Here is a 49,633-nt window from a genome sequence, read left to right on the forward strand (position 1 = left end):
ACGAGTTCCTGCTCTCACCCGATCCGTATCTCACCCGCGACGCCTGGTGCCATGACCGCCTGCAGGTGACGCAGCGGCGTCTCGAAGCGCTGCCCGCGGGCACCCCGCTGGTGCTGATCAACCACTTCCCGCTCGTTCGCGAACCCACCGATGTGCTGTTCTACCCGGAGTTCGCGCTCTGGTGTGGGACGACCCGCACCGCCGACTGGCACACCCGCTACAACGTGCTGTGCTCGGTCTACGGGCATCTGCACATTCCGCGCACCTCCTACTACGACGGTGTCCGCTTCGAGGAGGTCTCCCTCGGCTACCCGCGCGAATGGCAGCGGCGCGGCCTGCCCGACCGCCTGCTGCGCCAGATCCTGCCCGCGCCGGAATACCCGCCCGGCACGCTGAACAAGTGGGGCGGCCACTTCCGACTCACCCCCGAGATGGAGGCGGCGGCAGCGGAGATGCGCGCCAAGGCACAGCGCAGGCGCGGACTGTGAGGCGGCCGTCGATTGTCGGGAAGCGCTCGGTTCGCCCGCGGGGGAGGGTCGCCCGGCTCGGCTAGGCTCGCAACCGATGATCGAGAACATTCTGCCCAGCGGGGTGGCCGCTGCCGAGCTGCTGGAGTACCCGGAGGATCTGAAGCCGCACCCGGCCGAGGAACATCTGATCGCCCAGTCGGTGGAGAAGCGCCGTCGCGACTTCATCGGTGCCAGGCACTGCGCGCGCCTGGCGCTGCGTGAACTCGGCGAGCCGCCGGTGGCGATCGGCAAGGGGGAGCGGGGCGCGCCGGTGTGGCCGCGCGGCATCGTCGGCAGCCTCACCCACTGCGACGGCTACCGGGCCGCGGCGCTGGCGCACAAGATCCGGTTCCGCTCGGTCGGTATCGACGCCGAGCCGCACGGCCCGCTGCCCGACGGCGTGCTCGACTCGGTGAGCCTGCCGCAGGAGCGGGAGTGGCTGCGCCGCACCGATTCCGGCCTGCACCTGGACCGGCTGCTGTTCTGCGCCAAGGAAGCCACCTACAAGGCATGGTTCCCGCTCACCGGGCGCTGGCTCGGCTTCGAGGACGCGCACATCACCTTCACCGTCGAGGAGGACGGCGCGGGCGGCGGTTCGGGCACCTTCCACACCGATCTGCTGGTGCCGGGCCAGACCACCGACGGTGGCCTGCCGCTGACCTCGTTCGACGGACGCTGGCTGATCGCCGACGGGCTGATCCTGACCGCGATCGTGCACGACTGATGGGCGAGCGCAGCGCACCGACGCGCCGCGTCGACCCGCTCGGCGGGCTGCTCGTCGTCGACAAGGACGGCGGCATGACCAGCCACGACGTCGTCGCGCGCTGCCGGAAGATCCTGGGCACCAGGAAGATCGGGCACGCGGGCACCCTCGACCCGATGGCCACCGGCGTGCTGGTGCTCGGCGTGGAGCGGGCCACCAAGCTGCTCGGGCTGCTCACCCTCACCACCAAGGCCTACACCGCGACCATCCGCCTCGGCAGTGCCACCACCACCGACGACGCCGAGGGCGAGGTGCTCACCACCGTCCCCGCGGGCCACCTCGGCGACGCCGAGATCGCCGCGGGGGTGACGGCGCTGACCGGCGACATCCAGCAGGTGCCCGCCACCGTCAGCGCGATCAAGATCGGCGGCGAGCGCGCGTACGCCCGCCACCGCGCGGGGGAGCAGGTCGCGTTGGCCGCGCGGCCGGTGACGGTGTCGCGCTTCGAGATCCTGGCTCGCCGCGACGTCGCCGGATTCGTCGACCTCGACGTGGTGGTGGAGTGCTCCTCGGGTACCTACGTGCGGGCGCTGGCCCGAGATCTGGGTGCGGCGCTCGGTGTCGGCGGCCACCTGACGGCGCTGCGCCGCACCCGGGTGGGCCCGTTCACCCTCGACCACGCCCGCACGCTCGACGCGCTCGCCGACGAGCCTCGGCTGAACCTCGACATGGACGAGGCCGTGCGAATCGCCTTCCCGCACCGGGAGATCGACACCCGCGAGGCGGAGTCGCTGCGCGACGGCCGCTGGCTCGACCCGGTCGGCATCCCCGGTGTGTACGCCGCCCTGACCGCCGACGGCACCGCCATCGCGCTGCTCGAGGAGAAGGGCAAGCGCGCCTCGCCGGTGTTCGTGGTGCGCCCGCGCGGACTGGTGGACTGACCGCGACTGGTGGCTGCGTCGGATCTCCTCGGCGGGGCCGGATCTGCCCGGCCGCGCCCGGTCGCCGTCGGCCTAGTGGGCGAGCCAGATGGCCTCGGCCGCGGGACGGCCCAGGTCGACGGCGCCCTCGGAGCCGCCGATCCGCACCGCGATGGTGCCCGCGAAGTCGCGGCGCTCCACCACCTCGATGACGGTGTCCAGCGCGACGCCGACCGCGTCGAAGTAGCGCAGCATGTCCGGGTCGGAGTCGGAGATGCGGGCCACCCGGCCGGACTGGCCGGCCTCGAAATCGCTGAGCTGGCGCGCGGGCGGGGTGGGCACATCCCCGTCGACCGAGGGAATCGGGTCGCCGTGCGGATCGCGGTCGGGGTACCCGAGCTTGGCGTCGATGCGGGCCATCAGCAGCTCCGAGACCGCGTGCTCGAGCACCTCGGCCTCGTCGTGCACCTCGTCCCAGCCGTAGCCGAGCTCGTTCACCAGGAACGTCTCGATCAGTCGGTGCCTGCGCACCATCGCCACGGCGGCGCGGCGGCCGTGGTCGGTCAGCGCGATCGAGCCGTAGCGGGCGTGCTCGACCAGCCCCTGATCGGCCAGCTTGCGCACCGCCTCGGACACCGTCGACGCCGACACCCCGATGCGCTCGGCCAGCAGTTTGGTGGAGACCTTCTCCTGCGACCACTCCTGCGCGGTCCAGATGACCTTCAGATAATCCTGGGCGACCGAGGTCAGCTCCGGCGCGGCGGTCGCGGGACCGTCGCCCGCGGCACCTGCGGCGGGATCGTTCAGCTCGCGACGAGTGGCGACATCTCGTTTACCGGGCACATCTGCGAGCTTATGCACTCGGTCGCCGATCCACACATCCCACGACCGTGTTCACCGGCCGTACACCGGGCCGGAAGCGACGTGTGACTTGGGCTGGCCGGAATACTGTTCCCCCCGCGTCTTGCGTAGGCTGCGCGTGTGCAGAGATGGCGAAGTCTCGACGACAAGGTGCCGCGACCTCGACAGAACTTCGTTCTCTAGGTCTCTGACCAGCGCTTTTGTCCAAGCTTGAAGCGCCCGCAACCCCCCGCGTGCCCCCGCGTCCCCCCGCCGTTTTTCTCCCAAAGTGACACTCAAAGTTGGAGAGAAACCCCCCGCTTTCCCCCTGCCTGTATGCCACTCATGGCCCGGTCGTGAGACGCCCCGCGAGCCCCGTTTCACGACCGACGCCATCCCAGCCACAGCCCGTACAAGCCCGCTGCCGACACCCCCACCGCCACCGGAACAGACGTCACCGTCAACATCTGGTCGTAGTGGTCCTGCATGAACGTCGGTGCCGCGATCAACGTGTACACCGTCAACCCAGCCGACCCCAATGCCGCCAACGCCGCGAACGTCATCGCCGCCAACAGCCGCGCACCCCGCAGCCGCCGCACCGTCGACACCACGATCAACACACACGACGCAACCACCACCACCGCCAGCGAGTTCTGATACGACTCGTTCGCCGTGATAGCCACAGCCCCCAACCGCGACGCCACCACCGCCACCGCCATCAACACGACCACCAACACTCCCCACGGACTCCTCCACTGCTCCCGCCGCGGATCCCGCAACGGAATCAGGCCCAGCAGCCCGCACGCGGCCATGATGGTGAGCGTGTGCGCCAGGTCGCTGACGTGGTCGGCGCCGACCGGGTTACCGAGGGTGGTGTCGATCCAGGTGTCGAACGGGTGCGCTTGGGCTGCGAACCCGGCCGCGAGTAGGAACGTGGCGATCGTCAGCGACCGCGACGCCCCGAGATTGGGTGGGCGGCGGTGTGGTGGCGGTCGCCAGATGCTCAGCCGCGCGAATGCTGTCACTGCGAGCAAGACGACCGAGAACCACACAACCGCAGGGTATGCCTGCCCTCAGACAGATAACGGACAGTTGGCTAAAAACGGGCTACTCTCCCCCCAACGCCGCGAGCCACGGCCCGCCGCCGGGGTTGTCTCTGTCCGCCAGGTCGATCGCTTCGCGCAGGACGTCCACAATGGAGACACCGAGTACCTGACAAACTCTGTCGAGGGCGTTGATCCTCCACTCGCTCTCGTTCCATTCGAGGCGCACATAGGAGTTCTTCGGCATCCCCGCCGCCGTCCAAACCTCGCGTTGGGTCAGGCCGGCGGCTTCGCGTCTCTCGGTGATCACGCGTCCGACTGCTCGGTTGAGGTCTCGGCTTCGCAGTTCCACATCTCACCCTAACGCGAATGTACTGCGTTGGCGGGGTACTCCAATCGCCTGCAAACTGATGGCGACATTTGCTTGCGGTACCCGCTGGTGGGTACTAGAGTCATCGATGTCCGCAATAATAAGGACCAGTTTCCACCCAATTTACCGCGTCTCTCGACCCACCGTCGGGGGAGGACCAGCAATGCGCAGGACCTCATAGGCGAGCCGAGACCGCGGGCAACACAACCACATTGGGGCCAGCCCATGACCCCACCCCAGCGAACCCTCAGCCCAGGGTTCGCGCCCCCTCGCTACCTGCGCAGCTGATCAACCCGACCGCAATCCATCGCGTTCGGGGCGTTGAAACTCGCCAGTAGCAACCCCCACGCAACAGTCGCCTGTCGAGTACAACGGCAGGCCCAACCCCAGGACCGGTCACCGATGCTCGATCAGCCCCCACCAGACCCAGCAAGGATCCTCCCGTCACTCATCGAGTTGGGCATCCTTGTGATGCGTGACCCGGTCGGTGCCGTCAACTTTGTCCCCGACAGCTGCGGCCAGCTATGGAAGCGCATCGGCCGAATCACCGTCTCCTGCCGCACCGCGATCATCGACGTGTGGCCGTGTGGAGGCAGCCACGTCACCAGCGAAGACCTGGCGACATTGGAGGCACGGGCAATTGATGCGTGGATGCGGCCCCCGTCGAAGACCGGCGAGTGGGCGACCTGCCCGGAGGGGGAGTACGGGCCGGTGTGGGAATCGATCGTGACGGTGCCGGTGTTGTGCCCGATCTTCCCGCCGGTAACCCGCTTCGACTCCGCGGCATAGCACTGAAACCGCAAGTGGCGGGCACCCTTACGGGTGCCCGCCACTTTTTGTGTCTTGGGGGGTTACTTGCTGCGGGTTTTCGCTTGACGTCGCGCTTTCGTGTTCTGCTCTCCACTGTCACGCTTGGCCGGCGCGGGCGTGGGGGTGACACCAAGACGTTGCCCGAGTATCTCGTACAGCTGTTCGTTGCTGAGGGTCAGCTCCGGTTTCTCGGGGGATTGGCCCAGCTCTTGGGGGGTAGCGAGTCCAGCGTTGATCATGACCTCGGAGAGGGGCCGGTTGAACTCATTGGCTACGCGTTTGACTGTGTCGTAGTTGGGTTTGGCATCGCTGGATCGGCGCCACACGGACGGGGTGGAGGCCGCGACGTCGATCCGCCGGGCGAATTCGGCGAAGGAAGTGATGCCGTGGGTGTTCATCAGCATTTCGACGTATCTCCACCAGGGCGTGTCCACGGGGGTGCTCCTGGTGTCGGCCTGTCTGGTCACGATGGGGCCTTTCGGTCTCGTGGGGCTCCTACTTGCCGGTAGGGTCCTTGGTCCTCTCGATGGTATCGAGTTGATGCCGAAAACGAAACACTCCAGATTAGACAGTGTAGTGCTTCACACAGTCGGTTTCAGCATAACCGCTGATAGGCCGCGTGTGATGCATTGTGTGCCCGTTTGCATGACTAGCACTCACCAGACTTGTCATTTCCGAGTGTAGACACTAAACTCAAGTTTGCATTCAACAACGCGCACCTCGTGGATGCTCCCTCGACGAGAAAGCCCGCCCCCACTGGCATGAGGACGGGCCGACACACCACGCCTCAACTCACCGAAAGGACGTGGCATGCCCACACCAAATCATAACCCCCGACCCCCACAGGCGAGCGCACTCCGCCGCATCACCGACCACGCGAAGATCACCGCCTGCATCCTCGGCCTGACCGCGCTGTGGACACTCATCCTCCTCGCCCTCGACTGGACCAACACCCCCTGGATCGGGCTCGCATGAACCCCGCTCTCTTTCGCGAACTCCCGCGCACCGAGCACGGCAGCCCTGAATGGCTCGAAGCCCGTCTCGCCGGCATCGGCTCCTCCGAAGTGTCTGGTCTGCTCGGGCTCGTCGACTGGGACTCCCCATACACGATCTGGCTCCGCAAGACCCGCCGCGCCCCAGCGGACTCCGGCATCGACACCGAGGCCATGTTCTGGGGCCGCAAACTCGAACCGGTCATCCGGGAAGTCGCCTGTGAACGTCTCGGCCTCACCGTCGAAACACCCGGCACGCTCGCTTCGATCGAACGACCACACATGCTCTACTCGCCGGACGGTCTATTTTCCGACGGCGGACTGCTCGAATGCAAAAACACCGCCTGGTTCATGCAGTCGCTGTGGGATGGGCAGATCCCCGACCATGCCGAGGTCCAGTTGCACCACGGCATGTACGTGACTGGCGCACGCCACGCCTATGCCGCCGGATTGATCGGCGGGAACCGACTGGAAATCGTTCGGATCGAGCGGAACGACCGGTTGATCGAACTGTGCGTCGACGCCTGCGACCGGTTCTGGCGCGATCACGTCGTCGCTGATGTGGAACCGCCGATCAGGGGCACATCCGCTGACCGCGCGGCCGTCGACCGGATGCACCCGTACGTCGGCGGAGACCTACACGTAACCCGTCAACAGATCAGCCGCCTTCACGCCGAGTACTTGGCAGCCAAGGAAGCTGAGAGCACTGCAGCGAAGCGGAAGAAGGCCGCTGGCAACCAGATCCTCGCGCTGATGGACGGCCACGATCGCCTCCTGGTCGGGGATGAGCCGTGGGTCGCGCTGAAGAACGGCCGCTTCTGTGAGGCGAAGTTCCGGGACGCCGAGCCGGAATTGTACGCCGAGTACTTGACCCGACAGGCGTTCGACGCTTCCGCGCTACGGAACGACCACCCCGGTGTCTACCGCAAGTACCAGTCCAAAACCCTTGACCTGAAAGAGGTGGCCTGATGGCCCGCAACATCGTCGACCGCATCGAACAGAACACTCACATCGAACAGGCAGACAACAAGCCGCCATCGCTCCAGCAGCAGATCCGCGACATGGAGCAGCAGTTCAAGATGGCCATGCCCCGCGGCGCCGAAGCGGCGCAGCTCGTGCGGGACGCGCTCACCTGCTTGCGGCAGACCCCGAAGCTCGCCGAATGTGACCCCGCCACGGTTCTCGGATCACTGATGAGCTGCGCACAGCTCGGACTGCGACCCGGCGTGCTCGGTCACGCATGGCTGCTTCCCTTCTGGGACAGCAAGTTCGAATGGACCGACGCCTCCGGCCGTAGCCGCAAAGGCGCCAATCGCGCGCAGTTGGTGATCGGCTATCAAGGTCTCGTCGACCTGGCGCACCGCTCCGGCAAGATCGCGTCGTTGATCGCGCGCACCGTGTACGAGAACGACACGTTCGATGTGGACTACGGTCTCGCGGACTCGCTCGTCCACAAGCCCGTCATGAAGGGCCCCCGCGGTGAGCCGATTGCCTTCTACGCCATCGCGAAGTTCACCACCGGCGGGCATGCGTTCCTCGTCATGACCTACGACGAGATGGTCGAGTTCTGCGAGAAGCACACCAAGTCCAAGGGCAAGTACGGGCCGTGGAAGGACAACTTCGAGAGCATGGCGCACAAGACGTGCGTCCGGCAGCTGGCGAAGTGGATGCCGAAGTCCACGGAGTTCGCGCGCGCCATCGAGCACGACGAAGCCGTGCGTGTTGATCTCACGCCCGATGCGATCGACCGTCCGATCCACATCGAATCGGAGGTGATCGACGCCGAACATGTCGACGACGATGTAGTGCAGGACGCGCCGACAGACTACTACGAGGACGTGCCACCCGCCGGTGACAGCGGCATGTTCCCGCCCGAGACGGGGGAGTAGGCGATGACCCTCCCGATGGACGGCGCCTGGCTCGTCTTCCCCCAAGCCGGCGAACATGAAGGGGAAGGCGGCGACGCCTACGAAGTCATGAACTTCGGAGACCAGGAACTCGCGGCCCTCCGAGAAGCCAACCGACGCGACGGATTCCGCGCCGTCTACGTCCTGCCCGGCCAAACCATCCTGGAAGCGCTGGGGCGGCAGACATGACCATGCCCACCCTGTGGTTGGGCATGCCGCTCGCGGCCTTCGACGTGGAAAGCACAGGAGTGTCGGTCACGACCGACCGGGTTGTGACCGCCTCCGTGCTACGCATCGACGGCCCCGACGTCCATGCCCGCAACTTCCTCGCGAACCCAGGAATCCCCATCCCGCAAGCCGCAACCGACATCCACGGATACACCACCGAGTACGCCGAAAAGTACGGGCGCCCACACCCGGAAGTCATCGCCGACATCGTCGACGAACTGTACGCATGCTGGGCCGAAGGACGAGTCGTCGCCTGCTACAACGGGTCCTTCGACTTCACCATCCTCGCCACCCACCACCAGGGGTTCGAGGTCCGCGGGCCGATCTTCGACGCCTACATAGCCGACAAACACGTCGACCGGTACCGGCCAGGCTCCCGGAAACTGTCCGCAACATGCATCCACTACGGCATCCAATTGGATGACGCACACGATGCCCAAGCGGATGCCCTCGCCGCAGCCCGCCTCGCCTGGAAAATGCCCCGCATCTACCCCGAACTCGCCACCCTCACCGCGCCCGAACTCATGGCCGCCCAAACCCGATGGCACAGCGAGCAAACCGCAAGCTTCATCGACTACCTCCGCCGCAAAAACCTCCCATCCGACGACGTCCGCCACGGATGGCCCATCTCCCACGCCCCCGAAAGCGAAGCAGCATGACCACCGCCAGCGTCCACAGCGCAGCAGCCATCCGACGCCTCCGATCGATCGGATACGTCCCCGCCGACCCGGTACGTGAACGACTGCAACAGTTCCACGCCGCCGGAGTCGTCGAAACCCGGCTCGCACACGGCCTCGGCATCTCCGCCCGCACCATCAACGGCATCCGCCGCGGACTCTCCCGCCACGCCCACCGAAACATCGCCGAACGGGTCCTCAACCTCACAGTCGAAGAAGCCACCATCCGCTTCGGACGCCCCACCCCCATGGTCGATGACGTCGTACTGGGCCGGCTCCTCGCTGGACGAGATGAGTCGATCGCCAGCTACGACAAACCCGCCTACGCCCACGCCCTCCACCAGCGCGGCTGGCTCAAAACCCACATCGCCGACACCCTCCATGTCTCCGGCGCCACCATCAACAAGATCCTGGGGACCGCGGCGTGAAGGACAGAACCTACATCGCATCCCAAGTTCCCGCCCTAGGGCCTGGACGAGTTCAAAAGGTGTACAAGATGCGGGTGGCTCGCGGCCTCGCCAGCACCCTCGTCGACAGCACCCCCATTCGTGAACACCTCACCTGGCTCCACGAACTCGGATTCTCCGACTGGGCTATAGCCGCCGCCGCAGTACTACCACAACGCACCGTCTGGCAAGTCCGCACCGGCGTCTACGACAAGACCCGCATCCACCACGCAATGCTGCTCCGCAACGTCACCCACGTACCCACCCCCGCGCAAGCCGACATGCTGGTGCCAGCACTCGGCGCCGCACGCCGGATCCGCGCACTCCAAGCGATCGGCCACACCTACCCCAGTCTCGAACAACACCGAGGCTGGAAAGCAGGCACGGTCCGTTCAGCCTGCGACCACCAGCAAATCCGGGGCGCTACCTGGCTGGCGATCGAAAGCCTCTTCAACGAACTGTCAGGCACCCCGGGCCCGTCCAAGCTCGGCGTGAAGCGCGCCCGCGCCGCCGGCTTCCCGCCCCCGATCGCATGGGAAGGCGTCGACATCGACCACCCCGACAGCACACCAATCCTCGACACGACCGCGCCAGAACAGACAGCCGTCGACGAAGTCCTCGTCGCCCGCATCCTCGCTGGCGCCCACCGCGGCCCCGTCCCCAACGCTGAACGCGCAGCCGTGCTCGACCACGCCGTCCACAACAGGTGGGTTGCGCGGCAACTCGCCAACGCACTCCGCATCAGCCACGACGCCGCCGATCGAGCCCTTGTCCGACACCGCGCGAAGCTACGCCAACAGCAGGAGGCGGCATGACCAATCTCTGTGCCTCCACCCGCAAAAGCAAGCTGTACAGGTGGCGCAAAGCCAACAGCATCGCCGTCTACCGCCCCGCCGGACCTGTCCGCGACCACATCCATGCCCTCTACGCGCTCGACGTCACTGCCCCCATGATCGGGACCGCAGCTGGCTGCACTGAACAAGCAATCCGCGCCATCGCCAACGGCGCCGCCCGACAGGTGCGCGTTCAGCTCGCCGAGCGCATCCTCGCCGTCACCCACGCCCCCCACCCAGGCCAGAAGCTTGTCCTGGCGGTCGGCGCCTTCCGGCGAATCCGCGCACTCAACGCTATCGGATGGCCCACTACCGACCTCGCCGCCCGCCTAGGGCTACGCGATCCCAGCAACCTCAACCAGTCCATCAACCGCCCGCACATGACCTATCTGCGGTGGGCGGCGATCCGCGACCTCTACGAGGAACTGTCGGGAACCCCCGGTCCAAGACCCGACACCGCACGGCGTTGCCGCACCAAACCGGCGCCACCGCTGGCGTGGGAGGGCCGCGACATCGACGACCCCCGCGCGCAGCCGGACTGGAAAGCGATGGGCGTCAAGCTCTCGGAACGGCCCGTCTGCCCGAATGGGCACCGCTACAGCGACGGAAACCTGGCCTATGACAGCCGCGGGCATCGTCGCTGCCGCGCCTGCTCTGCCGCCGCCAACCACAGGAGAGAGCAGCGACACGGCTCGTCCGTTGCGTACGATCGAAACTAAAGTGTAGTCTCCAAACTACAGCTCCTGTTGGCTGGACGCCACCAGGAAAAGCGCGAACGGCGCACCCGCCTGGACAGTAGGTGCGCCGCTCGAAGTACGCGTAGGAGGCGCGTACACGCCTGGAATCAAAGAGATTCCGGCAACAGCCCGTAGGAGGCGGGCTCCCCATGAGCGTATCACGCAGACTCCTTTTCGAGGTAGTCGCCCACGAAGGAGCGCAGCAGTGAAAGCTGTCTGGCTGTCATCGACCTACTACCTCGACCCCGCGATCGCAAGCCTCCCGCACGCCGACGCAGAACGGCTGTTCACACGCGCCCTCGCCTACTGCGGCGCCGCCGAAACACGCGGATTCGTGCCCAAAAGTGTGCTGAAAACGTTCGGAATTCGCGCGGTTTCCAAGCGAGTTTCGGAGCTGATTAGTGCCGGAATCTGGGTCGAAACCGACACCGATTCGGAGGGTCGCAGCAACCCTGGCTACCGGTTCAAAGCATGGGCCAACTGGAACGGGACTGGCGATGACCTGCTCGAACGCCGCAAAGCTGACCGCGAACGGCAGCGCCGCGCACGCGACAAGAAGGCCCAGCAATCCCAAACCGTGTCACGTGACACCTCACGTGACGTCACGCCCCCAGAGGAGAGTAGAGGAGAAGAGAATAAGAACGACTCACGTGACAACGCATCTCCAGTAAGTGACGCGCGAGCGCGCGAAGCGGCCGACGTGGACCTCGAAGCCGCACTCGCTAAACCCGGACCGGTCGTCGACATCGACGGACGCAAACTCGTCCGCAGCGTGATCCCCGACAGCGAACCCGCTGCCGTCCGAACCGAACTCGCCCTCCAAGCCAGCGCCATGCTGCGACAGGACCCGCCTATCCCTGCTGAAGACATCCGCGCTGGCCTCAAACTCTGGCTCTCCAAGCCTGAACTCGGTCCGCGGTCACTGCCTTCGCTCGTCTCCACAATCAGCCGCGGGCGAAATGCTCCCGCCGCAGCCTCAACGCCATCCGGCCCCCGCGTGGCGGCATCCGACCGCAAGCAGCGCGAGCAGGCCGCCGTCTTCGAAGAGGTGCGGCGCCGTGCCACCCAACCAGCAACGCAGTCGCCGCTGATCCAAATCGTCGACGCCGAACCGTTCGACGCCGATGTCACGACCTACGAGAACTGGACCGAAACCGCATGACCGCCCCCGATACCTACTACCTCGATGCCGCACAGGCAGTCGTGGACAACCTGCAAACGTTCGACCTGTGGTTCCCGAAGATCGGCGCCGCCGCGGTCGCGGCATGGGCTGCTCACTTCGAGGCGTCCGGCCTGTCCGCGGAAGACCTCGTCGCCGGCGTGGATCACGCCCGCGCCCAGCACATCAAGGTCGCTCAGGCGCGAGCTGAAGCACGGTCCGAACCTGTCGAGCAGTTCCGTCCGACCCCGGACATGATCGTCAGCCACGCTCACGCCGCGCGCCGCGATGTGCTGGCGAGTCTGCCGAAAGAGCGTGTCACGGAGATGGAGATGGCGAACCACATCCTCCAGGAGATGGGGTTCACGCCGCAGAAAGCGCACCGCCTGTCGCGTGATATCGCGCTGGCGGTCGCGTTGAAGCGACCCGCCCAGCATAACTTGACCGCTGCCGAGTTGGAGGAGTTCAAGGGTCGGGTTGCCGCGGCGAAGCAGGCTGCGATCAGTCACGTCGATCGGCGCCGCGAGATCGCCTCCACCATCAAGCTCGCCAACCTGTTCGGCATCGAGTCGAAGCAAGGGAGGGCGTCGTGAACCGCGCCGACACTACCCAGGTTCTCGAACTGGTCGCCGGATACGACTGCCGGGAGATCACCGCCGACCTCATCAGCGAATGGCACACCGCGATCGGGCATCTCGATCGTGCCGTCGCCGAGGAAGCTGTCCACATCCACCACAAGACCACTGGCTTCCGCATCACCCCCGAAGCCGTCCTCGACATCACCCAACAAATCCAAACCCGCACCACCACAACACCCAACCGCAAACGACGCGCACGCATGGGCACCTACACCATCACCGGCGCCATCAACGACCACTGCCCCGACTGCGGAGCCCAACCCGGCCACACCTGCACCCGCCACGGCCACGAAACAGCCATGCCCTGCATCAGCCGACTCCTCGGACGACCCGTCGGCAACCGGCAACAATCCGCCCACTAAACGGACCAGAGTCGGGTTAACGACCTAGACGCAGTCCAGTCAAACGGCCCCCTGTAAGCCCCCAAACCGCCCGCCGCACCCCGAGACATTCGGGAGGGCGTGAAAACGTCTCCAGCGCCGCGCCAGCGGTCGAAAACGAGGAACTGACAATGAACACCAGCCCCGCCCGCACGACGGGAGCGATCGCATGAACCGCACAGCAGCACACCGGCCTGCGAAACGGCGCCGCCGGTTCCGACATGACGACCCCGTCGCGGTCGACCTGTTCTCCGGGTTCGGTGGACTGACCCAGGGCATCAAACGAGCTGGACGGCTCGGCCTCCAGACCCAGGACGTCGCATGACGTCCCGCGCAATAGGCGGCCACCACTCCGCCCGCGCCGGATCCAACGTGTGGCTCACCCCGCCCGGCGTGATCACGGCACTCGGTGAATTCGACCTCGACCCCTGCGCCGCTGACCCGCGTCCGTGGGACACCGCCCGCCGGCACATCGCGCCCCCCGACAACGGTCTGGCCGCCGACTGGGCGGGCCGCGTCTTCCTCAACCCGCCCTACACCGAGCTGGCCGCCTGGCTCGGCAAGCTCGCCGACCACGGGCACGGAACCGCCCTGGTTTTCGCGCGCACGGAAACAAGGTGGTTCGTCGACCTCGTCTGGCAGCGCGCCACCGCGGTCCTGTTCCTCCACGGCCGACTGCACTTCCATCTCCCGGACGGCGCCCGCGCCCGCGGGAACTCCGGCGCGCCCTCCGTCCTCGTCGCCTACGGCGAACCCGACGCCGCTGCCCTGGCCCGCAGCGGCCTCGACGGCACCTACATCCACCTCACCCAGCCCGCGAAGGAGACCGCGTGACCGCCACGTTGACGGCTGTCATCTGGGAAGACCGCCACACCGACACCACCGCCCACCTGTTCAGCGACTTCGCCGACGCCGTCGCCTGGGCGTGGGAACAGGCATGGCAGATCGAAGGCCGGCGCGACCGGCCCCTGATCGAGACCCGGCAGTACCCGTCCGGCGAGGTTCGCATCAGCTACGGCGCCGAAGGCGACGGCTTGTGGATCCGCACCGCGATCGTCGACGACGAACTCACGAAACACCGAGAATAGCGGACCACGGTCCGGTTCCTGACGCAGTTATATGCACTGCTCTCTGATAGCCGAAATCCCGCACCGAAAGCGCGGACCCTACCCCGATGTGCCGGAGCGGCCCGAAAACCGCTCCAGCGTGCGATCTGCCACGTGAAATGAGGTAACCGAACATGACCTTGACCGTGACCGACTTGTTTGCTGGCGGCGGTGGCTCGTCAGAGGGCTTGCGGCAGGCCGGCTACGAGATTCGGATCAGCACCAACCATTGGCCGGTGTCGGTTGCGACGCACAAGCTGAACCATCCGGACACTGAGCATCGGACGGCTGACTTGACCAACACGAACTTCGGCAGCTATCCGCGGACGGACGTGTTGTGGGCGTCGCCGTCGTGTGTGAAGCATTCGGCGGCGTCGAAGTCGCGGCAGGGGAGTGTGGAGGACGAGTTGCGTCGGGATACGCCCGACAAGGTTGATCGGGCGACGGCGTTTGCTGTGGTGGCGGCTGCGGAGGTGCATGGGTATGAGGCGATCATTGTTGAGAATGTGCCGAAGTTCATGAATTGGGTGTTGTTTCCTGGCTGGTTGGGGATGTTGCGGACGTTGGGGTATCGGGAGCAGATCGTGAGGTTGAATGCTGCTGAGGTGGGTCCGGTTCCTGTGCCGCAGGATCGGGAGCGGGTGTTCATTGTGTTTACGCGGGATGGTGGGGTGGATTTGTCGGTGCCGGAGGTGGTGAGGACTCCGGCGACGGCGGTGTTGGATCCTGCGAATGGTTGGGATGATCCGGGGATGTCGCGGCGGTATTTGCGGCCGCAGATTGATTCGATTCCGGAGTTGGGTGTGCCGTATTTGGTGACGTATCGGCGGAATGCGCGGGCTCGGCGTGCGGATTGTTCGCAGTTGGCGACGTTGTGTGCGGGTGGCCGTCATCATGCGGTGGCGACGCGTGTGGAGGGTGGGGAGTGGTTGCGGTGGTTGTCGTCGCGTGAGTTGGCGCGGGCGCAGGGGTTCCCGGATGGGTACGTGTTTGTGGGGAACGATTCGCAGGTGAGGCGCCAGATTGGTAACGCGGTACCGGTGAATGTGGCCCGGTTTCTGGGTGAGCGGGTGGCGGTGGCGTTGGGTGAGCGGCGCCCTGACCTGCCAGTTGCAGCCTAGAGGTACCGCGATATGCGCGCCTGGGCATTTATCGCGTGTGTTTGTCGGCCAGGTAGGGGAGCATGTGTTCTGTGGGTAGGCAAAGCAGCAGTGACGGCTTGGGGTGGTTGCCGACTGGGTTGACGCCAGCGGTGTTCCGGTTGGCGCGGGTTGACCAGTTGGCGGACGAGTTGGGTGCCCTAGCGGCTGAGTGGTCGAAGAACGAGCCGATTGCGTTGGGGCAGCGCGAGTTGCCGAGCGGTGAGTGGCAGAGCTATGTGACTGGTGTGCGTCCGGTGCCGCCGTTGGCTGCGTTGCTGTTCAGTGAGGCGGTTCATCACTTGCGGTCGGCCGTCGAAAACGCTCTCCTGTTTTTGGTCGAGGAGGAGCGTGGAGTGCCGCTCGACGAGAGCGCGGCAAACAAGGTCGCGATGCCGGTGTGTAAGGACGAACGCGAGTTCGAGCGGTGGCAGGATCGGGTAGGTGGGAAGGTACCTGAACTGGGTTCGGGTTCGAAGCTCGGCGGTCGCGTGAAGTCGTTGCAGCCGTACGTTGATACTTTGAGCCGGCTGCCGTCTATGCCTAGAGTGCTTGGGGAGCTGTGGGGTGAGCCCGTCGTTTACGACCATCCGTTGGTGCTGTTGCAGCGCTATTCGAATCTGGATAAGCATCGACGGCTGCGTTTTTGTGCGAGCCGGACGTTGGTGAGCCAGTCTGATGTGCCGAGTTCGGAGAGGGCTCAGGGGTGGCAGGAGCTTACTCCTGGGACAGTGATCGCGACAACGAAGCCTGGTCGATCTATTGCGACTGATTTCAATTCGGCGTTGCTGATGGAGCGACCGGACAGCGGGGTGTTTGTCGGGCCTGTAGTGGAGCTGACGGGCTTGCACTCGTACGTCGCGGAAGTGGTTATGCCGATCCTTGTGAAGAACCTCGCTAAGATTGGGCGCCCGCCGACCGAGGTCGATCTAGGGGACACTGGGGAAACGGATGGTGAGCGGTTAGCGCGGGCGGGGAAACGGTACTCGTTTGAGCGCTGGCAAGACGGGATTGATGAGCGGATGACAGAGATGGAGATGCGGTTTCCGCGGATCCTGCCGCCGCCATCTGGATAGCGGGGGCCGTGTCGTGTGCTCTCAATTTCCGGGTTGACGTGGCGCGAGACAATTAATGTATGACCGAAAACGGGCGACCGCCCGATCCTGAACCGAACACTTCCGGCGTGGTTCGGGACCTATTGTCGCAGGCGATGGCGGAGCCTATCGACGCTGCGGTGATTGTTGGCCGGTGCGTACCAGAGTTGTTCGAGAACGGTGCGTGTCTCGCGTGTGGTGCGCTTGTAGCGGATCAGGCGGCACATGTGAATTTTCACTATCGGCTACAGGGATTCACCGAGGACGTGTCGAGTGCGTTCCAAAAGCTGAGCAAGCCGCGGAGGCGTGCCGAATGACTGACACTGCCGATGCGGTCTGCAAGGCCGCCGAATCCACGCGCGACCGCCGCGACATCGTCGACGAAATCGACGAACTCGTTGACTGGCAGCTCCAGAAGACGCCCAGCGGCTACGACCACAACATCAACCAGGTCACCTGCCCACACCCGTGGTGCGACGCCGACTGGCACGGGCTCGCGATCACCGCGCGCATGCGGGCGATGCGCCGCGCAGGCTATGTCGACCCCGACTACCGGTACGCCGCCGACGACAGTGAAATACTTTGTCCTGGCTCTGATTTCGTCGGCGAGTTCACGCCTCCCGCACCGGAACCGCCGATCCCGTATGTTCCCGGCCCGACCGAGGCGATCCGGGCAGCCCACCTGGCGTGGGGCGATGTCCTGGCCGCCGCCATCGGTCTGCCAAGCAGTGTGTGGCAGCTGCCTGACGACCCGTACAACCCGAACGAGTTGCTGGCAACAGGCGAACCGCGGTGGTGGCGGTGCGACGAACCCGAATCCCTCAACGGGCTGGAAGTCACCTGGACACGTGAACCCGAAGACGGGCTTCTCAGTGACGCGCGGTTGACCGTTCGCGTCGGCGGCCAGGTCGTCGACGTACGCCCCTCACCAGAAGGCACCACGTACAGGTACGGCGTGGACCCCGAAACCCATTTGCTGTGGGTCGAAGTGCACGCCACCCGCCGGCCAGCAGTGGGGGAGTGGCAGCCGGTCGCGACCGCGGGAGACCAAGCAGCATGACCGACACGTTCCACAGCAGCCGCGGACTTGCCCAGATCATTCCCCCGACCTTCCTGCAGCATCGGAGCATCACCATCGTCACCAGCCTGTTCCACACCCCGTACGCGCGCGCCATCCTGCTCGGTTTGCAGCGCAAACACATCTACGAAGGCACCGTCCCCGAGGCCGAGGTCGCGCGACGACGCGCCCGAAACCGTGCCGCCCGCAAAGCCCGCCGCGCCAACCGCAACAACTAGGAGCAGGCCGCATGAACCCGATCCAGGTCGGTACCGTCGAAATACTCAACGAACGCGTCTACCCCCTCGACGCGAACAGCGACCGCGGCAGTGAAGTTTTCGTTCCGCCCGGAACGTATCCGGTGTACCGGGACTGCGACACCTTCTTCTGGGTGATGACCGGGCGCATCAACGGCCGCGGCTGCTACAAGATCGGCGACGGCCTCTACGAGCTGAACCCCGGCGACTCAGCCCGCGGCCCCGAGGTCCAGTTCCCGTCGCCGACGTTCGGCGCCGACGCATTCGCGCACTTCCTCGCGAACGACCCGATCTGCCAGGAAGGCCCCACTCAGCGGCTCCGCTTCCACCTCGCCGAGGAGGCCGCCGCGTGACCCGCAAGACCTTCGCCGAGGTGCCCGGAGACACAATGAGAGATGTAGCGACGGGCGTGGGCGACGACCCAACAAACCCTGACTACTACAAGTTCCCCAACGGCGCCGAAACCATTGATCTCACCGAATGGCTTTCCTCCTGCGGAGGCCAGGCCGTGCAGTACATCGCCCGTGCCACCCGCATCGACGGGAAGGTGAAGGGCAACCCCATCGAAGACTTGCGGAAAAGCCTGTGGTTCATCAACCGAGAGATCGCGCGACTCGAAGCAGCGACCAGCAAGAAGGAGCATTAGGAGTGGCGCGAACTTGCCACCTTGACGGCTGCGAAGGAACGGTAGTTGCTCGGGAGATGTGCCGACTCCACTACCGCCGGTGGTGGCGTGCCGGGACGGTGGAGCCGCCGAAAAGCAAGACCGCGATTGAACGGTTCCACGAGTCCTATGTGCTGGCGCCAGCCCCCTACGGGCTGAAGACACCGTGCTGGCTCTGGACGAAGTCCCTCGTTCGGCGATACCCGCAGTTTAAGGTGGACGGCAAGCAGATCAAGGGGCACCGATTCGCGTACTCGACGTTCGTCGGCGCGATCGATGAAGGGCAAATCGTTCGCCACCACTGTGACATCCCGCGTTGCGTAAACCCAGACCACCTGACCGTCGGCACACACCTGGACAACGCCCGTGATCGAATCTCGCGTGGCCGACTGGGTTACCACAAACTCACTGACTCAGACGTTGCCGAGATTCGGCGCCTTCTCGCACGCGGCTACACCCGTGTTCACATCGCAGAGATGTTCGGCGTCACGAGCGGAATGGTCGGGCATATCAAATTCAACCGGCAGCGCACTCGCCCGACCCTGACCCGTGAGCCAAATCCTCCGGTCGTAGGTCGGGAGGCGGCCGCATGATCTTCGCGTTCACCGTCGCCGCCGACGCCGGCCTCGTTTGGCTGCTCGCGTCCGCCGTCGCGATCGCCAAGTTCGACACCTGGGGCGACCGACTGATCCCCGTCGCACGCGCAGCCGCCGTGACCGGGCTCGTATCGACCGCGGTGTTCGTGGTCTTGTTCGGGCTATACGCGCTCGGCATCGACATCGGGAGAACCGAATGACACCCGCCTACACGCTCACCGAGGCCGACGACGAACAGTGGATCGTCACTGGCGAACTCGCCGAACAGGTCCGGGCACGCTTGGGCGTCGGGCGACATACGCAAGTCGAGTTCCGCAACGAATGGCGTACCGAACGGTGCAACGGCGGCGGCTGCTGCAATCACATGAGTCGGGTCTTCATCGTCGAGGCTGGCGAGATCGTGAAGCTGTTTCCCGACGTCGGGTACGACGAGCCCGACGTACCGCTCGACCAGGTCTTGTTGTGGCTGGATGAGCCGCGCCTCCTGGAGGCGCGGCGAGCCGCGGAAGCGAAACACGCCGCACAGCAGGCACAGGCTGCTGCGGCCTTCGACCGAGCGGTGGTGGGGTCGATCAACGCCGCGATCGCCACCGTCGAAGCCAACAGTTACGTCTCCGACGAGGACTGGCACGACCAGGTTATGGACCAGCTCGGCGTCGGCGGCACCCGATACACCGAACGAGGAATAGGCGAATGAGGCCACCGACGCCCGAAGAGATCCGCGCCCAGTACGTCGAGACCGTGGCGCGCGCCCAGTTCGACCACTTCTGCAAGATCGCGACGTGGGAGGAGATCGGCGAGTCCGACAGGCAGACGTGGATCCATCGCCGCCGACATCTGGACCGGCGGCGGACTCCCCGACGAACCGCACCCCGCCAAATGGGACCAGGCATGTGGGCCAACCTGCACGCATCGACGCCAGCGAGACAGCCGCGTCTACCACACCTGTGCTGGCGGCATCCGGAACCAGCTCATGGTCGACCTCGGCGCAGACCTCGTCCTCGGCTTCCCCATAGGCGCCGGCTGGTCCGGCACCAAGGATTGTCTCGCCCGAGCGCGAGCCGCCGGCATCCGAGACGTTCGCGAACACCAATCCGGACCTGTCGGTGGTTCTCGCTAGAGTCCCTACCACGCCGCTATCACCCAGCGAAGGGACGACATCATGACAGCCATCACCACAGTTGAACAGCTCAACGAGTTCGTCCGCTCCAAGCAACCCCGCGCCACAATCAGCGGCGACCTCGCCAACACCCTCAACCGCCACCTAGGCACCAGCACCAGCCTCGAAGTCATCTACGAACGCAAAGAACACCGCGACATGAACCGTGACGTCATCGCCGTCACCGAAGTCCACTGGCTCCAAGTCGGCCGCAGCCGCATCGCACTCGACGACGTCCTCAACCGGGCGGGCATCGCATGACCATCCAGCGCGAACCCATCGACATCGAAGTCGCGCTCCGCATCTACCTCAACGGCTTCCAATCCGGTGTCGCATCCGCAGCCAGCGCCTTCGTGAAACCGAAGATCCCCAACCAGGTCGCCAGCGAACTCGCTGCCCGCCTCCACGCACGCATATCCGCCGACCCTGCCGCGCTAGAGACCATTCGCGACCAGATCCGCACCACCCTCGCCGGGAAGGACGCGCCGCCCCAAGTACTGCGGATGCCGAAGATGGACTGAAGCTTCCACATACCCCGACAACTAGCCTGCTACCCTCACCAACGAGGCCCCCACGCGCACGACGTTGGGGGCCTCGCCTACTTCTCGCCGGGTTCCAAGCGGATCGGGAACCCGTACGCCTTCACCCCGAACAAAACGAACCCCCGGAAACCACTCCGGGGGCTAATCGGTGCTGAACAACTCCGCGATGTCCTCGTCAGACAACCCCGCCGACCTGTACGCCTCGATCTCGGCCGCCGACAACGTAGGGCGGCGCCGTTCCTGCTGACCGAACCTGTGCGCCGCGTCGATCACCTGCCCGCCCTCACCCTCCGCGGGCGCCTGCTCCTCACTCATGCCGCCGATCCTGCCACGACCAAACCCGCCGCCCACGAGCGCAGCGCAGCGAAATCCTCGTCGAGCAAACCCTTCGCCGGGTCAACCCAATGCAGCAGCGCCCCGGGGCCGTGCGTGCGCTCGACGTACACCCGGTCCCGGTTGGTGATGTCGTCGTCCACCCACGCGAACGGCCGCCCGCCAGCGTGATCGACAAGCTCTGCGGTCTTGAAGAACGTCCCATCCGGACCGAACCGCTTCGACGTCTTCCACTCCACCACCGGCAACTCGGGCAACCCGATCGTGGGGCCGATATGCGTGTTGGCGTCGTGCTCCCACGTTGTCGCCCACCACAACTCGAACACGTCAGTGAGAGCGAGCAGCTTCGGCCCGTGCACGGGGTTGAGCCACACTCGCAGCGGTTTGATCCGCCCGGACGGCCGGTCACCATGTTGGGCCATCCAGGTCGGCGGCAGCATTCGATGCGTCTCGTACCCGGCGGGCCGCAGATGCGGTTTCGCCGCGTAGGGGTTGAGCGGGCCGTCCACATCCAGATACAGCAACGGCCGCGTCGTCACGGCGCCTCTCCTACACGGATGCCGCGCCGGTCCGCCCAGGCCTGCAACTCCTGGGCCGACATCACTCCGGCCGACCAGCGACCGAACTGCTCGGCGGTCATGCCGAGATACTCCGGCAGTGAGCGGACGTCGTCCGACTCGTGCCATCGCTCCGTCAAACACTCGACGACATCATCCAGCAGGTTCACGATCGCAGTTCCCTGCCAGCGGTCGGGCCCGCAGCCTCATGCTTCACGCCCGGGAAGCCCGCTAGGGCACCGCACCTCGCGCAGTACCGCTCTCTGATATGGCTCACATCTCCCCAGCTTTCAAGGAGCGCCGGGCTAGGCATCGTCTGCGCGCCACAGAGGGCCGACACCCCATTGGGATCTACACTGAGGTGGAAAACCCAGGTCGAGGCTATGGATTCGACAATCTTCATGCTGCTCACGCTTCACTTCGTCGTGATCGCCACGCGGGCGTAGTTGGCCAGGTCGTACAGTTCGTCCCACCAGCCATAGAACTCGTTCACGTCCTCACCATGGGCAAGGTGATCGTCCACGATGTCACGCACCCCTTCGAACTCGTACGGGTCATCGTTCCGGTACCAACGGGTTGCACGCAACCGCTCCACGATCGCGTCCCGCCGCTGAACGAAGGTCATCGCGTCGTTGTGGAAGACACCAGCGAGATTGATCGTCTCGGCCCACACCGGCACGCCCGCGGCGACCCGTCTCCTAGCCAGCTCGTGGACGGCGACCAGGTGATCAACTGAACGCGGCATTGGCACGCCCCCCGTCCGTGTTGTCGAGCGCTTCGAGGAACGCGTCATGTCGGTCCTCGTCCTCGTCCTCGTCGTAGTCGTCGTCGTCTTCTTCGACGGTCGGGCAGCCGCACCTGGTGCAGCGCAATTCGTCGGTGTCGTCGTACACGAAATCGGTGGTGCGTTCACAGGTGATGCAGTAATCAGTCATGCCTTCTCTCCTCCGGCCGCGGGTGGATTGTGTTGGTGGGTCGGCAGGCGTGCGACGCTCCGCCCCAGTGCATCAAGGAACGAACGCGCCTTCTCCCCGCCGGCCCGCAGAACCTCCAAGGTGTACCTCGCCGTCCGCACCAGGCTCGCCATGATCGCCTCGACCGCAGCATCGACCGGACCATGCGCGGAGGCCGGGTCGTTCACGGCAGCCCCGTCGAGGATCTGGATCACCTCACGCAAGAAGGCAGGGTTATCGGATATGGAACCGTCAGGTACGGAAGGCATTCAGGGCTCCTGGAGGCCGATTGGGTGTGTTGATGGCTTGGACGCTGTTCGGTCGGGCGCGGTTCCCTCAATCGTGGGGTGTGGTGGCTGTCGCTCGCGGGGAACGTCGTTGGTCCCCTCTGCACGCCGTTGTGCAGGGCGCCAGCCACCACGGGCAGGTGGTCAGCAGAATTCGGCACCGAAGAACGGGTGCCCGCCCACATCCCGCCAACGACGGTCGCTCGGCAGCTCCGACGACGGCCAGCGTGGCGTCATGATGAAGTCCACGTGCGCGGGGCGGGCGACAGCATCGGGCCAGAAGTCTCGGAAATCCACCTCATAGCCGCTCTCCGCCACGATCGTCACATCGTCACGGGTGAGGTAGTCCCGCCACGCCTGCACAGTGGTCAAGCCGAGGTCGCGGTGTCCCCGGAACAGGAACTCGGTGCCGCCCACGTACTGGCCGATGTGTAGACCCTCGTCATCGGCGGGCGTTTCTGCGGTGCGGGCGTAGTAGTTGACGCTCACGTCTGTAGTCCTTCCGGCCTGATGTTGCGTTGACGTTATGTGGCGGACAGATATTCGGCTCTGGCAGCCGGCGGCGCGGGCGTGGCGCCGCTACCGGGCTCCTCGTGGTTGTCGGGGGTGGGTCAGCGGTTGATGCGGTGCAAGTCGTGGGCGGCGACCTGGATGGTGCGGCCCTGGTTGGTGGTGACGTGCACCCACTTGCGGCCCACCAACTGCACGTCCCCGTACTCGTGCCCGCTGGCGCGGGCGGGGGAGCCGGGCAGGATCGCGACGCGGTCGTGGCGGCGGATGCGGGTTCCGGTGTGGTCGGTCAACGGGGGCTCCTTCAGGAGAGGTGGAGGGCCGGGACGGTGTGCCCCGGCCGGGGCGGGTGGGTCAGGCGGGGTATGCGTCCTCCGTCTCCGGCGCGGTCGGGTCCGCCATTCCCTGGTCCGTGTCGGTGGGGTCATCCGAAACGCGGGTGCCGATCCTGTCCAGCACGTCCGCGTAGAACGCCGTGCCGTTGTGGCGGTTGTCGGGGTTGACCAGGCTGACGGAAGGCCGGCCGTCCTGCGCGGTGCCGAGTCGGGCGACGCGCCACGTCCGGCCGTTGATGCGGACGAGGTCGCCGACGCTGTAGTTGCTCATGGGGGAGTCCTTCGGTAGGGGCGGGTTGGTCAGGCGGTGACCAGGTGGGCGGTGCGGGCGTAGGCGGCCAGCCCGTCAGTGAGTGCGGGGTCAGTGGGGGAGTAGGCGTACACGTGCACCGGGCGCCCGTTACGCACCACCCACACCTTGCCGGGTTCGATCCCGTGCAAGCCCAGAAACGCGGCCTTCACCTTCTTCCCGGCTGGCGAGCTGTACCGGCGGACCTGGTCACTGTCCGCGCCGAGCCCCGTCATGTGGGTGCTGACCGTCACCAGGCGGCCGGTGTTGAGCGCTTCGGTGATCTGGGGGCCGTTGAGGAACCGGGCCACCGCGGCGGCTAGCAGGCGCCGGACGCGTCGCACGTGCGCCTTCACGGCGGCGAGACGGGCGGCGCGGGCCGGACGGTAGATGGTGACGGTCATCGGAGCGGTCCTTCCAGGCGCAGGGGGGAGGGTCAGGCGGTGTGCCGGGCGGTGGCGATCTCGGTGGCGCGGGCGCGGAGCGCGTCGGCGAGGCCGGTCGTGACCTTCACCGGGGTGCCGCCGGGAGCGGTCACCATGAGGGCGTAGAGGGCGCCCCAGTGGGTGACGTGGTAGCGGACGCCGTCGGCGCCGATGGCGGCGTAGCCGTCGTGGCGGGCGGTCCAGCCCGAGAGGGCGGGGGCGGGAACGGTCCAGGGATCGACCGCGGCCGGGGCGATGGGGCCGAGCACGTCAACCAGGGCGGCGTCGGGGGCGTCGACCTCGGCGGTGTCGCGGGCGGGGGAGAGGGTGGTGGTCATCGGGGGCTCCTTCGGTGAGTGGCTGATGACTAGAACAGTACACCAAGTGTACGACGGAGACAACAGTATTGAATCAACAATCAGTAGCCGGCTCATCTCACTCGCCGGCGTCATCGCCTCCGGCGGCACGTCCCTGGCTGCGCGGGATCGACGCCAGGATGTCGCCCAACACGGCCCGCACTCCTGGCTCCAAATCCTGCAAGATCAACCGAACACCGGTCCCGCGATCATCGACCAGGGCGGGTAGAACCGTCTCAACCAACCGCATCGCCGTGTTGTACAGGTCGGCGCGCGATAACCCGGTTTGAGCAGCGAGTTTCGCGGCATAGGCGGCAGTTCCGGGGGATTGGGTGAACGTGAGTCGCCGGTCGGCGTCGCGGCGTCGCGGCTTCCCGGCGGTCACGGCGGACCGGCCTTCACGGGCGGCGTGGGGATGGTCAACGGGGTCTCCTTCATCGACGTGGACAGCTGGCGCGGGCCGGGGCTGTCGAAGGGGTGTGTGGTCTCGAATCTGTCACACAGCATTGCATTGATACTAAACCTGTGTATAGGATCACAACAACACTTCCGGCTGGCACCGGATCAACTCACCGAAAGGGAACCGCGATGGACGACTACGAATGGACGCCCGTCATCTGCGACGCCTGCAACGGGCAGGGCTGCCGCGCCTGCGGCGACACCGGCGAACTCACCGTCCGCATCTACCTCCACGAGGCGACCGCATGACCATCACCGAGCAGGTCCGCCAGTTCCTCGACACCAACGACGACCGCGTCACCGGCCGCATCGGCGCCACCCGCCTGTTCGGCGACACCTGCGACGAATGCGGCGAACCGTCGCTGCTGCTCACCGAAACCCGCACCCCCCAAGGCCGCGGCGCCATCGTCGCGGGCGGCATCTACTGCCTCGACCACGGTGTCGAAGCCGTCGACCAGCTCACCTGGTCCGACGCCGAACAGATCACCGTCACCATCCCCGCCCACCTGCTCGCCACCGACCTCGCAGCCTAGAAAGGGCGCCGATCATGGGCTACTTCATCTACGACTACGTCGACCCAGGCCGGGTCCGCGCCGACCTCAAGATCCCGGTGGGCGACAGCCGCGTGACCCTCGACATCGACTGGGACGCAAGCGATTTCGCTGACACATGGTGCGATGTTCACCGCAACCGTCCCGCCGCGGTCCACGTCACCTACTGGCGGCACGACGGTGACGTGGCGGAGCTGGCGTTCAGTTGGGGTGTCGCTGCGGAGAAGATCGCTGAGATCCTCGCGGACGCCCGCGTAGACGACGACGCCGGCATCGACATCAAGGTCAACGCGTGGTTCCTCGTGTACGCGCTCCCTGAGGCGGTGGCGGCGTGACCCTGCATACGCGCGTCGCGATCGTCCAGAAGATCGACCCGAAGGCCGCCTTCCAGTTGGCGTTGTCCGCTATCTGCACGGCCGCGGGTGAAGAGCACCGCATCGAGACCGCCAAGGTCAACGAGCCAGAGGACTATGGGCGGGACGGCGTCCTGTGCATCGGAACGGTCATCGGGCAGGGCCTTCCTGGCATCGTCGAGTGCGACTTCCGAACCGGTGGCCCGCTGTACGCCGAGGACTACTACGGCAACGACGAGGACACCGAGCCCGATGACACCCGCTGGCTGTGCACGCCAGCGTGCTGGCTGGAGATCGGTTGGGACACCGGCTACGGGTACCGAAGTCCAGAGGGGTTGGGCTGCTCCGCCCTGCACGCTCGCGCAATCACCTTCATGCACAAGGCGCTGTCGGAGATGGGCATCGAGATGCGTTGGTACAACGAGTTCGACGCCAGGTGGCATCCCGGCATCGAGAATCTGGACACGCTGAGCGCAGCTGGTCTGGAAGCGGACCTGTGGTTTCGGACCACGGCTCTTCCTGCCATCAACTCCCTGATCTCGCAGTACATGAGGGAGGTCTGACCGCGTGATCACCCGTCATGACGATGTCCACCGTGTCACCCACTACGGTGCCGCGCCGCTGGTCGACCACGCCGGATACAGCGTCGAGGTCGGCGTCGAAGACGGCTCCGACCTGATGTCCATCCGTGTCGGGCTCACCGACACCCCCTGCCACGCCATCCGCGCTGACCTCCCCACCGCCGCAGTCGCCGAACTCCGCGACCGGTGCGACGCGTTCCTCCACGACCACCAGGAGCCGCAATGAGATTGCCCGCTGACTGGACCGCTGCACGCGCCTCCGGCTGGTCCGCTCTCCACCACCTCATCCACACCCCTTGTGGATTCCGCACCAGCATGGCCTACGACCTGATCCTCGACGGCCCGTTCGGCGCAAACGACGCCCGCCAGGTGGTCTACGGCCACACCTGCGAGGACGGGGATCTGTCGTGACGAATCCGAAGCCGACACCGGTCGAACAGCACCTCCGCGAGCAGCTTTCGACCGCGCTCGACCGATTGCGGGCGATCGAACACGACCTGCGATGGGAGAACCAGGGCATGGCCGCCGCCCTCGTCGCCGCCGTCGCCGACCAAATCGAAAGAGACGCAGCATGAGCTACTACCACGGATTAAACGAGGTTCTGTCGTGATCCAGTCCAGCCACACAGGCCAGCGAGGCCGCGCCTACGACGCCCACCGCGGGATCCACGGACACATCCGCGTCGCGGGCGCGTCCACCCGGCTCATCGTCGCCACCGACGCCAGCTACAAACACGGCATCGGCGGATTCGGATACTTCACCCGCAACGGCTACTGGGGACTCGCCACCCGCCACTCCGGGCGAGGGCGGCTCGCCGCAATCCGTGACCACGGCACCGGCTCCCTCGTCAACGAAATCCGCGCAGTCGGACTCGTCATCGAACACTTCCCCGGACGCGCGATCAAATTCCTCATCGACTCCACCGCCGCCATCGACCACCTCCACTCATGGCAAGCCGGCCACACCGACCGCATGCCACGCGGCTACAGCCTCCGCCCGCGTGTGCGAGGTGACGCCACACCTGCCCTCGTCCGGTACGCCCACCAGATCGCGGGCCGCACCGATCTGAAATTCGTGCACGTCGCGGGACACAGCGGTCACCTGATGAACGAGGCCGCCGACACCCTCGCCACCATCGCCCGTACCGCCCTGACTTCACCCGGTGACGAGTACGTGCTCGGGGAACGAGCGGCCAGCGTCGCGGCAGCCTTCCTGTACGCGATCCACGACCCCAACAAGCTCGCGGTCGCCGCTTGAAAGCCTCCGACCCCGCCGCGGTGACCACCCAATGGACAGCGCGCCGTGCGGCCGGGCCAGGAGGAGGAGCGCGGCGCCCGAGATCGACCCCCACATCTCTCGGGCGCCGCCCCTACCAACCACTTCGATCAAACCGGACAAACGATGACCCGACATCCTCATGCCCAGCCGTCGCCGCGAATGCGGCGACGTGATCGCCGTCCCGGCCTGGATCGCCCGACCCCTCCGAATCAAGGAAATCTGATGACCACCTACAACATCCCCCTCATCCGCCGAGTGTACGACCACCTCGTTCGCTACCCGATCGAACACAACCAGTCCTCGTGGATGACCTGCATCGCCGGACACACCATCCGCATCCACGGCGAATACGCGCTCCTGCGCACCGGCAACCCGCTCACCGACGGCTTCCAATCCATCGACTTCCGCACCGGCGCCCTGCACGACACCGAAGAACTCGCCGCCCGCCTCCTCGGCATGGCCGACGAAGAAGCCTGCGGACTGTTCACATGCAGCGAACAAGACGCCATCGACTGGCTCGGTGACATCAACGCCGCCTACGAAACCACCATCCTCGACGCGCTCGCCGCCGACATGATGGAGACCGGGTCGTGAGCGCCGTCGGCGGGTACACATCCCGCTCCTACCAAGTCGTGGAAGACCTCGCCGAACAAGCCGACCGCGCCAACCCCGCCGACCGCGACCGAGCAATCCGCGACTACGTGCAAGCCCTCCACGCGCTCGCAGCCATCCGGAAAGCAACCGACGGCCCACCCGCAGTCACGCCGTTGCAGGCAGCTCGGCGGGAACGGAAACGCATCCTCGCCAAGGCGCGCACCGCCCGGAAACCACGCCGCAAGAAACTGGTCGCCGCATGATCCGCACCGCGACCAACGCCACCATCGAACTCGGCACCGCCACCACCGACACCGGCATGTACGCGCTACTCCACATCAACGACCACGGGCGCCGCGTCACCATCAGCCTCGACGACCGCGAGATCCGCGAACTGATCGGTCACTGTGTGACCGCCTGGGGGCAGCTACACCACCACAACTGAAACCTGTGTGACCCGGGAAGGGGGCGAGGAGAAATCCTCGCCCCCATTCTTGTGGTCGCACTATTGCGTTCGCATAGCATCGACACTACAGTTTCGGATAGACACTCAAGCTTTGATCCAGCGTATAGCAAGGACACAGCAAATGACCCCAAACGCACGCCGCGCCCTCCACGCCCTCGCGTGGATCGCCGCTGTACCGCTCGTGATCATCGGCGCCCTCGCCGCCACCATCATCGCCGCAACGGCGGTGAACGCGTGAAACACCCCACCCCCTACACCAACGCCCCCTGCACCCAACCCGCCGTCTTCGAACGCTCCCGCCAAACCCACACCCACCCGTGGGACTACTACATCCCCGCCGAAACCCCCGCCCAGCAACGAGCCCGCCACACCCGCATCGTCCGCCTCTGCCAAACCTGCCCAGCCCTCACCCATTGCCAGGAAAAACGTGAACGTGTCCTCCGCGGCATCGACCGCAACCCGTGGACCGGTGAACGCATCCACATCCAAGGCGTCATCTGGGCCGGCCGCATCCACCCCGACAAGGAGCCCGGCCCCGACGTCCAGGACGCGCTGCTCACGCGGGAGGACATAGCGGCATGACCCACGAACTGGCCAGCATCCGATTGAAAGGCTGCACGCATGTGGCGGCCTGCGAGTGCGGTGACCGGTTCAAAGCGTCGACACCCGAAGCGGCGCGGCTCGGCTGGTACATGCACCGCATCCGCGCCTCGAAACCGGAATGCCCACACCCGCGGAAGAAGCGGTACGGGACTCGCGTGGAGGCAGAGAACGCGATCCGCCGCCAGATCCGTAACGCGTATCCGGGCCGTCGCCCTTCGGCCACTTACAGGTGCCCGTCGGGGCAGCACTGGCACACCACATCCACTCCTGAGCCACAACGGAGGCCCGCATGAACACCCACACCCACGAACGCACCGACAGCATCGCATCCTTGGAGTACGAGCTGGAATGTGGAAGCAGCTTCCATGTTGGTCCGCATCAGCGCGCTGACTTCTGGATCGACGCGCACGGTTGCGACGAGTGCGTGATGTGCAGCAAGTGCCTTGAGATCCTGCGCACGTCACACGCCGACAGCGACCGGATGTTGGGCCGTTTCAAGTGCTCGTTATGCATGGTCGCGTTCCCGTCCTGGATGGTCGCTGTCACGGTGGTGCCGCTGTGACCGCACCTGCTGAAACCCTCACCTCGATAGAGGAACTGGACCACACACCAATGTGTGGGCTCGTCCAGCACAAAGGCGCCCCTGCTGTGGCGAGGCACTGGATCAACCAGCACGGCTGCAACGATTTCCTCGCCTGCGACACCTGCCTGAACCGGCTGATGGCCAAGCTTCGGTTCTGGCTCGGCAACGGCTGGGAGCTCGAATGCGTGCACTGCGGCACGGTGGCCCGCGCCATCGACGACATGATCACGGTGAGGCCGCTGTGACCATCCACGACCTGCCGAAACTCGAAACCCCTACCTGCGACAGCCGCATCCACGAATTCGGCCCCTTCGCCCCCGCACCCACCGCCGACTACTGGGCCGACTGGCACGGCTGCCACCAGGCGTTCGCCTGCCGCGCCTGCCTCACCGCCATCGCCGACCGATTCCCACGCCCCATACCAATCAACTGCGGCGGCTGCGAACAAGCCTTCACCCAGCTCGCCGACTACCTCACCTGGAGGCCACTGTGACCGCCCTGGTGCGTATCGATCTGCCGTGGACGTCGCCGCCGCTGTCGATGAACGACCGCGGGTACACGCGCGGCGCCGCGATGGCGAAAGCTGCGAAAACCCGCGAGATCCGCGAAACCATCATCGCTCTCGCCACGCAGGCCAAGCTCCCGCGGCTCGTCGCGCACGCCGCAGTGCAGTTGCACTATCAGCCGCGCGACAACCGCCGCCGCGACACCGACAACCTCGTCGCGACGCTCAAACCGATCGCCGACGCCCTCACCGTTTCGCGCGCATCCAAACGCGGCACGGTACCCGGGTACGGGCTCGTGCTCGACGACACCCCGCAGTGGATGGCCAAGCCGGAACCGCTCATCCACCCAGCCGTGAAGGGCGAAGGCGGGCGCATGTGGATCGAAATCACCTACAGCACAACGGAAGAGGCGGCATCATGACGACAGGATTCTATGGCGTCGCCGTGTGGCATCCGAAGCATGAAGTGAATGTCGGCACGCTGTGGCGGTCCGCGATGACGTATCAGGCGTCGATGCTCGCCACCATCGGATCGCGGTACAAGCCGCAAGCCTCCGACACGTGCAGAGCGCACAACGCGATCCCACTGCACCATTACCACGACATCGACGACCTGATCGCACACCTGCCGTACGGTTGCCCGCTCGTCGGGGTCGAACTCGACGACCGCGCTGTCTCCCTCCACGAGTTCCCCCACCCGGTCCGCGCGCTGTACCTGCTCGGCGCCGAGGATCACGGGCTGCCCGCTGCCGTGCTCGACCGCTGCCACCACGTCGTGCAGATCCCGTCCCCGTCGCCGTGGTCGCTGAACGTGGCCGTCGCCGGGAGCCTGGTCATGCATGACCGTTGGTCCAAGACCGGCGGGCTTCGGACGGTGAACGCGTGAACAGCGAATCCGTAACACCGCCGCCGTCCTCGCCTGCGACGTCACGTGACGAATACCGGATCACCTACCTCGACCCCGGCACGGGGGAGGAGTACGTGCTTCTCTCCGACTCGGCGCTGTGGCGGGAGAAACGCAACGGGCTCCGAAAGGCCGGATTCGCCGTCGTCGTAGAGAAACGCCGCGTCCAATACGGCGTCTGGCAAATCGTAGGAGATGACCAATGACCGATCGCGACATGCTCACGCTCGTACGCAAGCCGTGGCTGACCGCAGAACCCCAGTCTATCTGGGACATCAGCGGCCAATACCCGTACGGCAGGTCATTCACCCACTGCCTGGCGATGGTGCTGCCGCACGACGTCACGGACGGGCACCGATTGTTCGAGCTGCTTCCACCCGCGGGGTTCGGTCTTGGCTCACACATCTCACCCAACTGGATCACCCACGCCCGCCGCCTCGTCCTCGTCGAGGCATCTGAGCCGCGGGTCACCTACTTCGAGGATGAACAGGATCTGCTGCGATGACCGCCACTGCACCCCCCGACTTCGCCTACCTCGAACGCGCGGAAAAGCTGATCCGCGACCTGCCCGCGGGCACCCGCTTCGCGAACGCCGATATCTACGCGCGAATGCGAGCCGCGGGCTGGCCCGACATGGCCGAACCCCGGCGCTTCGGTCCGATGGTGCAACGGCTGTGGCGGGCAGGCGTCATCGAAAAGGCCGGCGTATCCGCGACCACCACCCGATCCCACGGCGGGGTCGCCTCCATCTGGCAACGCAGCACCACAGGAGACCCGGAATGACCTCGATGAAGGCCCTCGCTGTGGCCGCCGCCGTCACGCTGGCAGCGCTCGGGCTCACCGCCTGCGGCGACGACCGCTGGTGCGAACACGACGACACCGACACACGAGTCGCCGACTCCTACTGCGCCGCCGACACGCCTGGCTACGAGTGGGAGCCCGACTTCGACGACCACCACCAGAAGAAGCCCGCCATCAAAAAGCCCACCCCGACCAAGAAGGCCCGATGAGCATCCGATTCCGCGTCGCCCGCGGCGACCTCGCAGACGCAGCCACCTGGGTAGCGCGTAGCCTCCCGAGCCGCCCACCCGTCCCCGTGCTCGGCGGCGCCCACCTGCGCGCCGACGACGACGGCCTCACCATCTCCGTCTTCGACTACGAGGTGTCCGCGCAAATGCGGATCGCCGCCGAGGTCGCCCACGACGGCGAAGTGCTGGTGTCGGGGAAGCTGCTCGCCGACATCACCAAGGCGCTGCCGAACAAGCCCGTCGACATCACCTTCGACGGCAGCCGAGTCCTCATCGCCTGCGGCAGCGCGAAGTTCTCCCTGCCCACCATGCCGGTCGAGGACTACCCGAAACTGCCCGACGTCCCCGCCCGGAGCGGAGAGCTGGCCGCGGACCTGTTCGCGACCGCTGTCAGCCAGGTCGCTGTGGCGGCCGGCCGGGACGACACCCTGCCGATGCTGACCGGTATCCGCGTCGAAATCGACGGCGCCGAGGTGACGTTGGCGGCGACCGACCGGTACCGGTTGGCGGTGCGTACGCTCGAATGGTCGCCGACCGACCCGAGTGTCGAAACCCAGGTTCTGGTTCCCGCCCGGACTCTCGCCGAAGCGGTGAAGGCGCTGGAATCGGCGGCGCCCGCCCGGTTGGCGATCGACGACAGCATGTTCGGACTGGTGAACGCCCGCCGCCGCACCACCACACGCCTGCTGGATGCCGAGTTCCCGAAGTTCCGGCAGTTGCTGCCGAAGGAGCACGCGTCAGTGGCGACTGTGTTCGTCCCGGATCTCGTGGACGCGATCAAGCGTGTGGCGCTCGTCGCCGAGCGGGGCGCACAGGTGCGGCTGGAGTTCAGCGAGGACGGATTGCTGCTGTCCGCTGGCGGCGACGATGCGGGCCGCGCCGAGGAAGCGGTGCCCGCCGAGTTCCGGGGCGAGCCGCTGACGATTGCGTTCAACCCGGGCTATCTGATGGACGGGTTGACGGCGTTGCATTCGATTAGTGTTATGTTCGGGTTCACGACGCCGACGCGGCCCGCCGTGCTGGTGCCCAGCGGCGACGTCGAGGTGAAGGAGAGCAGTGGCGGGTTCGCTGCGCTGTCTGGTCCATTCGTGTACATGCTGATGCCCGTGCGGATTCCGGCGTGACCGGTCCCGCAGTTGGGCCGACACCGTAAGTAGCTTCTCGGTTGCTTCAGGTAGAAACCGGTGCGTCTCATGGAATCAGCCGTTAGGCTCAAACCCCTTGCAGCCAAACATGATGCGAACGGGGACGGGCATGGCTGAACCAGAGTTGACCGACGCGGAGAAGCGGAAACTGAGAAGGATGATGGCGGCCCCGGCCCCGAGCCTCCTAGACAAGGCGAAACCCTTCCTGGCGGGGGCTGCCACGACAATCGTAGTGATCTCGGGGGTCTATTTCGGCTGGGTCAATCTGAGACAAACTGACGAGTCCAACCAGATCAGCATCCAGGGCAACCAAGGCAATGTCACGGTTGAGGCGGTCTTCAGCGGTCCTGACAAGGACGAGCCCGGCAAACAGAAGATTCAGACCGAAGGCAAACTCACCGACAACATGCTTCGAACGCAGCCCAGCTACATTCGGTTGACCGTCAAGAATAGTGGCCCCCAGAAGGTGTCGGTCGAGGACATCGGCCTTCAGTTAGGTGGGGGCCGCATGGCATGGGCAACTGAACTAGCGGAAAAGACGCCCATCCACGGCTGCAACCCCAATGATGATTGGGACAACATATTATGCGAGGGTCTGTTCCGGAAGGAGATCGACGGTCCGGGAGCGTTCACGTTCGACTTTCCGATCTTCCCGCATGTAGATGAGCTTCTGCAGAACGGCGGGGCGGAACCGGATGGCATCAAGTTCAAGTTGAAGACGTTGGGTGCAGGGCAAGACGAGAAAGAGGTGCTCACCAAGTTCCATATCGCATAGACCTGCGTTACCAGGTTGACTGCCCGGTTACCGTTGAGGTGACCGGGCAGTTTACGTGGGAGGACAAAATCAGATGAGCGTTCACGGCAGCGCCGAATTTCAGCGGATCGCGAACCAGAATACGGTCCTGCGCGGTCAGGTCGGGTCCGGGCTCCACGGCGTCACCACCGGCGCCGACGACCGCGACGAAATGGGCGTGTGCATCGAGCCTCCCGAATACGTGATCGGGCTAGACCGGTTCGAGCAGTACATTTTCCGAACCCAACCGGAAGGCGTGCGTTCGGGTGCCGGTGACCTCGACCTGACCGTGTACTCGCTGCGGAAATGGGCGCGACTGGCCGCGCAAGGAAACCCCACCGTGTTGCTGCTGATGTTCATCCCCGAACAGGAAATCGTGGTTACCAGCCACGTCGGCCGCGATCTTCAAGCCCACCCCGACCGGTTCCTGTCCCGGCAGGTCGCGGACCGGTTCGCCGGCTACCTCATGTCGCAGCGAGACCAGATGCTGGGCGTGAAGTCGAAGAAACACACGAACCGGCCCGAGCTGGTGGACGTGTACGGATTCGACGCAAAGTTCGCCTATCACATGGTCAGGTTGGGTGTGCAGGGTGTGGAGCTACTGACCACGGGGCGGATCACGTTGCCGATGCCGGAACCTGAGCGGGCGTGGCTGACGGAGCTGCGGCACGGGCTGCACACGAAAGAGGAAGCGTTGGAACGGGCTGCGGACCTGCTGGCGCAGTTGAACCACCTGTCGCTGCATGCGGACCTGCCGCCTGAGCCGGACTTGGCGCGCATCAACCGGTGGCTGATCGACACATATCTGGCGTGGTGGGAACGTGGCGGCCGGATCGTCGGACGGAACTCTGCGGCTGTGTGTGAAATTGCCGGTTGAGCTGCCAGGCGAGATCTTGGGTGGACCAATGACAGTCGAAATCGCGGAATTCATCGAGGCCAGGCTCAGGGAGTGGGAGGCGCTGGCCAGGGATTCGACAGAGTTGCGGCGGGTGACGGTGAAGTATCCGGCCAAGCGACCGCCGTGGGAGCCCGAGCGGTGGGAGCTTGACGAGTTCCGAGACCTAGTTTCGGTGAATGGGCGGAATCCGCCGATGTGCGAGGGGGAGTGGGGTGGGGGTCCGCGTAGTGTCGATGTTGCGTCGTTGATCGCGGAGTTCGATCCTGCGCGCGTGTACGGGCTGGCGCAGGTGTTTCGAGCGTTGTTGGCGCTGCACGAATGTCGGCCGCCGTCGAAGTATATGCCGGTCGCCTGGTGCGACCCCTGTCACGGTGACGGGTATGCGGCTGGTCCGGGCTGGCCGTGCCAGACAGTGCGGTATATCGCCTCCATCTGGGGAGGCCACTCGGATTATCGCGACGAATGGCGGCCGTGAAACGGTATCGGTTTCGGCGTGAATTCTCAGGTTGACGTGGTCGGTTAGCCTTGAATTAACGAGGCAAGGGAGAAACCGATGAGCGGCTTGAACAGCCCGGTCGAGTACGGCGATGACCCATTCTTGCCCGACGATCTGGGGGATTTCTACGACATGGATTGCGAGTTCGAGCCCGATGAACCGGATTGCGATTAGCGGTGTGGCGTTGCTGGCAGTGTTTGTTGCGTGGCTTGTGTGCCTGCCTCCTATTCTTGGTCGCCTGGTGGCATCGTCCACAGGCATCAACGACGTCCTCGCCGATGAGTAGCCGGGCGCGAGTGCGCATCACCTGCGTATCCCACGGCTGCGAACTATGGGATGGTCCACCACTCGCTGCCGCCGATATCCGCGCACTGCAAGTCGTCCACGCGCTCATGCACACACGACGTCCACTCACAACCAAGGACCTACTCGGAGACCAGGAGTAGCTGTGTTGATCGCGGTTCTGTCCATCGCCGTTTCGATTGCCGCCGTTGCTGTCAGCGCCTGCTCGATCTACTGGTCGTGGCGACTCGGCCGGGCCACCAAGGTCGCCCTCGCCCGTCTCCGAGATGAGCAGCAAGAGCGTGAGAGGGCGCGCGACGGCCTTGCTTGACGACTACGACGACATGGCGGACTGGCTCGACGACCGCGACCACTGCACCGCCTGCGGACTCCACTGGACGGACTGCCAATGCTGAACCGGCCCCGACCACGCGAACACCGCGACCGGAAACATCCCCGCGACATCCTCGACGGCGACTACAGCGCGGCCAGCATCCTCGCCCACGCAGACGAACTCGCCGACCGCTTCGAACACGACTTCCAGCCCGGATCGCGGCATTGCGTAAAGCGCTGGAGGACGAGCGCGCTGCTCACGAGATCACTGCCGCTCGCCTCGAATCGACGGGCCGTCGAGTCATCAATGAACGCGAGCGGGCGCAACGCGAACGCGAAGCCCGCAAACAGGTCGAGGACGAAGGAGACCACAGGGATGAGCGAGTACACGGCTGAACTTCTCGCCGGCGCCGTCGTCGCATTCACCGACGCCGTGCACGCCCTCGTCGGCCACCGCCCCGACACCATCACCGACGACAACACCACCCGACACATCATCCTCGACGGCCGCTACACCGAACTCACCGAAGCCCGACACGCCCAGCACGACACCAACGGGCTCCGCGGCGTCTACAAAAGCAAACCGCCCCTGTGGATCGACGCCTGTAGCCTCCTCGACCAAATCGACCGCACCGTCCACGAATGGTGGCCCACCCCAGCGCCCGGAGACCCACGCCAACCCGCCACCATCCGACGACTCCACGCCCTCACCGACCACCCCTGGCGGCCCCAAGACCTACCCGGTCTGAACGTCATGACCCGCATCATTCTGGGCTGGGTCGACCGCATCGACACCCTCCTCCCCGCCGAGCCCCTCCACACGTGGGAACTCACCGCGGCCTGCCCCGCCTGCGGTGAAACCACCGTGCTCGTCGAGGACGAGGCAGGGGAGATGGTGCGGCGAGCAGCGTTGCGGGCGACCAAGTCCTCGGCTGTCTGCCAAGCCTGCGACACCAACTGGGCGCCCGAGCATTTCCTCGGTCTCGCGGCGGCGATCGGCGCCAGCCTCCCGGACGGTGTACTCGAATAGGGTGGACACGCCCGATTAGAATAGATGCTATGACTGGTTGGCGGGCGCGGGCGGCCGCGTGGTGGTGGGACTTCCATCAACGGGGCATCTTCACCCACTGTCCGGGCACGTTCTGGTGGTGCGTGATCGACAACGTCGCGCACGGTTGGCCGTTCCGCATCGAAACCGGCGACGAGGACGGCGAGTACCCGGGCGAGCATTGGGTGTGCCGCCGCCACGAGCAAGCCGCGGTCCGCGCGATCAGGAGGCTCGGATGGGGACGCTGAAACCCGGCGACACGGTGACCGTTCCCTTCGGTCCCCGCCGCGACGAAGGCACCGTCATCTATGTCGGTCCCACAGTTGTCCATGTCGCTGTCAACCTCCCCGGCAGTGACGAGCCCGTGGTGAGGCTTTACCGGCTGAGCGAAGTCACGAAGGTCCGTCCAATGACTCGCGCCTCATGGAGAACGAATGAGAATCGTCGGCAAAGCCGAGATCATCTACGTCACCGACCAGGACACCCGGATCGCGATCCGTAACGCCCTCAACGACCTCGGGTGCACGTTCGACGAACTCGCCGACATGCACCGCATCGGCCAGTACGCGTCCCTCCGCCATCGCCTCGCCTGGGCAGCGCTCGGCCGCTACCACGGCGAACTCGGACCAGCAGGAGAACACGAATGACCACCATCTACCTGCTCGAATACCTAGGTGATGAGGATCTCGGCGGACGCTCTTACCCTGTCGCCAGCTTCTCAACGGTCGAGAAGGCGCAAGCCTATGTTGCGAAACGAACCCGCCGCGACGACCTGATCTGGAACACGATGGGTTTCGGACAGGACAACACCCTGTACACGCACATCGAAACCCCCAGTCCTGACATCGATGACGACGACTACTACGCCGTCGACGGCTACTACATCACCACACACACCCTCGACCCCGAACCCGGAGACGACGATGACTGAAGAAGAGAGCAGTTCATGACTGCCTTCGAGGTGTTGCAGCCGTCCCGGATCGCAGTTTGTGGTGACTGGCATGCGAACGCCGCCTACGCACGCAAAACCATCACCTACGCAGCCCAGCAGGGTGCACAGATGATCCTGCATGTCGGCGACTTCGCCTACGACATGCGCGAGAACTTCGACGGGTCACCAGACTTCCTCGATCACGTCCAAGACGCACTCGAAGAGACCGGCCTCGTCCTCGGCTGGGTCGACGGCAACCACGACAACCACACCCTGCTCGCCGAACTCGTCAGGGACCACGGCCACACCGCCATCCCCATCCGGCCCCGCATCTGGTACCTGCCCCGCGGATACCGATGGACCTGGAACGGAGTCCGCTTACTCGCGATGGGCGGCGCGCACAGCGTTGACCGGCCCTGGCGTCGCCCACACATCGAATGGTGGCCAGGCGAAACCATCACCACAGCCGACGCCCTCCGCGCCTGTGAAGGCGGACCCGCCGACATCATGATCTGCCACGACGTACCCGCCGGCATCCGAATCCCGTGCATCGAAGGCAACCCATTCAGGTTCCCTGAGGCCCAGATCTACGCAGCCGAACTCAACCGTCGCGTCCTCCGCGGGGTCGTCGACGTCGTGCAACCGAAGCGCCTGTTCGCTGGCCACTACCACTGCCGCCTCGACACCAGATTGAACGGTGAACGCTACTCGACCATGGTGCACATCCTCGACGGAGACCACGCACCCATCGCCGACAACACCGCCATCATCGACATGCAGTGAATGCAGACTAGACCGGAGTATAGACACTAAACTATGCTTGGGTCATGTACTGCTCTCTCCGGGTGCCACTGCTGCGCTGGTGGCTCAGCATCCAAACCCACTACCCCGACCCGGACGGGGAACCCCGGTGGGGACACGCCCGCGGCCGCTGCCGTGAACACGTGTGGTTGATGCCGCTCGGCCCCTGGGACATCACCCTCCACGGGCGCGCACAGCCCTACTGGAAGTTGGTCGGGTTCGAGCGCAAGCCGTCGGTGGATTGGATGCTCGACGAGTTCGACGCCAGCTTCAACGAGTTCGCTGCCGCGTCGCTGCGCTATCACCTCGACTACAGCGTCCTCGACCGCGAGCGGTTCCGTGAATCGTTCGAAGACCTGATCGCCCGTCTGTCGGAACCGAGACCGCGCTTCACTGAGGAAGAAATGGCTGTGCTGGAGCCGCCCGGAGAGTTCATTCCGCAACCTGACGGCAGCTTCCGCATGAAGCCCCGAGTAGGCGAGGAGCGGGCGATCTACGACGCCCAACAGGCCCGCGAAGACGCCTGGCATGAACGCATCCAGCAGGCACGCCACGACTTCATCGACATCCTGCCGCACCTCTGGAGCTGAACCATGAGCCACACGATCATCAAACCGACCCGTGACGAGGACTTCTACGTCGTCTACTCGTCCGTCATGGACGCGCCGATCCGGTGCGGCAGTCGAGCCGAGCTGGAATCGACCTACGAGCACGCCGCAGCCGACAGGTTCGCGCGCGCCGACGAGACAGGCACATCCTCCAAGCTCGGATGGTACGGGTTCGACAATCGGCCCTCGCGAATCGTTGCCGCGGATTACGGCGTGAGCCACACCGCAATCCTGCGGATTCGGCGAAACGCAAAGTGGGCAGCCTGATGGGCGCTACTACCAAGATCGAGTGGACTGATTCAACTTGGTCGCCGGTAACAGGCTGCGACAAGGTCTCGCCGGGCTGTGACCACTGCTACGCCGAGGGCATCGCGCACCGGTTCGCGGGAACGCCGCAGTTTCCCAACGGATTCGGGGTGACGTTGCGGCCGGAGCGGTTGGGTGAACCTCTGCGGTGGAGGAAGCCGCGGCGCGTGTTCGTCAACAGCATGTCGGACCTGTTCCACAAGGACGTGCCTGACGAGTTCATCGCGCGGGTTTTCGCGACGATGGCGCGAGCGCCGCAGCACACGTTCCAGATCCTGACGAAGCGGCCGGGCCGCATGCGGTCTCTACTCGGCGACCGGGTCGACGGCGCGCAGCGGCTCCTCGAAGCCGCGACGGACGAGGACACGGCGACCGCGATCTACGACGCGCCGTGGCCGCTCCCGAACGTGTGGCTCGGCGTCTCCGCCGAGAACCAGCACTGGGCGAACCTCCGCATTCCTACCCTGCTTGGTACCTCGGCTGCCGTCCGCTTCGTCAGCGCCGAACCGCTTCTCGGGCCGGTGGACCTCACCAGAATCCCGTTCCAGGCAGGCACCGCCACGCATCTCGACGCCCTGAATGGGCGGTACGGGCACCCCGGCCGGTGGGAAGCCGCTGCGGAAAAGCTCGACTGGGTGATCGTCGGCGGGGAATCGGGCCGCGGCGCCCGGCCGATGCACCCCGAGTGGGCCCGCTCGCTGCGCGACCAGTGCACCGCCGCCGGGGTGCCGTTTTTATTCAAGCAATGGGGTGAGTACATCACCACCGAGCAGATGACCGAGGCCACCTACATGACATGGGACATCGAGCACGGCAGCGCTCAGTACCACCCGTCTGTGCAATGGCGCGTCGAATCCACAGCAGAGCGGATGGCGATCCACAGGCTGTGGAAACACCCCACCACCGAGGACGAACGCCAAGTCCGTGCCGACATCACCTCCACCGCAGCAGATTTCGAGTCCGCCCACGCACACGGTGACGAGTTCGGTGCCCGCCTCCACCTCGACCGCCTGCGCCAACTCGTACTCCGCGCCATGACCTACCTCGACGACCGAATGGAATCAGCCGCCCAATGACCTTCTGGACCGACGTCGCCGACTGGAACCACACCGCAGGCGTACCCCTCCGCCCCACTCCCGGATGGGTCAACCAAGCCGACCTCGACCTGGCCTACCGCCTCGTCAAAGAAGAACGCGACGAACTCGCAACCGCGCTCCGCGAACGCGACATGATCGAAACGGCCGACGCCATCGCTGACGGGCTCTGGGTACGCGCAGGACTGCTGCTGCGGCTCGGTCTCGCCCGCGACTACATCGACCTCATCACCCCCTCACCACACCCGCCCACCTGGGAAGACCTGCCCGACGCAGCGATGGAAACCGTCATCGACGAACTCCACGCCACCGACAACCGACTGCGGCGCGCGATCCACGCCCGGAACCTGATCGACACCGACGTGCTCGGGCATCGCGGCATGTACCAGCTGTCCGCCCTCGCTGTCCTGCTGCGGATACCACTGGACCGGGTGTGGGCCGAGGTCGCGCGATCCAACTTCGCGAAATTCGTGGACGGCAAGGTCATTCGACGGGACGACGGCAAGATCTTGAAGCCTGCCGACTGGACGCCGCCCGACATCCGCGGCGCACTCCAAGTGGAGGCAGTGTAGTGGGGAAGATGACGAAGCAGCAGGAGAAGCTGCACGCTGAAGCGCTTGCTCTCGTCGATCTCGACCGTGATCTCACCGAGGACGAGAAGTCGTTTGTGCTCGACAACTTCCAGGAGATGTCGACTGCCGCGAACTCCACGCACGGGGCGTTTTTCACCCCGGCAGGGTTGGCGCAAGACTTCTCTGTCGAGTTGACCGGCCGGTTCGGTCGGTTGATCGACCTCGGCGCGGGGATCGGACGTCTCTCGCACGGGTGCCGTAACCGCTGGGCCGGCGACCCGGAGCGCGAGTTCGTGTGCGTGGAGCGCAATCCCGACTACGTACGTGTCGGCCGGAAGATCCTGCCCGAAGCGACCTGGATTTGCGGCGACATCCTCGACGTGCCCGACATGGGGCTGGGGTGGTTCGATGTGGCGATCGGAAACCCGCCGTTCGGGGCGATCAAACGATCCAAGAACGCGCCCGGCTGCACGTCCCGAAAGTTCGAGTACCACGTGATCGCGGTCGCCGCGCAGGTGGCCGACTATGGGGTGTTCATCATTCCGCAAATGTCGGCGCCGTTCGACTACAGCGGCAAACCGTTTTACCAGGACGGGACCGGCGGCCGCGAGTACGACAAGTTCGTACGGGAAACGGGGATCGTGTTGGAGCCGAACTGCGGCATCGACACCAGCTCCCACCAGGAGGACTGGCATGGGGTATCGCCAGCTACGGAGATCGTGACCGTCGACTTCACAGCCTGCAACCTCGCCGTCGCGCCCGCGGGAGCAAAGGGCGAGCTTGTCCAGCAGATCGGATTGTTCGAGGCGGCAGCGTGACCGTGATGTACTTCCGGGCCCGCCTGCGGGACGACGGCGCCAGCGCAATCGAGTGCGTCAACCCGCTGCCACGCATCTCGATCACCCAGGAGTTCCTTGCCGAATTACCCAGCGAGTTCGTGTCCAGGGACGGCAACCCGGTCACATTCCGCTGCGCGAACGGGACATGGACGTACCGCCTTCTCGAACCTGCACGGTCGGCGCCGAACCGGTCCGTGTTTCGAGCCGTACCCGTCGAACACCAGGAGGCGGCATGAAACTCGGCGACCGGATCAAAGCCTACGAGGCCGCCTCGAACTACCGGCTCACGCCGAACTCGTGCGTGTTCCTGCGGGTCGACGGCAAGGCGTTCCACACGTTCACGCGCGGCATGCGGCGGCCGTTCGACCCCGTCCTCATGCAGACGATGGTCGACGCCGCGGTGGAAACTGCACGGGAGATGCAGGGATTCAAGCTCGGCTATGTCCAGTCGGATGAGGCGACGTTCCTGCTGACCGATTTCGATACGCACGACACGGCCGGCTGGTTCGGGTACGAGGTGAACAAGCTGGTGTCGATCTCGGCGTCGACGATGACGATGCACTTCAACCGGCTGTTCCGAGAGAAGCCGACGGCGGTGTTCGATTCGCGGGCGTTCGTGGTGCCACAGCCGGACGCGCCGAACGTGTTCGTGTGGCGCCAGCAGGACTGGGCGCGGAACTCGTTGCAGATGCTGGCGCGCGCGCACTTCTCACACCGTGAGCTGCACGGGAAGAACCGGACGGCGATCCACGACATGCTGCACGCAAGGGGCATCAACTGGGCGGCCCTGTCCATGCGAGAGAAGAACGGCACCTTCATCCTCGCCGACAAATCCATCCATCATGAGCAGTGGACCTGGACAGACATCAACGAGTACTTGAGGTCCGTCACACCTGCCGAACAGAACGCCGCCTGACCGCGAACCCCACTCAACAGGCCCTAACCCTCTCTGACTAGGGTTAGGGCCTGTTGTCTATCCCCCGCCAGCCCTGGACAGGAGCACTGCCGCATGTCAAAGACCAAATCCAAGGTGGACACCGTTGCCAACCTCGCCAAGCGCCGGGGGCTGGTGTACCCGTGCGGTGAGATCTACGGAGGCACCAAGTCGGCCTGGGACTACGGGCCGCTCGGGGTGGAGCTGAAGGAGAACATCAAGCGGCAGTGGTGGCGGTCGATGGTGACCAGCCGCGAGGACGTCGTCGGCCTGGACTCCTCGGTGATCCTGCCGCGTCAGGTCTGGGAGGCCTCCGGCCACGTCGCCACCTTCACCGACCCGCTGGTCGAGTCGCTGATCACGCACAAGCGCTACCGCGCCGACCATCTGCTGGAGGCGTACGAGGAGAAGCACGGCCACCCGCCGGCCAACGGCCTGGCCGACATCCGCGACCCCGAGACCGGCGAGCCCGGCCGGTGGACCGAGCCGCGCAACTTCTCCGGCCTGCTCAAGACCTTCCTGGGCCCGGTCGACGACGAGGAGGGCCTGCACTACCTGCGCCCGGAGACCGCCCAGGGCATCTTCATCAACTACAAGAACGTCGAGACCACCGCGCGCAAGAAGCCGCCGTTCGGCATCGCCCAGATCGGCAAGAGCTTCCGCAACGAGATCACCCCGGGCAACTTCATCTTCCGCACCCGCGAGTTCGAGCAGATGGAGATGGAGTTCTTCGTCAAGCCGGGCGAGGACGAGCAGTGGCACCAGTACTGGATCGACACCCGGCTGGCCTGGTACACCGACCTGGGTATCGACCCGGAGAACCTGCGCCTCTACGAGCACCCGAAGGAGAAGCTGTCGCACTACTCGACGCGCACCGTCGACATCGAGTACCGCTTCCGCTTCCAGGGCAGCGAGTGGGGTGAGCTGGAGGGCGTCGCCAACCGCACCGACTACGACCTCAAGACGCACTCCGAGCACTCGGGCACCGAGCTGAGCTACTTCGACCAGGCCAACAACGAGCGCTACATCCCCTACGTCATCGAGCCGGCGGCCGGTCTGACCCGCTCGCTGATGGCGTTCCTCGTCGACGCCTACGCCGAGGACGAGGCGCCCAACGCCAAGGGCGGAGTGGACGTGCGCACGGTGCTGCGCCTTGACCGCAGGCTCGCCCCGGTCAAGGCCGCCGTGCTGCCGCTCTCGCGCAACGCCGACCTCACCCCGAAGGCCAAGGATCTGGCCGCGCAGCTGCGCAAGCACTGGAACGTGGAGTTCGACGACGCGGGTGCGATCGGCCGCCGCTACCGCCGCCAGGACGAGATCGGCACCCCGTTCTGCATCACGGTGGATTTTGATTCGTTGGAGGATCAGGCGGTGACGGTGCGTGAGCGGGATTCGATGTCGCAGGAGCGGGTGTCGTTGGCGCGGGTGGAGGAGTATTTGGCGGGGCAATTGATCGGCGTCTAGTTGCTGGTGCAGGGTGGAGTCAATCCTTCAACGAAATTTGTAACATAATTGTTACAAACGATTGGGCTTCCGCCGCCGATCATGCCCTACCATCTGATTTGCGGGTGAGTTGTACCCAAAAGCAGATTGCCCCAGTTTTGGCATCTCCACTTGCCTTGGTCGCCCGTGGTGCTGCCACCACACTCCTTCAGTGGATCGGCCCAAGGAATCCACAACTTCATATCGGTTTCCCCGCTAGCTCAATGGAAAGAGTGCCGGCGCTTGCGCCTCGGATGGTGCGGCCAGGGTGGGTCCGCGTTCGAATCGCGGGCGGGGAGCAAAGCGTGGCCTAGCTAGCCGCGCTGGTGGTGACAGAGTGAGCGGCTACTGCGTGATCGGGCCGCGAATGTGTGCGACTGTCGGGAACCTGACGGGCGAGTGCCTGAGGGGAAGCCTTAGCGGGCGGAAACCGATGCCTCAGCGGGCAAGTCGCAGCACCGGGAATTACATAGCCTTACGGTCCATGCCCCGGACGGAGAGCTAGGAACTCTCCCCACCCCTTAACTTGGCCTGGTCTATTGCGGTAGGTCGGGTAGTGGCTGATCGGATTACTCGCCGGACGACGAGGCCGGTCAGCTGCGATGAGCGGTAACGGTAGAGGGCTTTCCGTTTTCGGCTGATGGTCCTCACTGGCGGATGGTGTGGCTACGGCAGCCATCCGCCACCGCGTAAGCGTTGCGGCACCACGGGATGCCGAGCAGTGAGGTAACGGCTCACCAGTCCCGTTCGCGGGGCGACTACAGGGCAGGTGGCCGGACGGCGTGATCCCTTCGGCGCCTGCCGCATAGCGGTGTGGAGAAGGTCGGTTAACTCGCCAGTCTCATAAGCTGGAGTCTCGCGTTCAAATCGCGACACCGCCACGAAATAGCCTGCCCTCCCGGCAACGGCAGCCAGGCTATCCCCTTCTTGCCGGTCGACCGCGCCCGTCTTTCGGGTGGGGGCGGCCGGTGTTCTCTTGCCGACCCGATGTCAGGAGGCGTGATGGCTGATCCTGACGGCAAGACCGGTGCGTCCCGTGAGCTGAACGAATACTGGACGACCGGTGAAGGCAAAGCCAAGTGGGCGACCTCCGAGCATCCGTTCATCACGTTGCAAACACTGCTGCTGCAACACATGTCGCTGCGTGAAGCGTCCGGGCTCGCAGCCCGCTACTACCGGATCGTGTTCGGGCGCTGGCCCGGCGGCGGCAAACGACGCTCGTGACCGGACTGGTGCAAGCTAAGTGACCCCGGCGGCTTCGAGGTCGTCAAGCACCTGCCCCACCCGATCGCGGATAGCGTTCATCGTCGGCAGCAGGTGCTCGAAGCGGTTGCTGTCGGGCAAGTCGATCGAGATGTGGTAGCCGATCTGCCCAATCTTGATCAGATGATGAGGGTGTCTCGTCAGCTGTGGGACGGTAGCGCGGAACACCCATGCCGCGAGTTCGTATCCAGGTCGCAGCTCGCCGTCGGGGGGACTGTCATCCCGCACGAACTCGAACTCGTCCGAGTAGACTACGTCGCTTTCGATGAAGGCACTGTTCGTGACGAGCATCAGCCGGTGCTTGTCGTGGTTCACAAGCCTGTTCAACTGGGCCAAAGGATGGTCGAGCGGGTCGGGGAGAAGACCCGGCTGGTGTTTCTCCAGCACATCCAAGACTGGCGCCGAAAACCAAGTCTGGTCCTGGATCTTCTTCTCCGATTCGATGATCGGGAATTTCACGTTCCGTTCATCCCTAAGCGACAATGCAATGCCGTTCTTCGCACAGTGCTCAACCACATGTGGGGGCTGCTGCAGGGGTAGGTGACACCTGATGTGGCTTGCCTTCGGGTGGGCTGGAAGGATGTCGCTGTGCCCAAGCCTTATCCCCGCGAGTTCCGTGACGATGTCGTCCGGGTGGCTCGCAACCGTGATGACGGGGTGACGTTGGAGCAGGTCGCCGCGGATTTCGGGATCCACCCGATGACGCTGTCGAAATGGATGCGGCAAACCGATGTCGACGATGGTGTGAAACCGGGCATGACCTCAAGCGAGGCGGCGGAGCTTCGGGAAGCCAGGCGCCGGATTCGGCTGCTGGAGCAGGAGAACGAGGTTCTCAAACGAGCCGCCGCCTATTTTGCGCAGGCGAATCTGCCGGGAAAATGACCTACCCGCTCGTCCGTGAGCTGGCCGACGACGGGATTCCCGTCGCGGTGACGTGCCGGGTGTTGGGGCTGGCCCGCCAGCCCTACTACCGGTGGCTCGCCGAACCGGTTACGACTGCCGAACTCGACGAGGCGTATCGAGCGAACGCGCTGTTCGATGCTCACCGTGACGATCCGGAGTTCGGGTACCGGTTTCTCGCTGACGAGGCTCGGGCCGCGGGCGAGCCGATGGCCGATCGCACCGCGTGGCGGATCTGCTCGGCACGAGGTTGGTGGAGCGTGTTCGGCAAGAAGCGCGGCGGGAAGGGCAGACCGGGCCCGCCGGTGCACGAGGACCTGGTCCGCCGCAACTTCACCGCCGATGCCCCGAACCAGCTGTGGCTATCGGACATTTCCGAACATTGGACCGGTGAGGGCAAGCTCTACATCTGCGCAGTGAAGGACGTGTTCTCCAACCGGATCGTCGGGTATTCCATCGACTCCCGCATGAAGTCGGTGCTTGCGGTCCGGGCACTCAACAATGCTGTCGCCCGGCGCGGCGACGTTGCCGGATGTGTGCTTCACAGCGACCGCGGGTCGCAATTTCGAAGCCGGAAGTTCGTGCACGCCTTGACTCGTCACGGCATGACAGGGTCGATGGGCAGGGTAGGCGCGGCCGGTGACAACGCCGCGATGGAAAGCTTCTTCGCGCTCTTGCAGCGCAACGTCCTGGACCGCCGATCCTGGTCCACGCGTGAGGAGTTGCGCATCGCGATCGTCACCTGGATCGAACGCACCTACCACCGGCGGCGCCGGCAGACCGGCCTCGGGCGTTTGACGCCCGTCGAATACGAAGTAATCATGACCCCACCGGCCAGTCAGGCCGCGTGACCGAACCTGTCACCGAATCCTGCATCAGTCCCGTGTATACACCGCGTGATCGAGGGCCGCGCGCAGGTTGCCGATGTAATCGGACGCTTGTAGCGCGACCAGGTCAGGCACGGTGGATGCCTCCTTGACCACCACATGACATATGTACTCAGGGTGGTTCCGCTCCCACGCCACCGTGCAGTGGCAAGGATGACCGTCGGCGAAGTCCGTCACGCTCTTCGTGAGCGCCTGGAGGTGCCTCTCGGCATGCTCGAACTTCAAGCGAGCGCTCTCGATCCCCTTGATCGCCATGCCCAGATCGTAGGCGCGAAGCCGCGCTCGATCCAATGACTTAACCGCCCCTACGTGCGCGGTGCGACCTCCCCTGTGAGGTAACGCAGAAGGTAGTCGGTGCCTACCTGGTGACCCCAAACCAACACCGCAAGTTTCGCCACCACCCTCGTGCCCCAATCACCCGGGGCCGCCGCGCCGATCTCACGCCGCGCAGGCCGCAGGGCATCACAGGTGGCGTGACCGCAGGCAGCTGCAAGCGCCGCGGTCGGCCCGCCGGCCGGTTTTCGCTACCTCGGGAGCCGGCGGGCCTCAGCTTCTGTTGATCACGAGCGCCAGGAGGCGCCAATGTCTCGCCGCACCACCGCCGCCGCCTGCGCCGCTTCCCTCGTATTCTGGCTGGGTCCGCTCGGATTCGCCGCCCCCACCGCCGTCGCGGAACCCGACTGCCGTCCACTGGTGATCGGTGTTGGCGGCAACGGCGAGCAGGCCGCCCAAGCTGCTGGCGCCCACACGATGATGGACGCCCACCTCGACCAGGCCGCCGCGGAAGGCGCGCGCGTCGAGTCCCTGGACTACACGTCGAGTGTGTGGCCGACCGGCCCGTACACCAAGGACCAGTCCGTCGCGGAGGGTGAGCAAGCCCTCGCCGCGCGGATCGGCGCCTACCGGCAGGAATGCCCCGGCGGGCATGTGAAGGTGATCGGGCACAGCCTCGGCGCCGAGGTCGCGGGGAATCAAGCGCATCTCGCGGACGAGGTTGTGGTGTACGGTGATCCGCGCCGACCGGGCGGCATCTACGACGCAATCCCTGGCATCTACCCGGGCACGTCGAACCCGGACCATCGTGAGGTGGCCCCGAATGTGACGTCGGTGTGCCACGAGTACGACTTCGTGTGCGACAGCCCCGCCCCCTGGTCGGATCCGGTCCGCTTCGGGTTGGGTGCGCACGGGTTCCTGACCGGCTGGCACGGGTACGCGCCGGGGGAGGGGCAAGACCTCGGTCCGGGTGACCACTTCGTGGAGATGCC

88 protein-coding genes, 1 tRNA gene and 1 pseudogene (2 of these 90 running past the window's edge) are annotated in these 49,633 nt (G+C 65.4%); 71 read left to right on the forward strand and 19 right to left on the reverse strand.

Annotation, left to right across the window (positions count from 1 at the left end; translation table 11 throughout):
- The 3 genes from AMO33_RS28600 to truB all read left to right on the forward strand — a co-directional run.
- Positions 1-488, forward strand: the 3' portion of a protein-coding gene (locus tag AMO33_RS28600) for a metallophosphoesterase family protein (RefSeq protein WP_086841147.1). The gene continues 469 nt to the left of window position 1, outside the view; only the last 488 of its 957 coding nucleotides appear in the window; the start codon falls outside the window, past its left edge; it ends in the stop codon at positions 486-488.
- Between the two features lie 76 nt (positions 489-564).
- Positions 565-1,233 (forward strand): 4'-phosphopantetheinyl transferase Npt, encoded by a 669-nt coding sequence (gene npt / locus AMO33_RS28605; protein WP_060594905.1) that lies wholly within the window; start codon positions 565-567, stop codon positions 1,231-1,233.
- Positions 1,233-2,153 (forward strand): tRNA pseudouridine(55) synthase TruB, encoded by a 921-nt coding sequence (truB, locus tag AMO33_RS28610; RefSeq protein ID WP_060594906.1) that lies wholly within the window; start codon positions 1,233-1,235, stop codon positions 2,151-2,153. Before npt ends, truB begins: the two co-directional genes overlap by 1 nt.
- Before the next feature lie 72 nt (positions 2,154-2,225).
- Here the strand turns inward: truB and AMO33_RS28615 are convergent, their stop codons facing one another.
- From AMO33_RS28615 to AMO33_RS28625, 3 genes are all read right to left on the reverse strand, one after another.
- Complete coding sequence (locus AMO33_RS28615; RefSeq protein ID WP_060595199.1) at positions 2,226-2,939, reverse strand: metal-dependent transcriptional regulator; 714 nt, start codon at positions 2,937-2,939, stop codon at positions 2,226-2,228.
- A gap of 413 nt (positions 2,940-3,352) precedes the next feature.
- On the reverse strand, positions 3,353-3,997 hold the full coding sequence (locus AMO33_RS28620) for a hypothetical protein (protein ID WP_139337615.1): 645 nt from the start codon (positions 3,995-3,997) through the stop codon (positions 3,353-3,355).
- Between the two features lie 82 nt (positions 3,998-4,079).
- Positions 4,080-4,325 carry a helix-turn-helix domain-containing protein gene (locus AMO33_RS28625; protein ID WP_060594908.1) on the reverse strand — a complete coding sequence of 82 codons (246 nt, stop codon included), beginning with the start codon at positions 4,323-4,325 and terminating at the stop codon, positions 4,080-4,082.
- A 516-nt stretch (positions 4,326-4,841) separates the two neighbouring features.
- On the opposite strand from AMO33_RS28625, the gene AMO33_RS28630 reads away from it, so the two are divergent.
- Positions 4,842-5,174, forward strand: a complete 333-nt coding sequence (locus AMO33_RS28630) for a hypothetical protein (protein WP_062954178.1) — start codon at positions 4,842-4,844, stop codon at positions 5,172-5,174.
- Between the two features lie 62 nt (positions 5,175-5,236).
- On the opposite strand, the gene AMO33_RS28635 is transcribed toward AMO33_RS28630, so the two are convergent.
- Positions 5,237-5,629, reverse strand: coding sequence for a hypothetical protein (locus tag AMO33_RS28635; protein WP_139337614.1), 393 nt, complete (start codon positions 5,627-5,629; stop codon positions 5,237-5,239).
- A 376-nt stretch (positions 5,630-6,005) separates the two neighbouring features.
- Here AMO33_RS28635 and AMO33_RS31845 point away from each other — a divergent pair, with 376 nt between their 5' ends.
- The 25 genes and pseudogenes from AMO33_RS31845 (at position 6,006) to AMO33_RS28740 (ending at position 20,785) form a co-directional block, all read left to right on the forward strand.
- Positions 6,006-6,170 carry a hypothetical protein gene (locus tag AMO33_RS31845; RefSeq protein WP_159005521.1) on the forward strand — a complete coding sequence of 55 codons (165 nt, stop codon included), beginning with the start codon at positions 6,006-6,008 and terminating at the stop codon, positions 6,168-6,170.
- Complete coding sequence (locus tag AMO33_RS28640; protein ID WP_060594911.1) at positions 6,167-7,156, forward strand: YqaJ viral recombinase family nuclease; 990 nt, start codon at positions 6,167-6,169, stop codon at positions 7,154-7,156. Before AMO33_RS31845 ends, AMO33_RS28640 begins: the two co-directional genes overlap by 4 nt.
- The gene (gene recT / locus AMO33_RS28645) at positions 7,156-8,076 is read left to right on the forward strand and encodes a recombination protein RecT (protein ID WP_076574194.1); all 921 of its coding nucleotides are present in this window, start codon (positions 7,156-7,158) and stop codon (positions 8,074-8,076) included. The genes AMO33_RS28640 and recT overlap by 1 nt, the downstream gene beginning before the upstream one ends.
- 3 nt (positions 8,077-8,079) lie before the next feature.
- Complete coding sequence (locus tag AMO33_RS28650) at positions 8,080-8,283, forward strand: hypothetical protein (RefSeq protein ID WP_060594912.1); 204 nt, start codon at positions 8,080-8,082, stop codon at positions 8,281-8,283.
- A complete protein-coding gene (locus AMO33_RS28655) occupies positions 8,280-8,981 on the forward strand; it encodes an exonuclease domain-containing protein (protein ID WP_060594913.1) in 702 nt (233 codons plus the stop codon). Before AMO33_RS28650 ends, AMO33_RS28655 begins: the two co-directional genes overlap by 4 nt.
- The gene (locus AMO33_RS28660) at positions 8,978-9,427 is read left to right on the forward strand and encodes a hypothetical protein (RefSeq protein WP_060594914.1); all 450 of its coding nucleotides are present in this window, start codon (positions 8,978-8,980) and stop codon (positions 9,425-9,427) included. The genes AMO33_RS28655 and AMO33_RS28660 overlap by 4 nt, the downstream gene beginning before the upstream one ends.
- Positions 9,428-9,486: 59 nt before the next feature.
- Positions 9,487-10,260, forward strand: a complete 774-nt coding sequence (locus AMO33_RS28665) for a hypothetical protein (RefSeq protein WP_060594915.1) — start codon at positions 9,487-9,489, stop codon at positions 10,258-10,260.
- On the forward strand, positions 10,257-10,997 hold the full coding sequence (locus AMO33_RS28670; RefSeq protein ID WP_060594916.1) for a hypothetical protein: 741 nt from the start codon (positions 10,257-10,259) through the stop codon (positions 10,995-10,997). Before AMO33_RS28665 ends, AMO33_RS28670 begins: the two co-directional genes overlap by 4 nt.
- 223 nt (positions 10,998-11,220) lie before the next feature.
- A complete protein-coding gene (locus AMO33_RS31850) occupies positions 11,221-12,177 on the forward strand; it encodes a hypothetical protein (RefSeq protein WP_139337613.1) in 957 nt (318 codons plus the stop codon).
- The gene (locus AMO33_RS28675) at positions 12,174-12,767 is read left to right on the forward strand and encodes a hypothetical protein (RefSeq protein WP_060594917.1); all 594 of its coding nucleotides are present in this window, start codon (positions 12,174-12,176) and stop codon (positions 12,765-12,767) included. Before AMO33_RS31850 ends, AMO33_RS28675 begins: the two co-directional genes overlap by 4 nt.
- Complete coding sequence (locus tag AMO33_RS28680) at positions 12,764-13,174, forward strand: hypothetical protein (RefSeq protein WP_060594918.1); 411 nt, start codon at positions 12,764-12,766, stop codon at positions 13,172-13,174. Before AMO33_RS28675 ends, AMO33_RS28680 begins: the two co-directional genes overlap by 4 nt.
- Positions 13,175-13,361: 187 nt before the next feature.
- Positions 13,362-13,484, forward strand: a pseudogene (locus AMO33_RS32755) (DNA cytosine methyltransferase); the annotation flags it as partial.
- A gap of 29 nt (positions 13,485-13,513) precedes the next feature.
- A complete protein-coding gene (locus AMO33_RS28685) occupies positions 13,514-14,026 on the forward strand; it encodes a DNA N-6-adenine-methyltransferase (RefSeq protein ID WP_060594919.1) in 513 nt (170 codons plus the stop codon).
- On the forward strand, positions 14,023-14,280 hold the full coding sequence (locus tag AMO33_RS28690) for a hypothetical protein (protein WP_060594920.1): 258 nt from the start codon (positions 14,023-14,025) through the stop codon (positions 14,278-14,280). The genes AMO33_RS28685 and AMO33_RS28690 overlap by 4 nt, the downstream gene beginning before the upstream one ends.
- 152 nt (positions 14,281-14,432) lie before the next feature.
- A complete protein-coding gene (locus tag AMO33_RS28695; protein WP_060594921.1) occupies positions 14,433-15,419 on the forward strand; it encodes a DNA cytosine methyltransferase in 987 nt (328 codons plus the stop codon).
- Between the two features lie 158 nt (positions 15,420-15,577).
- Positions 15,578-16,513 (forward strand): hypothetical protein, encoded by a 936-nt coding sequence (locus AMO33_RS28700; protein WP_139337612.1) that lies wholly within the window; start codon positions 15,578-15,580, stop codon positions 16,511-16,513.
- A 331-nt stretch (positions 16,514-16,844) separates the two neighbouring features.
- On the forward strand, positions 16,845-17,591 hold the full coding sequence (locus AMO33_RS28705) for a hypothetical protein (protein ID WP_060594923.1): 747 nt from the start codon (positions 16,845-16,847) through the stop codon (positions 17,589-17,591).
- Positions 17,588-17,827 carry a hypothetical protein gene (locus AMO33_RS28710; RefSeq protein ID WP_060594924.1) on the forward strand — a complete coding sequence of 80 codons (240 nt, stop codon included), beginning with the start codon at positions 17,588-17,590 and terminating at the stop codon, positions 17,825-17,827. Before AMO33_RS28705 ends, AMO33_RS28710 begins: the two co-directional genes overlap by 4 nt.
- 11 nt (positions 17,828-17,838) lie before the next feature.
- Positions 17,839-18,198 (forward strand): hypothetical protein, encoded by a 360-nt coding sequence (locus tag AMO33_RS28715; protein WP_060594925.1) that lies wholly within the window; start codon positions 17,839-17,841, stop codon positions 18,196-18,198.
- Positions 18,195-18,491: a DUF3310 domain-containing protein gene (locus AMO33_RS28720; RefSeq protein ID WP_240327345.1), complete on the forward strand. Its 297-nt coding sequence runs from the start codon at positions 18,195-18,197 to the stop codon at positions 18,489-18,491. Before AMO33_RS28715 ends, AMO33_RS28720 begins: the two co-directional genes overlap by 4 nt.
- Before the next feature lie 233 nt (positions 18,492-18,724).
- The gene (locus AMO33_RS30770) at positions 18,725-19,102 is read left to right on the forward strand and encodes an HNH endonuclease (RefSeq protein ID WP_205317779.1); all 378 of its coding nucleotides are present in this window, start codon (positions 18,725-18,727) and stop codon (positions 19,100-19,102) included.
- Positions 19,099-19,305, forward strand: a complete 207-nt coding sequence (locus AMO33_RS28725) for a hypothetical protein (RefSeq protein WP_060594926.1) — start codon at positions 19,099-19,101, stop codon at positions 19,303-19,305. Before AMO33_RS30770 ends, AMO33_RS28725 begins: the two co-directional genes overlap by 4 nt.
- Entirely contained in the window at positions 19,302-19,802 is a 501-nt protein-coding gene (locus AMO33_RS28730; RefSeq protein ID WP_060594927.1) for a hypothetical protein, read from the forward strand. The genes AMO33_RS28725 and AMO33_RS28730 overlap by 4 nt, the downstream gene beginning before the upstream one ends.
- Positions 19,803-20,267: 465 nt before the next feature.
- The gene (locus AMO33_RS28735; RefSeq protein ID WP_060594928.1) at positions 20,268-20,525 is read left to right on the forward strand and encodes a hypothetical protein; all 258 of its coding nucleotides are present in this window, start codon (positions 20,268-20,270) and stop codon (positions 20,523-20,525) included.
- A complete protein-coding gene (locus tag AMO33_RS28740) occupies positions 20,522-20,785 on the forward strand; it encodes a hypothetical protein (RefSeq protein WP_060594929.1) in 264 nt (87 codons plus the stop codon). Before AMO33_RS28735 ends, AMO33_RS28740 begins: the two co-directional genes overlap by 4 nt.
- Positions 20,786-20,947: 162 nt before the next feature.
- On the opposite strand, the gene AMO33_RS31855 is transcribed toward AMO33_RS28740, so the two are convergent.
- The 13 genes from AMO33_RS31855 to AMO33_RS32760 form a co-directional block, all read right to left on the reverse strand.
- Positions 20,948-21,121, reverse strand: coding sequence for a hypothetical protein (locus AMO33_RS31855; protein WP_159005519.1), 174 nt, complete (start codon positions 21,119-21,121; stop codon positions 20,948-20,950).
- On the reverse strand, positions 21,118-21,678 hold the full coding sequence (locus AMO33_RS28745) for a hypothetical protein (RefSeq protein ID WP_060594930.1): 561 nt from the start codon (positions 21,676-21,678) through the stop codon (positions 21,118-21,120). The genes AMO33_RS31855 and AMO33_RS28745 overlap by 4 nt, the downstream gene beginning before the upstream one ends.
- Complete coding sequence (locus tag AMO33_RS28750; RefSeq protein WP_060594931.1) at positions 21,675-21,866, reverse strand: hypothetical protein; 192 nt, start codon at positions 21,864-21,866, stop codon at positions 21,675-21,677. The genes AMO33_RS28745 and AMO33_RS28750 overlap by 4 nt, the downstream gene beginning before the upstream one ends.
- Positions 21,867-22,111: 245 nt before the next feature.
- Complete coding sequence (locus AMO33_RS28755) at positions 22,112-22,447, reverse strand: hypothetical protein (RefSeq protein WP_139337611.1); 336 nt, start codon at positions 22,445-22,447, stop codon at positions 22,112-22,114.
- Positions 22,425-22,631 carry a hypothetical protein gene (locus tag AMO33_RS28760; RefSeq protein WP_060594933.1) on the reverse strand — a complete coding sequence of 69 codons (207 nt, stop codon included), beginning with the start codon at positions 22,629-22,631 and terminating at the stop codon, positions 22,425-22,427. Before AMO33_RS28760 ends, AMO33_RS28755 begins: the two co-directional genes overlap by 23 nt.
- Entirely contained in the window at positions 22,628-22,873 is a 246-nt protein-coding gene (locus tag AMO33_RS28765) for a hypothetical protein (RefSeq protein ID WP_139337610.1), read from the reverse strand. The genes AMO33_RS28760 and AMO33_RS28765 overlap by 4 nt, the downstream gene beginning before the upstream one ends.
- Before the next feature lie 207 nt (positions 22,874-23,080).
- Positions 23,081-23,425: a hypothetical protein gene (locus AMO33_RS28770; protein WP_060594935.1), complete on the reverse strand. Its 345-nt coding sequence runs from the start codon at positions 23,423-23,425 to the stop codon at positions 23,081-23,083.
- 122 nt (positions 23,426-23,547) lie between these two features.
- Positions 23,548-23,739 carry a hypothetical protein gene (locus AMO33_RS28775; RefSeq protein WP_060594936.1) on the reverse strand — a complete coding sequence of 64 codons (192 nt, stop codon included), beginning with the start codon at positions 23,737-23,739 and terminating at the stop codon, positions 23,548-23,550.
- A gap of 61 nt (positions 23,740-23,800) precedes the next feature.
- The gene (locus AMO33_RS28780) at positions 23,801-24,052 is read right to left on the reverse strand and encodes a hypothetical protein (protein ID WP_060594937.1); all 252 of its coding nucleotides are present in this window, start codon (positions 24,050-24,052) and stop codon (positions 23,801-23,803) included.
- Between the two features lie 29 nt (positions 24,053-24,081).
- A complete protein-coding gene (locus tag AMO33_RS28785; protein WP_060594938.1) occupies positions 24,082-24,474 on the reverse strand; it encodes a hypothetical protein in 393 nt (130 codons plus the stop codon).
- 32 nt (positions 24,475-24,506) lie between these two features.
- A complete protein-coding gene (locus AMO33_RS31215; RefSeq protein ID WP_060594939.1) occupies positions 24,507-24,833 on the reverse strand; it encodes a hypothetical protein in 327 nt (108 codons plus the stop codon).
- Between the two features lie 97 nt (positions 24,834-24,930).
- On the reverse strand, positions 24,931-25,236 hold the full coding sequence (locus AMO33_RS31860) for a hypothetical protein (RefSeq protein ID WP_139337609.1): 306 nt from the start codon (positions 25,234-25,236) through the stop codon (positions 24,931-24,933).
- Positions 25,233-25,358: a hypothetical protein gene (locus AMO33_RS32760; RefSeq protein ID WP_255266230.1), complete on the reverse strand. Its 126-nt coding sequence runs from the start codon at positions 25,356-25,358 to the stop codon at positions 25,233-25,235. Before AMO33_RS32760 ends, AMO33_RS31860 begins: the two co-directional genes overlap by 4 nt.
- 197 nt (positions 25,359-25,555) lie before the next feature.
- On the opposite strand from AMO33_RS32760, the gene AMO33_RS28795 reads away from it, so the two are divergent.
- The 40 genes from AMO33_RS28795 to AMO33_RS28970 all read left to right on the forward strand — a co-directional run bounded on the left by AMO33_RS28795 (position 25,556) and on the right by AMO33_RS28970 (position 46,542).
- Complete coding sequence (locus tag AMO33_RS28795) at positions 25,556-25,843, forward strand: hypothetical protein (RefSeq protein ID WP_060594940.1); 288 nt, start codon at positions 25,556-25,558, stop codon at positions 25,841-25,843.
- Positions 25,844-25,857: 14 nt separating this feature from the next.
- Positions 25,858-26,196 carry a hypothetical protein gene (locus AMO33_RS28800; RefSeq protein WP_060594941.1) on the forward strand — a complete coding sequence of 113 codons (339 nt, stop codon included), beginning with the start codon at positions 25,858-25,860 and terminating at the stop codon, positions 26,194-26,196.
- Complete coding sequence (locus AMO33_RS28805; RefSeq protein ID WP_060594942.1) at positions 26,193-26,777, forward strand: hypothetical protein; 585 nt, start codon at positions 26,193-26,195, stop codon at positions 26,775-26,777. Before AMO33_RS28800 ends, AMO33_RS28805 begins: the two co-directional genes overlap by 4 nt.
- 4 nt (positions 26,778-26,781) lie before the next feature.
- The gene (locus tag AMO33_RS28810) at positions 26,782-27,021 is read left to right on the forward strand and encodes a hypothetical protein (protein ID WP_011210518.1); all 240 of its coding nucleotides are present in this window, start codon (positions 26,782-26,784) and stop codon (positions 27,019-27,021) included.
- Entirely contained in the window at positions 27,018-27,206 is a 189-nt protein-coding gene (locus AMO33_RS31865; protein WP_139337608.1) for a hypothetical protein, read from the forward strand. Before AMO33_RS28810 ends, AMO33_RS31865 begins: the two co-directional genes overlap by 4 nt.
- Positions 27,203-27,370 (forward strand): hypothetical protein, encoded by a 168-nt coding sequence (locus AMO33_RS31870; protein WP_159033826.1) that lies wholly within the window; start codon positions 27,203-27,205, stop codon positions 27,368-27,370. Before AMO33_RS31865 ends, AMO33_RS31870 begins: the two co-directional genes overlap by 4 nt.
- A 31-nt stretch (positions 27,371-27,401) precedes the next feature.
- Positions 27,402-28,052 (forward strand): ribonuclease HI, encoded by a 651-nt coding sequence (locus AMO33_RS28815; protein WP_060594943.1) that lies wholly within the window; start codon positions 27,402-27,404, stop codon positions 28,050-28,052.
- A gap of 243 nt (positions 28,053-28,295) precedes the next feature.
- Positions 28,296-28,667 carry a hypothetical protein gene (locus AMO33_RS28820; RefSeq protein WP_060594944.1) on the forward strand — a complete coding sequence of 124 codons (372 nt, stop codon included), beginning with the start codon at positions 28,296-28,298 and terminating at the stop codon, positions 28,665-28,667.
- The gene (locus tag AMO33_RS31875; protein ID WP_139337607.1) at positions 28,664-28,930 is read left to right on the forward strand and encodes a hypothetical protein; all 267 of its coding nucleotides are present in this window, start codon (positions 28,664-28,666) and stop codon (positions 28,928-28,930) included. The genes AMO33_RS28820 and AMO33_RS31875 overlap by 4 nt, the downstream gene beginning before the upstream one ends.
- The gene (locus AMO33_RS28825; protein WP_060594945.1) at positions 28,927-29,112 is read left to right on the forward strand and encodes a hypothetical protein; all 186 of its coding nucleotides are present in this window, start codon (positions 28,927-28,929) and stop codon (positions 29,110-29,112) included. The genes AMO33_RS31875 and AMO33_RS28825 overlap by 4 nt, the downstream gene beginning before the upstream one ends.
- Before the next feature lie 255 nt (positions 29,113-29,367).
- Positions 29,368-29,715 (forward strand): hypothetical protein, encoded by a 348-nt coding sequence (locus AMO33_RS28830; RefSeq protein ID WP_060594946.1) that lies wholly within the window; start codon positions 29,368-29,370, stop codon positions 29,713-29,715.
- A gap of 310 nt (positions 29,716-30,025) precedes the next feature.
- Positions 30,026-30,298 carry a hypothetical protein gene (locus tag AMO33_RS28835; RefSeq protein ID WP_060594947.1) on the forward strand — a complete coding sequence of 91 codons (273 nt, stop codon included), beginning with the start codon at positions 30,026-30,028 and terminating at the stop codon, positions 30,296-30,298.
- 86 nt (positions 30,299-30,384) lie between these two features.
- Complete coding sequence (locus tag AMO33_RS28840) at positions 30,385-30,564, forward strand: hypothetical protein (protein WP_060594948.1); 180 nt, start codon at positions 30,385-30,387, stop codon at positions 30,562-30,564.
- Positions 30,561-30,812, forward strand: a complete 252-nt coding sequence (locus AMO33_RS28845; protein WP_060594949.1) for a hypothetical protein — start codon at positions 30,561-30,563, stop codon at positions 30,810-30,812. The genes AMO33_RS28840 and AMO33_RS28845 overlap by 4 nt, the downstream gene beginning before the upstream one ends.
- Positions 30,809-31,246: a RusA family crossover junction endodeoxyribonuclease gene (locus AMO33_RS28850; protein WP_307583923.1), complete on the forward strand. Its 438-nt coding sequence runs from the start codon at positions 30,809-30,811 to the stop codon at positions 31,244-31,246. Before AMO33_RS28845 ends, AMO33_RS28850 begins: the two co-directional genes overlap by 4 nt.
- Positions 31,243-31,710, forward strand: a complete 468-nt coding sequence (locus AMO33_RS28855; RefSeq protein WP_060594951.1) for an RNA methyltransferase — start codon at positions 31,243-31,245, stop codon at positions 31,708-31,710. Before AMO33_RS28850 ends, AMO33_RS28855 begins: the two co-directional genes overlap by 4 nt.
- Positions 31,707-31,934, forward strand: a complete 228-nt coding sequence (locus tag AMO33_RS31880; protein ID WP_139337606.1) for a hypothetical protein — start codon at positions 31,707-31,709, stop codon at positions 31,932-31,934. The genes AMO33_RS28855 and AMO33_RS31880 overlap by 4 nt, the downstream gene beginning before the upstream one ends.
- Positions 31,931-32,233, forward strand: coding sequence for a hypothetical protein (locus AMO33_RS28860; RefSeq protein WP_060594952.1), 303 nt, complete (start codon positions 31,931-31,933; stop codon positions 32,231-32,233). The genes AMO33_RS31880 and AMO33_RS28860 overlap by 4 nt, the downstream gene beginning before the upstream one ends.
- Positions 32,230-32,511 (forward strand): hypothetical protein, encoded by a 282-nt coding sequence (locus AMO33_RS28865; protein ID WP_011210501.1) that lies wholly within the window; start codon positions 32,230-32,232, stop codon positions 32,509-32,511. The genes AMO33_RS28860 and AMO33_RS28865 overlap by 4 nt, the downstream gene beginning before the upstream one ends.
- Positions 32,508-32,738: a hypothetical protein gene (locus tag AMO33_RS28870; protein ID WP_060594953.1), complete on the forward strand. Its 231-nt coding sequence runs from the start codon at positions 32,508-32,510 to the stop codon at positions 32,736-32,738. The genes AMO33_RS28865 and AMO33_RS28870 overlap by 4 nt, the downstream gene beginning before the upstream one ends.
- Positions 32,735-33,880, forward strand: coding sequence for a DNA polymerase III subunit beta (gene dnaN, locus AMO33_RS28875; protein WP_060594954.1), 1,146 nt, complete (start codon positions 32,735-32,737; stop codon positions 33,878-33,880). Before AMO33_RS28870 ends, dnaN begins: the two co-directional genes overlap by 4 nt.
- A gap of 130 nt (positions 33,881-34,010) precedes the next feature.
- Positions 34,011-34,676 (forward strand): hypothetical protein, encoded by a 666-nt coding sequence (locus tag AMO33_RS28880; RefSeq protein ID WP_060594955.1) that lies wholly within the window; start codon positions 34,011-34,013, stop codon positions 34,674-34,676.
- Between the two features lie 73 nt (positions 34,677-34,749).
- Entirely contained in the window at positions 34,750-35,571 is an 822-nt protein-coding gene (locus AMO33_RS28885; protein ID WP_060594956.1) for a DNA polymerase beta superfamily protein, read from the forward strand.
- 28 nt (positions 35,572-35,599) lie between these two features.
- The gene (locus tag AMO33_RS28890) at positions 35,600-36,067 is read left to right on the forward strand and encodes a DUF6221 family protein (RefSeq protein WP_060594957.1); all 468 of its coding nucleotides are present in this window, start codon (positions 35,600-35,602) and stop codon (positions 36,065-36,067) included.
- Positions 36,068-36,536: 469 nt separating this feature from the next.
- The gene (locus AMO33_RS31885) at positions 36,537-36,701 is read left to right on the forward strand and encodes a hypothetical protein (RefSeq protein WP_159033827.1); all 165 of its coding nucleotides are present in this window, start codon (positions 36,537-36,539) and stop codon (positions 36,699-36,701) included.
- Between the two features lie 78 nt (positions 36,702-36,779).
- On the forward strand, positions 36,780-37,733 hold the full coding sequence (locus AMO33_RS28900; protein WP_139337605.1) for a DUF7341 domain-containing protein: 954 nt from the start codon (positions 36,780-36,782) through the stop codon (positions 37,731-37,733).
- 29 nt (positions 37,734-37,762) lie between these two features.
- On the forward strand, positions 37,763-37,999 hold the full coding sequence (locus tag AMO33_RS28905) for a hypothetical protein (protein WP_060594960.1): 237 nt from the start codon (positions 37,763-37,765) through the stop codon (positions 37,997-37,999).
- Positions 38,000-38,185: 186 nt separating this feature from the next.
- Positions 38,186-38,398: a hypothetical protein gene (locus AMO33_RS28910; protein WP_060594961.1), complete on the forward strand. Its 213-nt coding sequence runs from the start codon at positions 38,186-38,188 to the stop codon at positions 38,396-38,398.
- Complete coding sequence (locus AMO33_RS28915) at positions 38,395-38,682, forward strand: hypothetical protein (RefSeq protein WP_060594962.1); 288 nt, start codon at positions 38,395-38,397, stop codon at positions 38,680-38,682. Before AMO33_RS28910 ends, AMO33_RS28915 begins: the two co-directional genes overlap by 4 nt.
- Positions 38,683-38,697: 15 nt before the next feature.
- Positions 38,698-39,465: a metallophosphoesterase family protein gene (locus AMO33_RS28920; protein ID WP_060594963.1), complete on the forward strand. Its 768-nt coding sequence runs from the start codon at positions 38,698-38,700 to the stop codon at positions 39,463-39,465.
- Positions 39,466-39,509: 44 nt separating this feature from the next.
- The gene (locus AMO33_RS28925; protein ID WP_060594964.1) at positions 39,510-40,073 is read left to right on the forward strand and encodes a hypothetical protein; all 564 of its coding nucleotides are present in this window, start codon (positions 39,510-39,512) and stop codon (positions 40,071-40,073) included.
- 3 nt (positions 40,074-40,076) lie between these two features.
- Positions 40,077-40,358, forward strand: a complete 282-nt coding sequence (locus AMO33_RS28930) for a hypothetical protein (protein ID WP_060594965.1) — start codon at positions 40,077-40,079, stop codon at positions 40,356-40,358.
- Positions 40,358-41,473 carry a DUF5131 family protein gene (locus AMO33_RS28935; protein WP_240327573.1) on the forward strand — a complete coding sequence of 372 codons (1,116 nt, stop codon included), beginning with the start codon at positions 40,358-40,360 and terminating at the stop codon, positions 41,471-41,473. The genes AMO33_RS28930 and AMO33_RS28935 overlap by 1 nt, the downstream gene beginning before the upstream one ends.
- Positions 41,470-42,063 (forward strand): pyrophosphohydrolase domain-containing protein, encoded by a 594-nt coding sequence (locus AMO33_RS28940; protein ID WP_060594966.1) that lies wholly within the window; start codon positions 41,470-41,472, stop codon positions 42,061-42,063. Before AMO33_RS28935 ends, AMO33_RS28940 begins: the two co-directional genes overlap by 4 nt.
- 8 nt (positions 42,064-42,071) lie before the next feature.
- Positions 42,072-42,881, forward strand: a complete 810-nt coding sequence (locus AMO33_RS28945) for a class I SAM-dependent methyltransferase (RefSeq protein WP_240327347.1) — start codon at positions 42,072-42,074, stop codon at positions 42,879-42,881.
- The gene (locus AMO33_RS28950; RefSeq protein ID WP_060594968.1) at positions 42,878-43,138 is read left to right on the forward strand and encodes a hypothetical protein; all 261 of its coding nucleotides are present in this window, start codon (positions 42,878-42,880) and stop codon (positions 43,136-43,138) included. The genes AMO33_RS28945 and AMO33_RS28950 overlap by 4 nt, the downstream gene beginning before the upstream one ends.
- Complete coding sequence (locus AMO33_RS28955) at positions 43,135-43,818, forward strand: tRNA(His) guanylyltransferase Thg1 family protein (RefSeq protein WP_060594969.1); 684 nt, start codon at positions 43,135-43,137, stop codon at positions 43,816-43,818. Before AMO33_RS28950 ends, AMO33_RS28955 begins: the two co-directional genes overlap by 4 nt.
- A gap of 93 nt (positions 43,819-43,911) precedes the next feature.
- Positions 43,912-45,300 carry a glycine--tRNA ligase gene (locus AMO33_RS28960; protein WP_060594970.1) on the forward strand — a complete coding sequence of 463 codons (1,389 nt, stop codon included), beginning with the start codon at positions 43,912-43,914 and terminating at the stop codon, positions 45,298-45,300.
- Positions 45,301-46,125: 825 nt separating this feature from the next.
- A tRNA-Met gene (locus AMO33_RS28965) sits at positions 46,126-46,199 on the forward strand.
- 121 nt (positions 46,200-46,320) lie between these two features.
- Positions 46,321-46,542, forward strand: coding sequence for a hypothetical protein (locus AMO33_RS28970; protein WP_060594971.1), 222 nt, complete (start codon positions 46,321-46,323; stop codon positions 46,540-46,542).
- Between the two features lie 15 nt (positions 46,543-46,557).
- Here the strand turns inward: AMO33_RS28970 and AMO33_RS28975 are convergent, their stop codons facing one another.
- Positions 46,558-47,040 (reverse strand): hypothetical protein, encoded by a 483-nt coding sequence (locus AMO33_RS28975; protein ID WP_060594972.1) that lies wholly within the window; start codon positions 47,038-47,040, stop codon positions 46,558-46,560.
- A gap of 129 nt (positions 47,041-47,169) precedes the next feature.
- Here AMO33_RS28975 and AMO33_RS28985 point away from each other — a divergent pair.
- Positions 47,170-48,332 (forward strand): IS3 family transposase gene (locus tag AMO33_RS28985; RefSeq protein WP_098087181.1). Its coding sequence is split into 2 segments (ribosomal slippage): positions 47,170-47,454 and positions 47,457-48,332, totalling 1,161 coding nucleotides; the frame shifts between segments, so codons are not numbered across the junction.
- 24 nt (positions 48,333-48,356) lie between these two features.
- Here AMO33_RS28985 and AMO33_RS28990 read toward each other — a convergent pair.
- Entirely contained in the window at positions 48,357-48,623 is a 267-nt protein-coding gene (locus AMO33_RS28990) for a hypothetical protein (protein ID WP_060594973.1), read from the reverse strand.
- A gap of 327 nt (positions 48,624-48,950) precedes the next feature.
- Between AMO33_RS28990 and AMO33_RS28995 the strand changes: the two genes are divergently transcribed.
- Positions 48,951-49,633 carry the 5' portion of a cutinase family protein gene (locus tag AMO33_RS28995; protein ID WP_060594974.1) on the forward strand. Its footprint extends 301 nt past the window's final position, so the window shows 683 of its 984 coding nt (coding positions 1-683); its start codon is at positions 48,951-48,953; the stop codon falls past the right edge of the window.

Source organism: Nocardia farcinica (assembly GCF_001182745.1).
GTDB lineage: Bacteria > Actinomycetota > Actinomycetes > Mycobacteriales > Mycobacteriaceae > Nocardia > Nocardia farcinica.

What these genes read in the sequence shown, in the direction of transcription:
- AMO33_RS28640 (WP_060594911.1), top strand. Translation starts at nt 6,167, where the DNA reads ATGAACCCCGCTCTCTTTCGCGAACTCCCGCGCACCGAGCACGGCAGC.
- AMO33_RS28795 (WP_060594940.1), top strand. Translation starts at nt 25,556, where the DNA reads ATGACCATCACCGAGCAGGTCCGCCAGTTCCTCGACACCAACGACGAC.
- AMO33_RS28855 (WP_060594951.1), top strand. Translation starts at nt 31,243, where the DNA reads ATGACGACAGGATTCTATGGCGTCGCCGTGTGGCATCCGAAGCATGAA.
- AMO33_RS28695 (WP_060594921.1), top strand. Translation starts at nt 14,433, where the DNA reads ATGACCTTGACCGTGACCGACTTGTTTGCTGGCGGCGGTGGCTCGTCA.
- AMO33_RS31215 (WP_060594939.1), bottom strand. Translation starts at nt 24,833, where the DNA reads ATGACCACCACCCTCTCCCCCGCCCGCGACACCGCCGAGGTCGACGCC.
- AMO33_RS28670 (WP_060594916.1), top strand. Translation starts at nt 10,257, where the DNA reads ATGACCAATCTCTGTGCCTCCACCCGCAAAAGCAAGCTGTACAGGTGG.
- AMO33_RS28740 (WP_060594929.1), top strand. Translation starts at nt 20,522, where the DNA reads ATGACCATCCAGCGCGAACCCATCGACATCGAAGTCGCGCTCCGCATC.
- AMO33_RS28820 (WP_060594944.1), top strand. Translation starts at nt 28,296, where the DNA reads ATGACCACCTACAACATCCCCCTCATCCGCCGAGTGTACGACCACCTC.
- AMO33_RS28650 (WP_060594912.1), top strand. Translation starts at nt 8,080, where the DNA reads ATGACCCTCCCGATGGACGGCGCCTGGCTCGTCTTCCCCCAAGCCGGC.
- AMO33_RS28675 (WP_060594917.1), top strand. Translation starts at nt 12,174, where the DNA reads ATGACCGCCCCCGATACCTACTACCTCGATGCCGCACAGGCAGTCGTG.
- AMO33_RS28910 (WP_060594961.1), top strand. Translation starts at nt 38,186, where the DNA reads ATGAGAATCGTCGGCAAAGCCGAGATCATCTACGTCACCGACCAGGAC.
- AMO33_RS28735 (WP_060594928.1), top strand. Translation starts at nt 20,268, where the DNA reads ATGACAGCCATCACCACAGTTGAACAGCTCAACGAGTTCGTCCGCTCC.
- AMO33_RS28825 (WP_060594945.1), top strand. Translation starts at nt 28,927, where the DNA reads ATGATCCGCACCGCGACCAACGCCACCATCGAACTCGGCACCGCCACC.
- AMO33_RS28940 (WP_060594966.1), top strand. Translation starts at nt 41,470, where the DNA reads ATGACCTTCTGGACCGACGTCGCCGACTGGAACCACACCGCAGGCGTA.
- AMO33_RS28890 (WP_060594957.1), top strand. Translation starts at nt 35,600, where the DNA reads ATGACAGTCGAAATCGCGGAATTCATCGAGGCCAGGCTCAGGGAGTGG.
- AMO33_RS28715 (WP_060594925.1), top strand. Translation starts at nt 17,839, where the DNA reads ATGAACCCGATCCAGGTCGGTACCGTCGAAATACTCAACGAACGCGTC.
- AMO33_RS28865 (WP_011210501.1), top strand. Translation starts at nt 32,230, where the DNA reads ATGACCGCCACTGCACCCCCCGACTTCGCCTACCTCGAACGCGCGGAA.
- AMO33_RS28760 (WP_060594933.1), bottom strand. Translation starts at nt 22,631, where the DNA reads ATGACTGATTACTGCATCACCTGTGAACGCACCACCGATTTCGTGTAC.
- AMO33_RS28930 (WP_060594965.1), top strand. Translation starts at nt 40,077, where the DNA reads ATGAGCCACACGATCATCAAACCGACCCGTGACGAGGACTTCTACGTC.
- AMO33_RS28970 (WP_060594971.1), top strand. Translation starts at nt 46,321, where the DNA reads ATGGCTGATCCTGACGGCAAGACCGGTGCGTCCCGTGAGCTGAACGAA.
- AMO33_RS28800 (WP_060594941.1), top strand. Translation starts at nt 25,858, where the DNA reads ATGGGCTACTTCATCTACGACTACGTCGACCCAGGCCGGGTCCGCGCC.
- AMO33_RS28785 (WP_060594938.1), bottom strand. Translation starts at nt 24,474, where the DNA reads ATGACCGTCACCATCTACCGTCCGGCCCGCGCCGCCCGTCTCGCCGCC.
- AMO33_RS31865 (WP_139337608.1), top strand. Translation starts at nt 27,018, where the DNA reads ATGAGATTGCCCGCTGACTGGACCGCTGCACGCGCCTCCGGCTGGTCC.
- dnaN (WP_060594954.1), top strand. Translation starts at nt 32,735, where the DNA reads ATGAGCATCCGATTCCGCGTCGCCCGCGGCGACCTCGCAGACGCAGCC.
- AMO33_RS28705 (WP_060594923.1), top strand. Translation starts at nt 16,845, where the DNA reads ATGACTGACACTGCCGATGCGGTCTGCAAGGCCGCCGAATCCACGCGC.
- AMO33_RS28880 (WP_060594955.1), top strand. Translation starts at nt 34,011, where the DNA reads ATGGCTGAACCAGAGTTGACCGACGCGGAGAAGCGGAAACTGAGAAGG.
- AMO33_RS31845 (WP_159005521.1), top strand. Translation starts at nt 6,006, where the DNA reads ATGCCCACACCAAATCATAACCCCCGACCCCCACAGGCGAGCGCACTC.
- AMO33_RS28935 (WP_240327573.1), top strand. Translation starts at nt 40,358, where the DNA reads ATGGGCGCTACTACCAAGATCGAGTGGACTGATTCAACTTGGTCGCCG.
- AMO33_RS28915 (WP_060594962.1), top strand. Translation starts at nt 38,395, where the DNA reads ATGACCACCATCTACCTGCTCGAATACCTAGGTGATGAGGATCTCGGC.
- AMO33_RS28780 (WP_060594937.1), bottom strand. Translation starts at nt 24,052, where the DNA reads ATGAGCAACTACAGCGTCGGCGACCTCGTCCGCATCAACGGCCGGACG.
- AMO33_RS28870 (WP_060594953.1), top strand. Translation starts at nt 32,508, where the DNA reads ATGACCTCGATGAAGGCCCTCGCTGTGGCCGCCGCCGTCACGCTGGCA.
- truB (WP_060594906.1), top strand. Translation starts at nt 1,233, where the DNA reads ATGGGCGAGCGCAGCGCACCGACGCGCCGCGTCGACCCGCTCGGCGGG.
- AMO33_RS28860 (WP_060594952.1), top strand. Translation starts at nt 31,931, where the DNA reads ATGACCGATCGCGACATGCTCACGCTCGTACGCAAGCCGTGGCTGACC.
- AMO33_RS28900 (WP_139337605.1), top strand. Translation starts at nt 36,780, where the DNA reads ATGCTGAACCGGCCCCGACCACGCGAACACCGCGACCGGAAACATCCC.
- AMO33_RS28710 (WP_060594924.1), top strand. Translation starts at nt 17,588, where the DNA reads ATGACCGACACGTTCCACAGCAGCCGCGGACTTGCCCAGATCATTCCC.
- AMO33_RS28990 (WP_060594973.1), bottom strand. Translation starts at nt 48,623, where the DNA reads ATGGCGATCAAGGGGATCGAGAGCGCTCGCTTGAAGTTCGAGCATGCC.
- AMO33_RS28955 (WP_060594969.1), top strand. Translation starts at nt 43,135, where the DNA reads ATGAAACTCGGCGACCGGATCAAAGCCTACGAGGCCGCCTCGAACTAC.
- AMO33_RS28945 (WP_240327347.1), top strand. Translation starts at nt 42,072, where the DNA reads ATGACGAAGCAGCAGGAGAAGCTGCACGCTGAAGCGCTTGCTCTCGTC.
- AMO33_RS28660 (WP_060594914.1), top strand. Translation starts at nt 8,978, where the DNA reads ATGACCACCGCCAGCGTCCACAGCGCAGCAGCCATCCGACGCCTCCGA.
- AMO33_RS31855 (WP_159005519.1), bottom strand. Translation starts at nt 21,121, where the DNA reads ATGAGTGAGGAGCAGGCGCCCGCGGAGGGTGAGGGCGGGCAGGTGATC.
- AMO33_RS28920 (WP_060594963.1), top strand. Translation starts at nt 38,698, where the DNA reads ATGACTGCCTTCGAGGTGTTGCAGCCGTCCCGGATCGCAGTTTGTGGT.
- AMO33_RS28730 (WP_060594927.1), top strand. Translation starts at nt 19,302, where the DNA reads ATGACACCCGCCTACACGCTCACCGAGGCCGACGACGAACAGTGGATC.
- npt (WP_060594905.1), top strand. Translation starts at nt 565, where the DNA reads ATGATCGAGAACATTCTGCCCAGCGGGGTGGCCGCTGCCGAGCTGCTG.
- AMO33_RS28835 (WP_060594947.1), top strand. Translation starts at nt 30,026, where the DNA reads ATGAACACCCACACCCACGAACGCACCGACAGCATCGCATCCTTGGAG.
- AMO33_RS28685 (WP_060594919.1), top strand. Translation starts at nt 13,514, where the DNA reads ATGACGTCCCGCGCAATAGGCGGCCACCACTCCGCCCGCGCCGGATCC.
- AMO33_RS32760 (WP_255266230.1), bottom strand. Translation starts at nt 25,358, where the DNA reads ATGCTGTGTGACAGATTCGAGACCACACACCCCTTCGACAGCCCCGGC.
- AMO33_RS28925 (WP_060594964.1), top strand. Translation starts at nt 39,510, where the DNA reads ATGTACTGCTCTCTCCGGGTGCCACTGCTGCGCTGGTGGCTCAGCATC.
- AMO33_RS28905 (WP_060594960.1), top strand. Translation starts at nt 37,763, where the DNA reads ATGACTGGTTGGCGGGCGCGGGCGGCCGCGTGGTGGTGGGACTTCCAT.
- AMO33_RS28960 (WP_060594970.1), top strand. Translation starts at nt 43,912, where the DNA reads ATGTCAAAGACCAAATCCAAGGTGGACACCGTTGCCAACCTCGCCAAG.
- AMO33_RS28885 (WP_060594956.1), top strand. Translation starts at nt 34,750, where the DNA reads ATGAGCGTTCACGGCAGCGCCGAATTTCAGCGGATCGCGAACCAGAAT.
- AMO33_RS28655 (WP_060594913.1), top strand. Translation starts at nt 8,280, where the DNA reads ATGACCATGCCCACCCTGTGGTTGGGCATGCCGCTCGCGGCCTTCGAC.
- AMO33_RS28725 (WP_060594926.1), top strand. Translation starts at nt 19,099, where the DNA reads ATGATCTTCGCGTTCACCGTCGCCGCCGACGCCGGCCTCGTTTGGCTG.
- recT (WP_076574194.1), top strand. Translation starts at nt 7,156, where the DNA reads ATGGCCCGCAACATCGTCGACCGCATCGAACAGAACACTCACATCGAA.